We start from the raw sequence: 56,543 nt of genomic DNA, 5'->3' as shown, positions 1-56,543 counted from the left end.
CCGAGAATCACATACACCAGCCGGTGCAATTTCTTCCAGCGGGCACCTAAACGGCGCTGACTGTATCGGTTGGAGGTAATCGCCAATGCCAACAACCCCAGAAAACCCAGCGCCCCCACAATGATGTAGGGACGCTTGCGCAGCTCGACACCCAGTTGCGACCAGTCGAAACCGAGAATGAACGCCATATAGCTGCAAAGATGCAGAACCACATAGGCAAAACACCAGAGCCCCAACTGACGGCGCACGGCAATCCACCCGGCCCACCCCGTAAGTTTCTGCAACGGCGTCATACTCAAGGTGATCAACAGCAACACCAATGTCCCGAGGCCCAGTCGATCAACCAGGACTTTCCCCGGATCTGGCCCGAGCAGATCCGCAAAGGCTTGATAGAACCAGAACAGCGGCCAGATCGCCGCAGCCAGGAAAACACCTACGCGCCAGATCGGATATCGCATCAGTAGTTCTTCCGCAGATCGAGCCCTGTATATAAAGAAGCGACCTCATCCGAGTAGCCGTTGAACATCTGCGTATCACGCACATTCGGCTTGAACAGACTGTTAGGCAGTCGCCGCTCCCGCGCTTGAGTCCAGCGTGGATGGTCGACCGTAGGGTTCACATTCGCATAGAACCCATACTCATCAGACGCAATGCTCTGCCAGGTTGTCTTCGGCTGCTCGCTGACCAGACTTATCCGCACGATGGATTTGACGCTCTTGAATCCGTACTTCCATGGCACGACCAGACGCAACGGCGCACCGTTCTGGTTTGGCAACTCGCGGCCATACATACCCACCGCCAGAATCGCCAAGGGATTCATCGCCTCATCCAGACGCAAGCCTTCTACATAGGGCCAGTCGATCAGGGCAAATCCCGAACGCTGTCCAGGCATGCTCTTCGGATCCTGCAAGGTTTCGAAGCGAATGTATTTGGCACTGGAAGTAGGTTCTACCTGCTTCAACAGTGCCGAGATGGGAAAACCGATCCAGGGAATTACCATCGACCACGCCTCGACACAACGAAGTCGATAGATGCGCTCCTCCAACTGGTACGGTTTCATAAAGTCTTCCAGAGCATAACGCCCCGGCTTACCCACCTCCCCGTCCACAACGACACTCCACGGTTCGGTTTTCAACGAACCAGCATTGGCCGCCGGGTCCCCCTTGTCGGTGCCGAACTCATAGAAGTTGTTGTAATGGGTCGCGTCTTTGAAAGGTGTGATCGCCTCATCCTTGACGTTTACCGCGCCCCATTTGACAGAGGGCAGCTTCTCGGCGAACCAGGCGGGCGCCTTCCCGGCTTCGACATCGGCATATCGGGCAGCCTCTTCGGCACTGGCCCAGCGCGGCAGACTGCTCATGGCCAAACCGGCCGCGGTCGCTCCGAGCAATTGTCGGCGAGAGAGATAAATGGATTCAGGCGTGACGTCCGACTCATGGCAGTCGGACGCTTTGGGGACTTTGATCAGCATGGCAACTCCGCAGTTATGGAGGACAGATGCACCATAGACTGCGGAGTATGAGGGAAATTACATCACTCGGCGTGTTTGTGACGACGAAGATGCAACAGATACTGCACCGGGCCCGACGCGGCATAGGCGAGGAACACCAGCAGCAGAATGCGAGGCGGATCGCTGAACACCACAGCAAAGACCAGCACCACCGCGAGAATCGCCACGAAAGGTACGCGCCCCTTCAGATCCAGTTCCTTGAAGCTGTTGTACTTGATGTTGCTGACCATCAGCATCCCGGCGGCCGCTACCATCAGCGCAACCAGGAACGACATCTTCGACCCCTGGATCCCGTAATCGCTGAACGCCCAGACAATCCCCGCAACTACACCGGCAGCAGCCGGGCTGGCAAGACCAATGAAGTAGCGCTTGTCGGCAGTCCCCACCTGAGTGTTGAAGCGCGCCAGACGCAATGCGGCACCCGCCACATAGATGAAGGCAACCATCCATCCGACCTTGCCCATGTCACCCAACGCCCAGCCGAAAGCCAGAAGCGCCGGTGCCACACCAAAGGCAACCATGTCCGACAGCGAGTCGTACTCGGCGCCGAACGCACTTTGGGTATTGGTCATGCGCGCTACACGACCATCAAGGCCGTCGAGCACCATGGCGACAAAAATCGCGATAGCGGCGAAGGCGAAGTACTTGCTCGCATTCGCCGCGTCTCCGGCGCTCAACGCAGCCTGGGCACTCATCGAGTTGATGATGGAATAGAACCCTGCGAACAGGTTCGCAGTGGTGAACAGGTTCGGCAGAAGATAGATACCACGATGCCGGACTTTACGGCCTTCTGCGTCATGCCCTTCTTCGATGTGCTCATCGATGGGCAGCAGGCTTTCGGCGTCGGAAGCCTGGTTCGGCTCTTCGGGACGTTCGCTCATGGACATTACCTTGCAACGGATTGGACATTTTCGACAGGTGTCTGGGACGACGGTTCGGCCACAAACGATGCAGCTTTATACCAGAACCGCCCGCCCATACGAAAAAACGCGGCCGAGGCCGCGTTTTTTCATACAAGGTTCGACAACTTAGTTTTTGGCTTTGTCGACGATCTTGTTGGCACCGATCCACGGCATCATGGAGCGCAGTTGCTCGCCGATGATTTCGATACCGTGAGCGGCGTTGTTACGACGCTTGGCGGTCATCGAAGGGTAGCCGGTTGCGCCTTCGCTGATGAACATTTTGGCGTATTCGCCGTCCTGAATACGTTTCAGGGCGTTGCGCATGGCCTGACGGGATTCGGCGTTGATCACTTCCGGGCCGGTCACGTACTCGCCGTATTCAGCGTTGTTGGAGATCGAGTAGTTCATGTTGGCGATACCGCCTTCGTACATGAGGTCAACGATCAGTTTCAGTTCGTGCAGGCACTCGAAGTAGGCCATTTCCGGCGCGTAGCCAGCTTCAACCAGAGTTTCGAAACCGGCTTTTACCAGCTCAACGGTACCGCCGCACAGAACGGCTTGTTCGCCGAACAGGTCGGTTTCGGTCTCGTCCTTGAAGGTGGTTTCGATGATGCCGGTACGACCGCCACCCACGCCGGCGGCGTAGGACAGTGCAACGTTCTTGGCGTTGCCCGAGGCGTCCTGGTAGATCGCGATCAGGTCAGGGATACCGCCGCCTTTCACGAACTCGGAACGTACGGTGTGGCCCGGGGCTTTCGGCGCGATCATGATCACGTCGAGGTCGGCACGCGGAACAACCTGGTTGTAGTGGATCGCGAAGCCGTGGGAGAAGGCCAGGGTGGCGCCTTTCTTGATGTTCGGCTCGATTTCGTTCTTGTACAGCTGGGACTGGAACTCGTCCGGGGTCAGAATCATGACCAGGTCGGCACCGGCAACAGCGGCAGCCACGTCGGTCACTTTCAGGCCGTGGGCTTCAGCCTTGGCAACGGTAGCCGAACCTTTACGCAGACCGACAGTAACGTCGACACCGGAATCTTTCAGGTTGCACGCCTGGGCGTGGCCCTGGGAGCCGTAACCGATGATGGCAACTTTCTTGCCCTGGATGATCGACAGGTCGCAGTCTTTATCGTAGAAAACTTTCATGAATTTCCCCTTTATATCCAGGCCGTTCAGGCCATTCGCTAATTTGGTTTAGATGCTGAGTACTTTGTCGCCGCGGGCAATACCGGTGACGCCACTGCGGACGGTCTCCAGAATCGATGCGGTGCCGATGGACTGAATGAAGCTGTCGAGCTTGTCGCTGGTACCGGTCAGTTGAACGGTATACACGCTGGCGCTGACGTCGACGATCTGTCCACGGTAAATATCGGTGGTGCGTTTGATCTCGGCGCGCTGGGCGCCAGTGGCCTTGACCTTGACCAGCATCAGCTCGCGCTCGATGTGAGCGCTTTCCGACAGGTCCACCAGCTTGACCACTTCGATCAGCTTGTTCAGGTTTTTGGTGATCTGCTCGATGATTTCATCGTGGCCGACTGTGGTCAGCGTCAGACGCGACAGGGTCGGGTCTTCGGTTGGCGCCACGGTCAGGCTTTCGATGTTGTAGTTGCGCTGCGAGAACAGGCCGACTACGCGAGACAAAGCACCGGGTTCGTTTTCCAGAAGCAAGGAAATAATGTGCCGCATGATTAGGTACGCTCCGTCTTGCTCAGCCACATATCGCGCATGGAGCCGTCTTTGATCTGCATCGGATAGACGTGCTCGCTGGTGTCGACCGAAATGTCGATCACCACCAGGCGATCTTTCATGGCGAACGCCTCTTCCATCTTCGACTTCAAATCTTTCGATTCGGTGATGCGCACGCCGACGTGGCCATAGGCTTCAGCCAGCTTGACGAAGTCAGGCAAGGATTCCATGTAGGAGTGCGAGTGACGGCTGCCGTAACTCATGTCCTGCCACTGACGGACCATGCCCAGAACACCGTTGTTCAGGATGACGATCTTGACCGGCAAACCGTATTGCAGGCAGGTCGACAGTTCCTGGATGTTCATCTGGATACTGCCTTCACCGGTGACGCAAGCAACATCGCTGTCAGGGAAGCTCAGAGCGATACCCATCGCGGCCGGCAGACCGAAGCCCATCGTGCCCAGGCCACCGGAGTTGATCCAGCGGTTCGGCTTGTTGAACTTGTAGTACTGCGCAGCAAACATCTGGTGCTGACCCACGTCGGAGGTCACAAAGGCGTCGCCCTTGGTCACTTCGCATAAGGTTTCGATCACGGTTTGTGGCTTGATCTTGCTGCCGTCGCCCTTGTCGTAAGGGAACAGGCCGCGATCACCGCGCCACTCATCAACCTGCTTCCACCAGCTCGCAACCGCTTCCTTGTTCGGGGTTTCGCCGATTTCCTTGAGGATCGCGACCATTTCGGTCAGGACGCTCTCCACCGGACCAACGATTGGCACGTCGGCCTTGATGGTCTTGGAAATCGAAGCCGGGTCGATGTCGATGTGAATGATCTTGGCGTTCGGGCAGAACTTCGGCGCGCCGTTGATCACGCGATCATCGAAACGCGCTCCGACTGCCAGGATCACGTCGGCATGGTGCATCGCCAGGTTCGCGGTGTAGCTGCCGTGCATGCCGAGCATGCCGATGAACTGACGATCAGTGCCAGGGTAGCCACCCAGGCCCATCAAGGTATTGGTAACCGGCAGGTTGAGCATTTGCGCCAGTTCGGTCAGCGGCGCGGAGCCGTTGCCGAGGATCACGCCACCGCCGGAGTACAGCACGGGACGCTTGGCCGCCAGGAGCATTTCTGCCGCCTTGCGGATTTGCCCGGAGTGACCGCGAACGGCTGGGCTGTAGGAACGCAGTTTGGCTTTCTTCGGGAAGATGTATTCGAACTTCTCGGCCGGGTTGGTCATGTCTTTCGGGATATCGACCACGACCGGGCCCGGACGACCGGATTGCGCCAGGTAGAAGGCTTTCTTCATGACTTCCGGGATTTCCGAAGCGTGCTTGATCATGAAGCTGTGCTTCACGATCGGCCGGGAGATACCGATCATGTCGGTTTCCTGGAACGCATCGGTGCCGACCATGGTGCTTGGCACCTGACCGGAAATGATCACCATTGGAATCGAGTCCATATAGGCGGTGGCGATACCGGTGATGGCGTTCGTGGCGCCTGGACCGGAAGTCACCAATACCACGCCGGCTTTACCGGTGGCACGGGCGTAGCCGTCAGCCATATGGGTAGCCGCTTGTTCGTGACGAACCAGGATGTGGGTCACTTCCGGTTCTTTGAACAGGGCATCGTAAACATGAAGAAGAGCACCACCCGGGTACCCGTAGATATATTTGACGCCTTCGTCACGCAAAAAGCGGACGAGCATCTCACCGCCAGATAAAAGCTCCACGTTGTTCACCTCTAAAACGCCAGAATACCGTCCACAAAAAAAGCGAACGGGTCTTAATAGGTTTACTTCTCGGCAGAGCATGAGCGACGGTGGTCGCCGACTACGTCAGCACTGACTGAGCAAGTATTGGGATCGTCCCAAGTGTTGCGGGCCTTTCCCACCCAGCGCGAGGTAACGCGTTGCGGGTGTAACAGGTCGACGCGGATATGCGCCTCATGATCTGCCGAGAGGGTCTGCTTCTGGCAGTCCCTGTACAGCGGACTTTGGATTCTTCTGTTTCGCCCTCTGCAAGTCAAGCCGTCAATGTGCTTAATTGTGGGTAAGCACATGAGAACGCAAGAAAAAACCTGGAAACCGCTACTCTGTTAGCTTCAATTGCGCAGTTTTGCCAAGGAATCAGCATGCGAACGCTTCTCTTAACCCTGCTAATCGGCGCCAGCCCATGGTGCATGGCCGCTCAGATCTACAAATGGGTCGACGCCCAGGGCGTCACCCATTTCGATCAACAGCCACCGCAAGGACAGTCATCCACCGCAGTGAAGACGCCCTCCTCTCCCGCACCAATACCGGCCGCATTACCTGGCAGCGGCGCGCTGGGCGACCAGAAGGCCATCGATGATAAGGTCAAGAAGCAGGTGGCCGAGCAACAGAATCAACTCAAGGCATTTTGCGAACAGGCGCGCACGAATCTCGCGCAACTGCAGAACAATCCGCGTTTGAGGGAGGAAGTGGACGGAGAGTTGCGGCGGTTGAGCGAAGACCAGCGTCAGCAACGTACCGCGGAGGCACAAAAACAGATTGCGGAAAACTGCCAGTAAGCACTGGCAGTTTCCAATTCAGCGCGAAGCGGTGATCAGCAGGTCGAACTCTTTGAGCAACACCTGAAGCTGCCGATCCTTGCCCTGCAGATTGCGCTGGGCAAAAACCATCTCGGCCATTTCCTGAATGCCCGAGGCATTGGGCAATGGCAGATCCTGTTCGAGGATCATCTTCATCCGCGGCAGGAAGATCCATTGCAGCCACTGCTCGAAATCGAGAGTGTCGACCGAAAACGGCTCGACACTGCTCAGGGCCTCAGCCGAGGGCTGGACGTCATCCCACCAGCCCTGGGCGCGCAGTTCGCGCTCGATCAACAGCAATTGATCGGCGACTTTGGAGAAACGACTGTCCATCACAGCGAAACCTTGGCCTTCTGACGGGCCAGAGTGGCGCCGGCGGAATCACCTTGTTTCTCACGCGCCTGAGCGATCAATTCCCACAGACTGGCCTGCAAGTCCGGACGACCATTGGCCATGGTCAGTGCACGACGAGCAGTCTGCTCGGCTTGCGGCGCATCGCCCTGGGCCATGCGCACCTGCGCCAGGCGGTACAGCACTTGCGGCTCGCGCGGCGCTACACGCTGGGCGCGCTCCAGGCTGGAGGACGCGCCGTTGAGGTCGCCACCGGCCTGCTGCTGTTGCGCAGTGGTCAAAAGTGCGAGTACCGGGCCGTCCAGCTGTTCATCGGCAGACAGACCTCCGCCGCTGCTGGCTGAAGGAATGCCGCTCGGCGTCGAAGGCATGCTGTAGCTGCCGGAGCTGATCGGCGCCGACTCGACCGCCGACGGGTTGTACGGCCCCGGCGTGATGCCACCCGACGCCGGGCCCGGAACGATCGGCGAGGTGCTGATCGGTGCCGAAGCCGCTGCGCCGCCCGGCACCATCACCACCACGCCGGTATCGCCTTGCGGAATCGCCTGGGTCTGGGCCTGTGCAGGACGTTTTACCGTCGTTTGACGGAAACCGCCATTGGCCGAAATGCGCTCGCTGTTGGACACGGCGGTACCGGCATCCACGACCGGGATCGAACCACGCTGTACGGTGGAGCAGCCGCTGAGCAAAGCCACGGCGGTCACCGCTGGAATCAACCACTTGTTCACTTGAAACCCTCTTTGCTTAATTCATCCAGCCCTTGACCCAATCCATCACCGACTCGCCCGACGCCGGGCTTTCGCCCGCGCAGGAGGCGCCGGGTGGCGGTTCGCTGCCGCGAATATACGGCATCTGCACGGCGCCCGGACAGTTGGCATCAGAACCCTGGCCGGTACGCGAATCGACCCAGGCCTGCACCACGTTATCCGGCTGCGGCATGTCCAGCGGCAGCGGATCGGCCTTGCGCATGAAACTGGTCCAGACCTGCAACGCACCGGTGGCCCCGGTGAACGGCGTCTTGCCGTTGTCGTCACGGCCGAGCCAGACCACCGCCAGCAGATCCTGGCTGAAACCGGCGAACCAGCTGTCGCGCGAATCGTTACTGGTGCCGGTCTTGCCGGCCAGTGTCAGGGTTCTTGGCAACACGTTATAAACCGAACTGCCAGTACCTTCACGCATGACCCGCTGCATGGCGTTCTGGATCAGGTAGATCGAGGCCGGATCGAACCGCTGCTCGATCTGAAACGGATAACGCTTGAGCGGCTCGCCCTCGGCAGTCAGCACGCTGCGGATCCCGCGCATCGGCGTATTGAAGCCACCGTTGGCCAGGGTCTGGTACATCGTCGCGACTTCGATCGGGGTCATGCCGCCCGCCCCGAGCAGCATCGACGGGAACGCCGGGAACTCGCGGGTTACACCCAGACGCCCGATGGTCTTGAGGACATTCGGAACCCCCACCGCCAGCCCGAGACGCGAGGTCGACAGGTTGTAGGAATGCGCCAGCCCTTGATACAGGAACACCGTACCGTGGGAGCGACGGTCATAGTTCTGCGGTTTCCAGACCTGGCCATCCGCGCCCTTGATGGAAAGCGGGTCATCCGACAGCCAACTGGTGAGCGTGTACTGGCTCGGTTTCTCCAATGCAGTCAGATAAACCGCAGGCTTGACCAGCGAACCGATCGGCCGTACTGCATCCAGTGCCCGGTTGAACCCGGCAAAACTCGCCTGGCGGCTGCCGATCATGGCCTGGACTTCACCGGTCTCCGGATTGGTCACGACCATCGCCGCTTCCACATCATCGGAACCTTTGCGACCGGACAGACGCTTGAAGGTGTCGTTGACCGACGCTTCAGCTTTCATCTGCAGGATCGGATCGAAACTGGTAAAGATCCGCAGGCCTTCTTCGGTCAAGTCTTCGTCGCGATAGTCTTCACGCAACTGACGCTTGACCAGATCGATGAAGCCCGGGAAGGAACTGTCGGCCAATTTGCCGCGCGTGGTCACGCCCAGTGGCATTTTCTTTGCGGCGGCCACCTGTTCGGCGGAAGCGACACCCTGCTGCTCAAGCACATCGAGCACCAGATTGCGTCGCTCCAGCGCACGCTCCGGGTTGCGACGCGGGTTGTAATAGGACGGGCCTTTGACCATCCCGACCAACAGCGCGACCTGATGCAGTTTCAACTCGGACAAAGGCTGAGCGAAGAAGAACTGGCTGGCCAGACCGAAACCGTGCACTGCACGCTGACCGTCCTGACCGACAAAGACTTCGTTGAGGTAAGCCTCAAGGATTTCCTTTTTGTCGTAATGCAGCTCGAGCAGCATCGCCATCATCGCTTCGGTGAGCTTGCGGGTCAGGCTGCGTTCGTTGGTGAGGTAGAAGTTCTTGACCAGTTGCTGGGTCAGCGTACTGCCGCCCTGAGTCATCTTGCCGCCCGAGGTGTTGACCCAGACTGCGCGGGCAATCGATTTCGGCGATACGCCCCAGTGGCTGTAGAAATCCCGGTCTTCCACGGCGACCAGGGTTTCCAGCAGATACGGCGGCACCTGATCGAGCTTGATCAGAATCCGGTCTTCCAGGTTTTTCGGGTAGATGCCGCCGATCATCAGCGGCTCCAGGCGTACCACGGAGAGCTTCGAACCGTTGATCGCCGAGAGTTCGGCCACGTAATCGCCGGAGAAACGCACGCGCACTGGCTGCGGTTTCTCGAGGCCTTCATAGAACTGGAAGCCACGGGTATTCAGATCAACCGTGTTGCCATTGACCGCCGCCGCGCCGGGACCGTTGCTCACGGCTTCGCGGCGATAGCCCAGGGCATCGAGTTCGGTGAGGAAATCGTCCTTGCTCAGCTTCTGTCCGACGAATAGCTCGAGCGGACGCGCGTACACCTTGGCAGGGATGGTCCAGCGCTTGCCGGAGAACTTCTCCTGCACCACGGCATCGAGGTAAACGGCGAAGCCAGCCAGCACCACAAGGCCGACCAGACTGAGTTTAAGGGCCCAGTCCAACCATGGGCGCAGGCCCCGGGAAGCTGGTTTTTTAGGGGTACGGGGGGATCGAGTACGAGTCATGGCGGCGGATTATACGCACTTTATTCATACTCAACAGGAGCGCTCGGAGGTTTGCGTCGGGCTGGCGAGCGGCCATAATGAGCGCCTTGAATTTCCCCCAGTCTCTGAAGGATCGTCCGTGAGCCAGTCCCTGATCGCTGCCCTGCAAAACCCGGCCCTCTACCCGCACCCCGTCGAAGGGTTCCAGGTCATCGAAACCCATATCTCGTGGGTACTGCTCACCGGTCCCTACGCCTATAAAGTGAAGAAGCCGGTGAATTTCGGCTTTCTCGACTTCACCAGCCTCGAATCCCGTGAGCACTTCTGCGGTGAAGAGCTGCGCCTGAACCAGCGCCTGACCGAAGATTTGTACCTGGAAGTGATTCCAGTGACCGGCAGCGCCGAAGCCCCGCAACTGGGCGGCGAAGGTCCGGCCATCGAATACGTGCTGAAAATGCGCCAGTTCCCGCAAACCGGCCTGCTCAGCACCCTGCAAGCCAATGGCGAGTTGACCACCGCGCACATCGACGCGATGGCCGAGCAGATCGCCCGCTTCCACCTCAACGCGCCGAAAGTCCCGGCCGAGCACGATGCCGGCACGCCTGACAGCGTGATGGCGCCAGTGCGCCAGAACTTCGAACAGATCCTGCCGTTCCTCAGCGACAAGAACGATCTGCTGCAACTCGACGCCCTGCAAGCGTGGGCTGAAAGCAGTTTCGATCGTCTGAAACCGCTGTTCGCCCAACGCAAGGCCGACGGTTTCACTCGCGAGTGCCACGGTGACATTCACTTGGGCAACGCCACGCTGATCGACGGCAAAGTCGTGATCTTCGACTGCATCGAATTCAACGAACCGTTCCGTTTCACCGACGTCTGGGCCGACACCGGTTTCCTGGCGATGGACCTGGAAGACCGTGGCCTGAAATCCCTGGCCCGTCGTTTCATCAGCCAATACCTGGAACTGACCGGCGACTATCAAGGCCTGGAAGTGTTGAACTTCTATAAGGCTTACCGCGCGCTGGTACGGGCGAAAGTCGCACTGTTCAGCATGCCGGCCGATGCGACTCCGGTGCAGCGCGCCACCACCCTGCGCCAGTACCGTAACTACGCCAATCTGGCGGAAAGCTACAGCACCATTCCTTCGCGCTTCATGGCGATTACCCACGGCGTGTCCGCTGTAGGCAAAAGCCATGTAGCGATGCGTCTGGTCGAAGCACTGGGCGCGATCCGTCTGCGTTCCGATGTCGAGCGCAAGCGTCTGTTCGGTGAGCAAACCGTTGCCAATGATGTTCAGGCCGGGATCTACAGCGCCGATGCCAGCACCGCGACTTATGCTCGTCTGCATGAAATCGCCGAAGTGATCCTGCACGCCGGTTTCCCGGTGGTGATCGACGCCACTTACCTCAAGCGCGAACAACGCGACAACGCCGCCAAAGTCGCTGAAGCCACTGGCACGCCTTTCCTGATCCTTGACTGCAATGCTCCGCAGGCAGTGATCGAGAGCTGGCTGGCGATTCGTCAGGCAGACAAAAAAGATCCGTCCGACGCGACCCTCGCCGTGATCGAAGCTCAACAAGCCAACCGCGAAGCCCTGACCCCGGAAGAAATCCTGCGCAGCAAACGCGTGCAGACCAATGAATCCGGGACCCTGGATACTGTCGTGGCGCAGATTCGCCAGCGCCTGCCAGGTCTGTAAGAAACTATTTCGGCCGTGAAGCCCTCGCTCGCTTCACGGCCGTCAAATAGTGGCACTATACTGGCATCATAAAACCAACAGGTGATTTGACATGAGCCAGCCGAAACTTCTCGACACCCCGCTTTATGCCTTGCTGCACAAAGACGACATCACAGGTTTCAACAATGAACGCCCGAAAGACGGCCCGATCGACATGGTGGGCGGTGACTTTCGCGGCCTCGACCTGCGCGAACTGAACGCCGATGGCGTGGACTTCCGGGACGCCTACTTCCGTTCCGCCGACCTGCGCGGCATCGACTTTCGCAATGCCTCGCTGGAAGGCGCGAGCCTGGCGCATGCGCAGATCTCCGGGGCCTACTTCCCGCCGGAGCTGAGTGCCGACGAAATCCTGATGTCGATGAATTTCGGTACGCGCCTGCGTTATCGCACTCGCTGAAGCTTCTAAAAACCTGAACCGTCCAGCGCCCCCCCGCTTTGCGCTGGACTGCGTGCTATTGGTAATTCTCCCTCGCCCTCCCCATCCTGATTCATCAGCGAAAACTGACGTTTCTTAGAAGCGTTTGCGTGGAATCCGACCAAACAACCACGCTTTTCCTACTGATGGCTACACTCCTGAGAAGCTCGCCCACGCACCATTCGGCCGTCGCAAGGAGGCTTGATGAATGATGAACTGCAACACCTGAAGAATCTTGGCAAGACGTCGGCGCAATGGCTGCATGCCGTGGGCATCCACAGCGCCTCGGATCTGCGTCGCCTGGGCGCCGTGGATGCCTATCGGGCCGTGCGCACGCGCGGGTTCCGGGCGTCGAAGGTGTTGTTGTATGCGATCGAAGGGGCGTTGATGGACGTGCACTGGAATGACATTCCCGCCGAGCGCAAGGACGCTTTGAACAAGCAACTGGACGCCATTTCTTCTCGCCACAAGAACTGACAGGCGCCGCACTCATGTACCTGCTCGGGGAAAAATCGGCGCAGGCCGATGCATTGTTCAACCACTTGCAGAGCTTGCCTGCGCAATGGCTCGAAGGCCTGGCGCCATGTGGGCCAGCGCTGGAACTGGAAGCCACGGATGATCTGTTGGCACGTTTGCCGGACGAGCAGTTGTTCTTGCTCACGCAGGGTGTCATCACCGGCCGGCTGGGCGGACGGGGTCTGTTCTATTGGCATGAGGGCGACTTGATCGGCCTGCAACAGGGCCTGGAATGGGCGGATTGCACGCTGTACTCAGACAACCCGCTGACATTACTGCCCTATCGCCGAAGCGATTTGTTTCAACATGTGTATTCCGATTCATCGCGCTCGGAGCAGTTTCTCCGTTACTTGCTTGGGCAAATGGCGTTGCTGGCCCACGCCGTTGCGGAGTTCAAGCCGCGTGAGTTTCGCAGCACCAACGGTTTCAAGCGGGTTGAAGCTGGGAACGTTCTGATCCGCGAGGGCGATGTCGCCGACCATGTGTTCGTGATTATCGAAGGACACGCCGAAGCGTTTGTTAACGGGCACAAGGTAGGCGACGTGCCCAAGGATGAAATATTCGGTGCAATGGCTGTGTTCACGGGCGAGCCGCGCAACGCGACGGTCATTGCCCGGGAGGCAAGCACCGTGATGCTGATTCCGGGCGATCAGTTTCTGAGCATGACCCGCACCAATCCGAAAATCGCTCACAGCCTGATCGAAAGCATGGCGCGGCGTATCGACCAGCTGAACAAGCAGCTCACGGGATTTAACAGCCAGGGCTGACGCCTGTATTCACGGGGCGTTTACGCCATTGCCGGGACAAAACGACAGAAATCAAAAAACAGCAGTTGACTTGGTAATGAGAATCGCTATGATTATCACAACTGGTCGCGAGATCAGTCGATATTCTGAAAAGCCCTTGGTTCGGACTCTCAGATTATCTCCTCATCAGGCTAATCACGGTTATTTGACCCGGTTTTTACCGGGTCTTTTTTTGCCTGTGGAAAAGTCATTTCTTACTGAACTGTTTACGCATCTCGGCGCAATAATCCGGCTTCGGCGTTGCCGGTGTGAACCAGACATAATCAGCCATTGCCGCCGTAACCTGACTGCCCTGCTCCGCCAGCATCAGCACCGTCGGCGCTTCGGGCGCGCCGAGATCCAGCACATGCAGCGGCACACCTACATCCTTGCGCGCGTGATAAGCACCCGCCAACAACAATGCCGGCGCAGGCGCCGCCAACAAACGCGAGGCCATGCGCCGATCCCGTTGTTGCTGAACGGCCAGCATCGCCGGCATTTGTGATGACGGAAGCAAGCCGCAGTGAGAATCGCCGATCTGCTCCAGCAGCGTCTCTTTCACAGATTTGGCATTGCTACGCTCACCGCTCAGAACCGGCGGATCGCGATAGAACGCGCGAATTTCGATGTTATCGAGGTTGGCCGCCAGCAATGGCCAGGATTGCGTCAGAGCGAACCGCACAATCGGTCCGTAGAGATTCCAGTCCCAACCATCCTGCCAGGCCAATGCAGCAGGAAGATCAGCCGGTGGCGTTGCGGCATGGCGCACGTCATCGACGCGCGACTGTTGATCGGGCGTCAGCATTTCCAGCAGGAGACTGCCCTGGGGTCGCGTTTCTTCGAGGTTCTGCAACAACCACAATTGAAGGGCATGGTGATCGGCGTTGTCATGCTGTTCGCCAATGATCAGCCCTGACGGTCTGCTCAGTTGCGTCAGTAATTGCTGCGCCGTCAGACTCTCGCCACTCCGCAGATCACGGATCTCGCCCACGACCGGCGGCGCTGCAACATGCTGGCAACCTGCAAGCCACAACACCGCCAGCAGCAAAATCCCGCGCATACCCTCACCTCGATGACGAAATCAGCGGGCGATGATCAGCGGATGCCCGCGCTCCGGGTGCGGCTGCACCAATACTTCCAGACCGAAAACCGCCTTCAGCGATTCCGGGCGCAATACCTGTTGCGGTGTATCCAGTGCGACCGGCCGGCCGCCCTCCATCAGCAGGATGCGATCACAATAGCGCGCGGCCAGGTTCAGATCATGCAGGATGACCAGCACCGTCGCGCCACGATCGGCAAATTCGCGCACCGCTTGCAGTGTCGTGTGTTGATGCAACGGATCGAGCATTGAGGTCGGCTCATCGAGCAGTAACGTCTGCCCCGCCTGACCCGGCCAGAGCTGCGCCAGCACCCGCGCCAGATGCACCCGCTGACGCTCGCCGCCGGACAGCGCCAAATAACTGCGACCGCTCAGATGCCCGGCATCGGCCGCCGATAACGCGGCAGCGACGATCTCGTCATCGCGCACCCGCCCGCTCTGATAAGGCAGACGCCCCATGCCGACCACTTCCTCGACACGAAAGGCGAAATCCAGGGTCGACACCTGCGGCAACACCGCCAGCCGCTGGGCGCGCTGAGTGCCGCTCCAATGGCTCAATGCCTCACCGTCCAGCAGCACTTCCCCTTCGCTAGCGCTCAACTCGCCGCAAAGTGCACCGAGCAAAGTGCTTTTGCCGGCGCCATTCGGCCCCAGCACGCCAAGCACTTCGCCCGGTTCGAGTTGCAGACTGACGTCGGCCAGAACGGTTTTGCGGCCACGGCGGATATGCAGGTTGTGCGCACGCAACATCAGGCACGCCCTCGCAGTAACAGATAAAGGAAGAACGGCGCACCGATGAACGCGGTGACAATGCCGATCGGCAGCTCCGCCGGCGCCAGCGCCAGCCGCGCCACCAGATCCGCCAGCAGCAACAGGCTCGCCCCGGCCAACACCGATGCCGGCAGCAACACCCGATGATCCGGCCCCGCGAGCAAGCGCACCAGATGCGGCACTACCAGCCCGACAAAACCGATCATGCCCGCCGCCGCCACGGCTGCACCGACGCCCAGCGCCGTGCAGAACACCAGTTCGCGCTTGAGCCGCTCGACATCGATCCCCAGATGCCCGGCTTCCGATTCGCCGAGCAGCAACGCATTGAGCGCCTTCGCCCGACGTGGAAGCCAAAGTGCAACACCGGCAGTGATGATCAGCAGCGGCCACAACCGCGCATAGCTCGCGCCGTTAAGGCTGCCCAGGTTCCAGAACGTCAACGTGCGCAATGTCGCGTCGTCGGCCAGATAGGTAAACAGCCCCACCGCCGAGCTGGCCAGCGCCGTCAGAGCAATGCCCGCCAGCAACATGGTCGCGACATTTGTCTGCCCGTTACGGCGGCCTAGTCGATAGACCAATGCGGTTACGCCAAGGCCACCTAGAAACGCGCAAACCGACAGCAGATAAGGCCCGAACCACTCCGGCAGACCGCCGAAAAATGAACCGCCAACAATCGCCACCGCCGCGCCTAGAGCAGCACCACTGGACACGCCAACCAACCCAGGATCGGCCAGCGGATTGCGAAACAGCCCCTGCATCGCCACCCCGGACAGCGCCAGCACACCGCCGACTGCCAGCCCGAGCAACGTACGCGGCAGACGAATCTGCCCGAGAATCAGTTCAGCCTGTTCCAGCCCGTCCGGCGCCAGCGGCACACCGATCATCCGCAGCGCAGCGCGCAAGGTGTCGAACAGCGGCAGACTGACCGGCCCCAGCGCCAGCGACAGCCAGATCGCCAGCAAACACAGCAGAATCAGGCCGATAAACAAGCCACGGGGTTTGACCAGCGTGGTCATTGGCCGCTCTTGGCCGGATAGAAACCGTCAGTCAGGGTCTTCAGCGCCGCCGGCAAACGCGGCCCGAGTCCGCCCACCAGCAGCGTCGGGTCCAGCTCCAGCACCCGTCCGGTCTTGGCCGCACGGCTGGAATTGAGGATCGGGTTTTCCTTGAACAGCGCCGCTTTCGCCGCCTCGCCGGTCAGCGCACGGTCAGCGAACACCAGCACTTCAGGATCGAGGCTGGCCAGAGACTCCACGGAAAACGGCTTGTACCCGTTGTGCGTCGCGAGGTTATGCCCGCCCGCCTGTTCCAGCAGCCAATCAGCGGCGGTGTCCTTGCCGGCGATCAACGGTTTGCCGCCAGCATGTCCGAGCAGCAACAGCACGCCCGGCGCTTTCTGTTTAGTCTGCGCTTGGGCCACACGCGCCTTCTGCGCATCGAGTTGCTGTTGATAACTTTGCAGCAATTGCGCGGCCTGGTTTTCGGCGCCCAGCAACTGCCCCAGATGGGTAACGTTTTTCTCAAGCGTCGGCAGATCCGGCTGAGCCGAGAACAGTTCCACCTGCACCTTGGCGCTGCGAACCTGCGAGATCACCGGCGGCGGGCCCATTTCTTCGGTGCCAATGAGGATGTCCGGGCGCAGGCTGAGGATGCCTTCGGCCGACAGGCTGCGTTGGTAACCAATACTCGGCAGCGATTTGAGAGACTCGGGATGCTGGCTGGTGGTATCGACGCCCACCAACCTGGACTCACCACCCAGCGCACTCACCCACTCCGACAACGCGCCGCCGGCGCTGACCCAACGTTGCGGCAACTCGGCCGCTGCAGCCTGGTGGCTGACCAAAAGTCCGACACACAGCGCGGCAACGCGGGTACTCAGGCGCATAGACAGCTTCCTTGAAAGGTTTTCCCGGGCATCGGAACGGCAGGCCAAGTATCCTCGGCAGCGGTCACCTCGTCACGGGTGAAGGCGGCCATTTGATAATTGTTTGCATTTGAACGTCAAGCTCGGACATATCCGGACACGAGCCGACATTTGAGGATAGCCATGAAGTTTCTTTGCGCGGGTGCCGATCTGGTTGAGGGCGGCAGTCGCGGTTTCGATATCGACGGGAAAAAACTGTTTGCCGTGCGCCGCGCGGGGCAGGCGTATGTCTACCTCAATCGCTGCCCGCATCGGGGCGTCGGCCTGGAATGGCACCCCGACCAGTTTCTCGACCCGAGCAACAGCTTGATCCAGTGCGCTACCCACGGCGCACTGTTTCTGATCGAGGACGGTGAATGCGTCGCCGGCCCCTGCGCCGGGCAATCGCTGACGGCCATCCCTTGCCGTGAAGACGCGCAAGGGCTTTGGATCGACGTTTAACCGTTGAGCAGCACGTCCAGGCGCCGGTCGATCACCATCTCTTCATGGCTCAACCGCACGCCGTACGCCAGGACTTCGACCCCGCACGCCACAGCCTCGCGCAGCGCAGCGGCATAGGCCGAGTCGATTTCCTCGGCCGGGCGCACCGCTTCGACCCCCGTGAGATTGACGCAGTACAACTGCACCGCACGAATCCCGTCCCGCGCCAGATGCGCCAGCTCACGCAAATGCTTGGCGCCGCGCTGGGTCACTGCATCGGGAAATGCCGCAATCGCCGTGCCGTCGAAACCCAGAGTGACGCTTTTCACCTCAACGTAAGCCGAGCCCGTCGGGTAGTCGAGGCGAAAATCGATCCGGCTCTTTTCCTGCCCGTACGCCACTTCACGCTTGAGCCCGGTAAAACCGTTCAGCTCACTGATGACGCCGGCCTGCAAGGCTTCTTCGACCAGAGCGTTGGCGCGCCCAGTGTTGACGCAAAACAACCGGCCCTGCGGGGTTTCACCGACTTCCCAGGTGCCGGGCAGTTTGCGTTTCGGATCTGTGGAGCGGCTGAACCAGACCTGCCCGCCCTCGACCTGACAATTGAGCATCGAGCCGGTGTTCGGGCAGTGAATGGTCAGCAATTCGCCGCCAACGGTTTCGATATCGGCGAGAAAACGCTTGTAACGACGGATCAACCGGCCTTCTTCGAGAGGAGGATGAAAACGCATCAGCTTTGCCAGCTCTTCAAGCCACGGGCGATGCGTTCCACCGCTTCCTGTAAGCGAGGGAGGTTTTGTGTGTAGGCAAAACGCACATGATGGCCGGCCTGATAGCGGCCGAAATCCAGCCCCGGCGTGAACGCGACATGTTCGGTTTCGAGGAAATGCCGGCAGAACGCGAAGGCATCACCGCCGAACTGGCTGATATCGGCATACAAATAGAAAGCGCCTTCTGGTTCAACAGCGATGTTGAAGCCCAGTTCACGCAGTGCCGGCAGCAGGAAGTCGCGACGACGGCCGAATTCGGCGCGGCGCTCCTCGAGAATCGCGATGGTGTCCGGCTCGAAACAGGCTAGCGCCGCGTGCTGGGCCATGCTCGGCGCGCTGATATAGAGGTTCTGCGCGAGTTTTTCCAGCTCACTGACCGCCGCATCCGGCGCCACCAGCCAGCCGAGACGCCAACCAGTCATGCCGAAATATTTGGAGAAACTGTTGAGGACAAATGCGCTGTCATCGACTTCCAGCACACTAGCCGCGTCTGTCCCGTAAGTCAGGCCGTGATAGATCTCGTCCACCACCAGGTGCCCGTGACGCGCCTTGATGGCTGTGGATAATCCGGCCAGTTCATCGCGGGTCAGAATCGTACCGGTCGGGTTGGCTGGCGAAGCGACCAGCGCACCGACGCTGTCGTGGTCCCAGTGGCGCGCGACCAGATCCGGCGTCAGTTGATAACGGACGTCCGGGCCAACTGGTACAAGCTGCGCCGCCCCTTCGACCAGTCGCAAAAAATGCCGGTTGCAAGGGTAGCCGGGGTCGGCCAGCAGCCAGTGCTTGCCCGGATCCACCAGCAACGCACTGGCCAGCAGCAACGCCCCGGAACCGCCGGGGGTGATGAGAATCCGGCGTGGATCGATGTTCAGGCCGTAGCGCGTTTGATAGAAGCCGGAAATCGCCTCGCGTAGCTCGGGAATGCCACGGGCTGCGGTGTAGCGGGTTTTCCCCGCTGTCAGGGCTTGCTGGCCGGCGCGGATGATCGGCTCGGCGGTGGTGAAGTCCGGTTCGCCGATTTCCAGGTGGATCACGTCGTGGCCGGCGGCCTGTAACTCATTGGCCCGCGCCAGCAATGCCATCACATGGAACGGTTCGATCGCACGACTGCGCGCACTGTAGGGCTGAGCCATTGGCCTTCCTTCAACGAGGGAAAAGAAACGATTCTACCCATCTGCCGGAACGAGCGAGAACCCACAGCGGTCACAGCCTCAAGAACACTGGACTGTAACGACCCGAGCGTACGCTCCAGGATTGACTAAAATCAGTGATTGAGCAGGTTTGCAGCACCGCCGGACATGGCTTGGCAAACATTTGCAAGTCCCATCGGCCACGCGCTCGACATCCGGGAGTAGCGCGGGTCGAATTGATCTGGTAAGTTCGCCCGCTTGCAGCCGCAGGGCCGGCAGGTGTCGGTGATGGAGCAATCCTGCGCAATGGATTACAAGAGTAGAGGCGGTCCATTTCATGCCCACCCAAGCAAAGCAACAGGCAAGTCAGACACTCAGCGGTTTCGAACCTTACGTCCCTAAAGAGGGCGAAGAGTACATGGGCGCGCCTATGCGTGCGCACTTCACCAAGATCCTGACCAAGTGGAAACTGGACTTGATGCAGGAAGTCGACCGCACTGTTGATCACATGAAAGACGAAGCGGCCAACTTTCCTGATCCGGCCGACCGTGCCAGCCAGGAAGAAGAGTTCGCCCTCGAGCTGCGCGCCCGCGACCGCGAGCGCAAACTGATCAAGAAGATCGACAAGACCCTGCAACTGATCGAAGACGAAGAGTACGGCTGGTGCGACTCTTGCGGCATCGAGATCGGCGTCAAGCGCCTTGAAGCCCGTCCGACTGCCGACATGTGCGTCGACTGCAAGAACCTGGCGGAAATCAAGGAAAAGCAGGTCGGTAAATAATCCCGGCCTGAACGAAAAACGGAGCGTGCGAACGCTCCGTTTTTGTTTCTGCTGTTTTTTGACTCTCAAGTAACATCGCCCTCATGACTGCCAACACCTCCTCCGCCTACATTGGCCGCTTTGCCCCGACCCCCAGCGGACACCTGCACTTCGGTTCGCTGGTTGCCGCCCTGGCCTCTTATCTGGACGCACGCTCGGTGGGCGGTCGCTGGCTGGTGCGCATGGAAGACCTCGATCCGCCCCGTGAAGAGCCCGGCGCGCAAGCGGCGATTCTCAAGGCGCTGGAAAGCTACGGTTTCGAATGGGACGGCGAAATGGTCCACCAGAGCGATCGGCATGAAGCCTACGCCCAGGTGCTCGACAGCCTGTTCAATCATGGCCTGGCCTACGCCTGCACCTGCTCTCGCAAACAACTGGAGCCGTACCACGGCATTTATCCGGGTCTGTGCCGCAATGCCGGCCATGACCAGGAAGACGCCGCGATCCGCCTGCGCGTGCCAGAGCTTGAATACCATTTCATCGACCGGGTGCAAGGCGAATACCGCCAGCATCTGGGCCGTGACGTGGGAGATTTCGTGATCCGCCGCCGCGACGGTCTCTACGCCTACCAACTGGCGGTGGTGCTGGACGATGCCTGGCAGGGCATCACCGACATCGTGCGCGGTGCCGATCTGCTCGACTCCACACCGCGCCAGCTCTATCTGCAGGAATTGCTGGGCCTGCGCCAGCCGCGCTATCTGCATCTGCCGCTGATTACCCAGCCGGACGGCAACAAGCTCGGCAAGTCCTATCGCTCGCCACCGTTGGAAGCCGATCAGGCCACGCCATTGCTACTGCGGGCTTTGCGCGCACTGGGACAAAACCCGGGGCCCGAACTGGCCCACGCCTCGCCGCAGGAACTGCTGAACTGGGGCAGCGCCCACTGGGATGCCTTGAAAATCCCGCGCACACTGACCCTGCCCGAAGCGCAACTGCTGTGACGACACTTGCAGTGGCGCGCCCATCCGTTACCATCGCCGCACGTTTTCGGGCACGCGCATAAAAAAGAGAGGCCGGGATGTACATCTATCGCTTGGTCCTGCTTCTGGTCGTGGGGATCTACCTGTTTTCTCCCGCCATCATGGATTGGTGGATCGACGCTACGGGCGCCTGGTATCGCCCTTATCTGCTCTGGCTGATCCTGATTGTCGTGACCTTCATCCTGCAGAGCCAAAAAGATGCCGATGAGCTTTAGCCTGACCCAGATGCTGCTGATCAGCGCCGCCTACTTGGCCGCGCTGTTCGGCGTGGCGTGGATCAGTGAACGAGGCATGATCCCGCGGGCGATCATTCGCCATCCGTTGACCTACACCCTGTCGCTGGGGGTCTACGCCAGTGCGTGGGCGTTCTACGGCACGGTGGGGCTGGCCTATCAGTACGGCTACGGTTTTCTGTCCAGTTATCTCGGGGTATCCGGCGCGTTTCTGCTGGCGCCGGTGCTGCTGTATCCGATCCTCAAGATCACCCGCACTTACCAACTGTCGTCGCTGGCGGACCTGTTCGCCTTCCGCTTTCGCAGCACCTGGGCCGGTGCGCTGACCACGATATTCATGCTGATCGGCGTATTGCCGTTGCTGGCGTTGCAGATCCAGGCCGTGGCCGACTCCATCGGCATCCTTACTGGCGAGCCGGTACAGAACCGCGTGGCCCTGGCGTTTTGTGCGCTGATCATTCTGTTCACGATTTTCTTCGGCTCCCGGCACATCGCCACCCGTGAAAAACACGAAGGACTGGTGTTCGCGATTGCTTTCGAATCGGTGATCAAACTGGTGGCCCTTGGCGGCGTCGGCCTCTACGCGCTGTACGGCGTATTCGACGGCCCGCAACAGCTTGAACTGTGGCTGTTGCAGAACCAGACCGCCCTCGCCGCCCTGCACACGCCATTGCAGGAAGGCCCGTGGCGCACGTTGCTGTTGGTGTTTTTCGCCTCGGCGATCGTGATGCCGCACATGTATCACATGACCTTCACCGAAAACCTCAACCCGCGCTCGCTGGTCAGCGCGAGCTGGGGCCTGCCGCTGTTCCTGCTGTTGATGAGCCTGGCCGTGCCGCTGATTCTCTGGGCCGGCCTGAAACTCGGTGCCACCACCAATCCGGAATACTTCACCCTCGGCATCGGCATCGCCGCCAACAGCAAGTCGCTGGCGCTGCTGGCGTATGTCGGCGGTCTGTCGGCGGCCAGCGGCCTGATCATCGTCACCACGCTGGCCCTGTCGGGCATGGCCCTGAACCATCTGGTGCTGCCGCTCTACCAGCCGCCGGCCGAAGGCAATATCTATCGCTGGTTGAAATGGACCCGCCGGGCACTGATCGTCGCGATCATCATGGCAGGCTTCTGCTTTTATCTGATGCTCGGCGCCGAGCAGGATCTGGCCAACCTCGGCATCGTCGCCTTCGTCGCGACCCTGCAATTCCTGCCGGGTGTGCTGTCGGTGCTGTACTGGCCGACCGCCAATCGCCGCGGTTTCATCGCCGGTCTGCTGGCGGGGATTGTGGTGTGGGTCGTGACCATGCTGTTGCCGCTGGTCGGCAATCTGCAGGGTTTCTATATTCCGCTGCTGAACATGATCTACGTGCTGGATGACACCAGTTGGCACATGGCGGCCATCGCCTCGCTAGCGGCCAACGTACTGATGTTCACGCTGATTTCGTTGTTCACCAATGCCAGCCCGGAAGAGGCCAGCGCTGCCGAAGCCTGCGCGGTGGACAACGTACGTCGCCCGCAACGCCGCGAATTGCACGCAGCCTCCCCGCAGGAATTCGCCACGCAACTGGCCAAGCCGCTGGGCGCCAAGGCTGCGCAGAAAGAAGTCGAGCAGGCCCTGCGCGACCTTTATCTGCCCTTCGACGAGCGCCGCCCTTACGCCCTGCGCCGCCTGCGTGACCGGATCGAAGCCAACCTCTCTGGCCTGATGGGGCCGAGCGTCGCCCAAGACATGGTGGAAACCTTCCTGCCGTACAAGGCCGGCGGCGAAAATTACGTCACCGAAGACATCCACTTCATCGAAAGCCGCCTCGAGGATTACCACTCGCGCCTGACCGGTCTGGCCGCCGAACTCGACGCCCTGCGCCGTTACCACCGCCAGACCCTGCAGGAACTGCCGATGGGCGTCTGCTCGCTGGCCAAGGATCAGGAGATCCTGATGTGGAACAAGGCCATGGAAGAACTGACCGGAATTGCCGCGCAACGGGTGGTCGGCTCGCGCCTGAGCACCATCGCCAATCCGTGGAAAGATCTGCTGCAAGGCTTCATCCACCTGCCCGACGAACACTTGCACAAACAGCACCTGGCCCTCGACGGCCAGACCCGCTGGCTGAACCTGCACAAAGCAGCCATCGACGAGCCTCTCGCGCCGGGCAACAGCGGCCTGGTGCTGCTGGTGGAAGACCTGACCGAAACCCAGATGCTCGAAGACAAACTGGTGCATTCCGAGCGCCTGGCCAGCATCGGCCGACTCGCGGCGGGTGTTGCTCACGAAATCGGCAACCCGATCACCGGTATCGCCTGCCTCGCGCAAAACCTGCGGGAAGAACGCGAAGAGGATGGTGAGCTGACGGAAATCAGCGGCCAGATCCTCGAACAGACCAAACGTGTGTCACGCATCGTCCAGTCGTTGATGAGTTTCGCCCACGCCGGCAGCCATCAGCACAGCGACGAGCCCGTTTGTCTGGCAGAGGTGGCCCAGGACGCCATCGGCCTGCTGGCCCTGAACCGGCGCAATTTCGAAGTCCAGTTCTACAACCTGTGCGATCCCGATCACTGGGTCGAAGGCGATCCGCAGCGGCTCGCCCAGGTGCTGATCAATCTGCTCTCCAACGCCCGTGACGCCTCGCCTGCCGGCAGTGCGGTGCGGGTCAAGAGCGAAGCCGGCGAACACACGGTCGATCTGATCGTCGAAGACGAAGGCAGCGGTATTCCTTCGAGCATCATGGACCGATTGTTCGAACCCTTCTTCACCACCAAGGATCCTGGCGAAGGCACCGGTCTGGGCCTTGCACTGGTCTATTCCATCGTTGAAGAGCATTATGGACAAATCACCATCGACAGCCCGGCTGATGTTCAGAGCCAGCGCGGCACCCGTATCCGGGTGACATTGCCGCGCCATGTCGAAGCGACGTCCGCTGTGAACTGAGACCGTCGAGAGTATCGAATCAATGCCGCACATTTTGATCGTCGAAGACGAAACCATTATCCGCTCCGCCTTGCGCCGCCTGCTGGAACGCAACCAGTACCAGGTCAGCGAAGCCGGTTCAGTGCAGGAAGCACAAGAACGCTTCAGTATTCCCACATTCGATCTGATCGTCAGCGACCTGCGACTGCCGGGCGCTCCGGGCACCGAGCTGATCAAGCTCGGCCAGGGCACGCCGGTGCTGATCATGACCAGCTACGCCAGCCTGCGCTCGGCGGTCGACTCGATGAAGATGGGCGCGGTGGACTACATCGCCAAGCCTTTCGACCACGATGAAATGCTTCAGGCTGTCGCGCGGATCCTGCGCGATCGCCAGTCGGCGCCTGCTGCCGGCGAAGCGGCTCCCGCCAAATCGGCCAATGGCAGCGGCAAATCCGCCATCGACAACAGCAACGGCGAAATCGGCATCATCGGCTCGTGTCCGCCGATGCAGGATCTTTACGGCAAGATCCGTAAAGTTGCGCCGACCGATTCCAACGTGCTGATCCAGGGTGAGTCCGGCACCGGTAAAGAGCTGGTGGCCCGCGCCCTGCACAACCTGTCGAAACGCGCCAAGGCGCCGATGATCTCGGTGAACTGCGCAGCCATCCCGGAAAGCCTGATCGAGTCCGAACTGTTCGGCCACGAGAAAGGTGCGTTCACTGGCGCCAGCGCAGGTCGCGCGGGGCTGGTGGAAGCGGCGGACGGCGGCACGCTGTTTCTCGACGAGATCGGCGAATTGCCACTGGAAGCTCAGGCTCGTTTACTGCGCGTCTTGCAGGAAGGCGAAATTCGCCGGGTGGGCTCAGTCCAGTCGCAGAAGGTCGATGTCCGGTTGATCGCCGCGACCCACCGGGACCTCAAGAGCCTGGCGAAAATCGGCCAGTTCCGTGAGGACTTGTACTACCGCCTCCACGTGATCGCGCTGAAACTCCCAGCCCTGCGCGAGCGCGGTGCCGACGTCAACGAAATCGCCAATGCGTTCCTCGCTCGCCAGAGCGCGCGCATCAACCGCACCGACCTGAAATTTGCCGCCGATGCCGAACAGGCGATCCGGCACTATTCCTGGCCGGGTAACGTGCGGGAGTTGGAAAACGCCGTCGAGCGCGCGGTGATTCTGAGCGAAAGCCCGGAAATCTCGGCCGACCTGCTGGGTATCGACATTGAGCTGGGCGATCTGGAGGACGACGAATTCATCGGCCTGCCGGCGCAAACGGCCGGTAACGCCAGCAACAGCAGCCACGAACCGACCGAAGACCTGTCACTGGAAGACTACTTCCAGCATTTCGTGCTCGAGCATCAGGACCACATGACCGAGACCGAACTGGCGCGCAAACTGGGCGTCAGCCGCAAATGCCTGTGGGAGCGCCGTCAACGTCTGGGCATTCCACGGCGCAAGACCGGGGTCGCCAGCGAGAGCTGAACGTTACCTGTCGAGTGTGCGGGTTACCGTTGAAGATGTGAAAAAACTGTTACCTCAGTCTTTTCACGTAACAGAAGCCGGGGTTATCGGTAACGAAACCCCGGCTTTTTTTCGCCCTGCGAAAACGGTTATATCGACCTAACCCCTTGTTTTATTGGGGCTTGCAAAAGTTGGCACGGCACCTGCTATATGTTTGGTACAAGAACAATAACAAGCAATGCACAAGACAATAAAAATAAGACGAATCGACTCACGCACAACAAAAACAAGACGGCGAGAGGCGCAGCTAACTGATTCTTTTGGAGAGGCGTTGTATTTGGGGCTAGCCCCACGACCAGGCCGAGAACAACAAAAAACTGTCTTAAGACAGAGCCTGTACTGGTTGGATCGCAAGATCACTGCAACACAGCGACCAAAGCAATCCGTTTGCTCTTGGCTCCCGATTGGGAGGGTCATGAAGGAAAAGCTTCATGGCGAGGGCACTCAACAAAAACAAGAAGCCCGAATCAATAATAAAAAGAGCACGCAACTACTTCTTGGGGAGCTTCGGCTCCCCTTGTAGTTTCTCCCTTACGGCAAATCTCTCCTCCACCGCGCCCCCACCCCCCTCTAGCCTGCGGCTTGCAGCGCAAAACGGCAGCGTCCTACACCATCCCTCGACTAAATGCTAGAATCCCGGCCCATCATGCGGTCATTCTCTGGTATGGCCGAACATTCCTTCAAACAGTGCATCCCATGCTGAAGAAGCTGTTCCAGTCATTCCGAACTCCCCTGCGTCGTACGCAACACATCCGTAGCACGCCTGAAGTCCTCAACAGCGGCCAACACTCGCTGCAGAAGGCGCAATTCAGCCGTTACGCGGTCAACATCGTCGAACGTCTGCAAGGCGCCGGTTACCAGGCTTATCTGGTCGGCGGTTGCGTGCGCGACATGCTGCTGGGCATCACGCCCAAAGACTTCGACGTCGCCACCAGCGCCACCCCCGAGCAGGTTCGCGCCGAATTCCGCAATGCGCGGATCATCGGTCGCCGCTTCAAGCTGGTACACATCCATTTCGGTCGCGAAATCATTGAAGTCGCGACCTTCCGCGCCAACCACCCACAAAACGAAGACGACGAAGACAGCAACCAGTCCTCGCGCAACGAGAGCGGGCGCATTCTGCGCGACAACGTCTATGGCACTCTGGAAGAAGACGCGCAACGCCGCGACTTCACCATCAACGCCCTGTATTACGATCCGGTCAGTGAGCGCATCCTCGATTACGCCAATGGCGTGCACGACATCCGCAACCACCTGATCCGTCTGATCGGCGACCCGAAGCAGCGTTACCAGGAAGACCCGGTGCGGATGCTGCGGGCCGTGCGCTTCGCTGCCAAGCTCAATTTCGGTATCGAAAAGCACACCGTCCAGCCGATCCGCGAACTGGCGCCAATGCTGCGCGAGATACCGTCGGCCCGCCTGTTCGAGGAAGTGCTCAAGCTGTTCCTCTCCGGCCACGGTGCCATCACTTTCGAAATGCTGGTCGACCTGCAACTGTTCGCGCCATTGTTCCCGGCCAGTGCCGATGCGCTGGAACACAACCCGGAATATACCCACACGCTGATCAGCGAAGCACTGACCAACACCGACCTGCGGATCAAGCAGAACAAACCGGTGACCCCGGCGTTCCTGTTCGCCGCCCTGCTGTGGCCGGCCCTGCCGGCCCGCGTGTTGCGTCTGCAAGAGCGCGGCATGCCGCCGATTCCGGCCATGCAGGAAGGCGCTCACGAACTGATCGCCGAACAGTGTCAGCGCATTGCGATTCCAAAACGTTTCACCATGCCGATCCGCGAGATCTGGGACATGCAGGAACGCCTGCCACGCCGCAGCGGCAAACGCGCCGACCTGCTGCTGGACAACCCGCGCTTCCGAGCCGGCTACGACTTCCTGTTGCTGCGTGAAAGCGCCGGCGAGCAGACCGATGGCCTGGGCGAATGGTGGACCGATTATCAGGACGCCAACGACAGCGAACGTCGCGACATGATCCGTGACCTCAGCGGCAAGGGTGATGACAGTGGCGCACCGCGCAAGCGTCGCCGCAGCAGCGGTTCCAAGCGCAAACGCGCCGGCGCACCGAGCGCTACGGGCGAATAAGGCATGGAACGCATCTACATCGGCATGGGCAGCAACCTGGCTGACCCGGCCGAACAACTGCGCAGCGCGGTCGACGCGCTGGGGCAATTGCCCGAGACCGAACTGGTCGGCGTATCTGCCTTCTACCAAAGCGACTCGCTGCTGCCGGGCCAACCGCGTTACACCAACGCGGTTGCCGCACTCGACAGCGCGCTCGCCCCGCTTGATCTGCTCGATGCCTTGCAGGCGATCGAAAACGATCAGGGCCGCGAACGCCTGGAGCGCTGGGGCCCGCGCACGCTGGATCTGGACATTCTGCTGTTCGGAGATCGCCTGATCGACGAGCCACGCCTGAAAGTCCCGCATTACCACATGCAGGAACGCGCGTTCGTTCTCTATCCCTTGGCCGAACTGGCTCCCGAAGATCTGCGTCTGGCCGATGGCCGTACCCTTGCCGAACTTCTCGCAGCCTGCCCGTTCGTCGGCCTCGAACGCATGACCTCAAACTGATACCCAACCCTGTGGGAGCGAGCTTGCTCGCGAAGGCAATCTGACCGTCAATATCTGCATTGGCTGACTGACCGCTTTCGCGAGCAAGCTCGCTCCCACAGGGGTTCTTGTAGGACAAAAAACCCGCAGATCAGGCCCGCCGGCCCGCTGAATCGCATCAGTAACGCCGGTAACACTCCCCTCGTAACAATGCGGTAACACATGCAATTGACTTCCTGAGGCCTCATCACGACTATAGGCGTCCCGCTGCCGCCAACCCGGCATACAAGGGCGCAATCCAGGCCTTATAAGCACGACAAAAGAGCGTGCGCCTGAATAGATGACGAATCACGCGCGTTACTCGCAGTAGTTTCCAAAGCGCCTGAACGAGGATTTCTTACATGCCAGCCATCACCCTGACCACGCTCCAGAGCCTCAAGCAGAAAGGTGAAAAGATCACCATGCTGACCTGCTATGACGCGACCTTCGCCCACGCCTGCAACGAGGCCGGTGTCGAAGTGCTGCTGGTGGGCGACTCCCTCGGCATGGTCCTGCAGGGTCACGACAGCACCCTGCCGGTGACCACCGCAGAAATGGCCTACCACGTTGCCAGCGTCAAACGCGGCAACTCTGATGCCCTGATCCTGGCCGACCTGCCGTTCATGGCCAACGCCACCCTCGAACAAACCATGACCAACAGCGCCCTGCTGATGCAGGCTGGCGCGCACATGGTCAAGGTCGAAGGCGCCTTGTGGCTGGCGGACTCGATCCGCCTGCTGGCCGAGCGCGGCGTGCCGGTCTGCGCCCACATGGGCCTGACCCCGCAAGCAGTGAACATTCTCGGTGGCTATAAAGTGCAGGGTCGCAACGAGAACCAGGCACGCCAGATGCGCGCCGACGCGATCTCCCTGGAGCAGGCCGGCGCGGCCATGCTGCTGCTCGAATGCGTGCCGAGCGAACTGGCGGCTGAAATCACCCAAGCGGTGAAGATTCCGGTGATCGGCATTGGCGCCGGCAGCGACACCGACGGCCAAGTGCTGGTACTGCACGACATGCTCGGCCTGTCGATCAGCGGCCGTGTGCCAAAATTCGTGAAGAACTTCATGCAGGGTCAGGACAGCATCCAGTCCGCGCTGAAGGCTTACGTCAGTGAAGTCAAAGCCACCACTTTCCCCGGGATCGAACACGGATTCTCTGCATGAACACCGTCAAAACCGTACGTGAACTGCGCGCCGCCGTGGCGCGTGCCCGCAGTGAAGGCAAGCGCATCGGCTTCGTGCCGACCATGGGCAACCTGCACAGCGGCCACATTGCCCTGATCACCAAAGCCACTCAGCGCGTGGACTTTGTGGTCGCGAGCATTTTCGTCAACCCGCTGCAGTTCGGCGCCGGCGAAGACCTCGACAAGTACCCGCGCACCCTGGCGGCGGATCAGGAAAAACTGCTGGAAGCCGGGTGCGATCTGCTGTTCGCCCCGACCGTCGAAGAAATGTACCCCGACGGCATGGCCGGGCAGACCCGGGTCAGCGTGCCGCAACTGTCCGAAGGTCTGTGCGGCGCCAGCCGTCCGGGGCACTTCGAAGGCGTGGCGACGGTGGTCAGCAAGCTGTTCAACATGGTCCAGCCGGACCTGGCGATCTTCGGCCAGAAAGACTTCCAGCAACTGGCGGTGATCCGCGCGCTGGTGCACGACCTGAACATGCCGATCCAGATCATCGGCGAGCCGACCGTACGCGCCGCCGACGGCCTGGCGTTGTCGTCGCGCAACGGTTTCCTCAGTGAAGAACAGCGCGCCGTGGCGCCGGTGGTCTATCGCACCCTGAGCAGCATTGCCGAATCGATCAAGCAGGGCGAGCGCGACTTCCCTGCCCTGATCCAGGTGCAACGCCAGCAACTGGAAGCCGCCGGCCTGCGTCCGGACTATCTGGAAATCCGCCACGCCGTGACCCTGCGTCCTGCAACGGCAGACGATCGTGATCTGGTGATTCTGGTCGCGGCATTCCTTGGCACCACCCGGTTGATCGACAACCTGCACCTGAATCTCGACACCCCCTCCTGAACATCGACAAATGCTGTGGGTGCCTACCGGCTCCCACAGCATTTGTACCCGCCTCCAGACCGTATTGCTGAGCACCTGCCCATCGGGCAAACTGCCGCCGTTCGACTCCACGCGATAAGCAGGGAATTGCTCGCATTACCCGCCGTTTGTCGGCCCCGTCTGTTATCAATGTTAAAAAAGTACCGAAAACAGGTCAGACAAAGCCAAGACAGATCGCGGCGCTGGGTTTACTGTATTCGCCCTGCGCCAAAGTAATCGTGTCGACGCAGTTGCCCCCTCGCCCAAACATGGCGGGGAGGTCTCTTCAGAGTTCAAAAGGCCGTTCAAGTAAAAAGGAAAACCGCAGCGATGGCGTACTACCGCACTCCTCATGACGTTACCGCTCTGCCTGCCTGGCAAGCGTTGAAAGATCACCGCCAAGCCATGCAGGATTTCAGCATGCGCGAAGCCTTCAACGCCGATCCGCAGCGCTTCAATCAGTTCACCCTCAGCAGCTGCGGACTGTTTCTCGACTATTCGAAGAATCTGATCAACGCCGAGACCCGCAACCTGCTGGTGGGTCTGGCCAATGAAGTCGATCTCAAGGGCGCGATCAAGGCCCTGTTCGACGGCGAAATCGTCAACTCCTCCGAGGGCCGCCCGGCGCTGCACACCGCCCTGCGTCGCCCGGTCGGCGACAAGCTGTCGGTCAACGGCGTCAACGTGATGCCTGAAGTACACAAGGTGCTGAACCAGATCACCGATCTCGTGGGCCGCATCCACGACGGTCTGTGGCGCGGTTACACCGAGAAGCCGATCACTGACGTGGTGAACATCGGCATCGGTGGCTCGTTCCTCGGCCCCGAGCTGGTCTCCGAAGCCCTGCTGTCCTACGCCCAGAAAGGCGTGCGTTGCCATTATCTGGCGAACATCGACGGCAGCGAATTCCACGAGCTGACGCAAAAACTGCGCGCCGAGACCACGCTGTTCATCGTTTCCTCGAAGTCGTTCAACACCCTCGAAACCCTGAAAAACGCTCAGGCCGCACGCGCCTGGTACCTGGCCCAGGGTGGTTCGGAAGCCGAGCTGTATCGCCACTTCATCGCCGTATCGAGCAACAACGCGGCAGCCGTGGCCTTCGGTATCCGCGAAGAAAACATCTTCCCGATGTGGGACTGGGTCGGAGGTCGTTACTCGCTGTGGTCGGCCATCGGCTTGCCAATCGCGCTGGCCATCGGCATGTCCAACTTCAAGGAACTGCTGTCCGGTGCCTACACCATGGACCAGCATTTCCAGAGCGCGCCATTCGAACAGAACATGCCGGTGCTGCTGGCCCTGCTCGGCGTGTGGTACGGCAACTTCTGGGGCGCGCAAAGCCACGCGATCCTGCCGTACGACCACTATCTGCGTAACATCACCAAGCACTTGCAACAGCTGGACATGGAATCCAACGGCAAGAGCGTGCGTCAGGACGGCACCGCAGTGTCGACCGACACTGGCCCGGTGATCTGGGGCGGCGTCGGCTGCAACGGTCAGCACGCTTACCACCAGTTGCTGCATCAAGGCACCCAATTGATCCCGGCCGACTTTATCGTGCCGATCGTCAGCTTCAACCCGGTCTCGGACCACCATCAGTGGCTGTACGCCAACTGCCTGTCGCAGAGCCAGGCGCTGATGCTCGGCAAGACCCTGCCGGAAGCAGAAGCGGAACTGCGCGACAAGGGCATGAGCGAAGACCAGGTGCAGAAACTCGCACCGCACAAGGTGATCCCGGGCAACCGTCCGAGCAACACCCTGGTGGTCGAGCGCATCAGCCCGCGTCGTCTCGGCGCACTGGTGGCGATGTACGAACACAAAGTCTTCGTGCAAAGCGTGGTCTGGGGCATCAACGCCTTCGACCAGTGGGGCGTGGAACTGGGCAAGGAACTGGGCAAGGGCGTCTACAACCGCCTGGTCGGCAGCGAAGAAACCGCCGCTGAAGACGCGTCCACCCAAGGCCTGATCAACTACTTCCGCGGCCGTCACCGCGGCTGATTTGATCGCGCTGTAGTAACCCTGTGGGAGCGAGCTTGCTCGCGATTTCGGTTATTCATTCAACATCAACGTTGACTGAAACTCCGCTATCGCGAGCAAGCTCGCTCCCACAGTTGTTTTGCGCGTGACTTGAACCTGTTGACCTCTCGGCGCATCTTTATCCTTGTCGCACAACAAGAATAAGGAACCGTCATGTTCGATATCAGCACGTTCCCTAAAGCCGATGCCGTCCGCCGGGCTGCACAGTTGAGTCAGGACGACTACCAGCGCCTGTACCGCGAATCCATTGAACACCCCAGCACCTTCTGGGCCGAACAGGCCACCCGCTTCCTCGACTGGAGCACCCCGTGGCAAACCGTCCAGCGCTATGACCTGAAGACCGGCGAAGCCGCCTGGTTTGCCGGTGGCAAGCTGAACGTCAGCTACAACTGCATCGACCGCCATCTGGAAACGCGCGGCGATCAGACCGCCATCCTCTGGGAAGGCGACGACCCTGCCGAATCGACACAAATCACCTACAGCAAACTCCATCACCACGTCTGCCGCCTGGCCAACGTGCTGAAAAGCCGTGGCGTGAAGAAAGGCGACCGGGTGTGCATTTACATGCCGATGATCCCCGAAGCCGCTTACGCGATGCTGGCCTGCGCACGGATCGGCGCGATTCATTCGGTGGTGTTTGGCGGTTTCTCCCCGGACTCCTTGCGCGACCGCATTCTCGACGCCGACTGCCGCACCGTGATCACCGCCGACGAAGGCGTGCGCGGTGGCAAGTTCGTGCCGCTGAAACAGAACGTCGACAAGGCCCTGCAGAGCTGCCCGAATGTCAGCACCGTCGTGGTGGTCGAGCGCACCCAAAACAAAGTTGACTGGGTCGAAGGACGCGACCTCTGGTATCACCAGGCCGTGCGTGATGTCAGCGACGATTGCCCGCCGGAACCGATGGACGCCGAAGACCCGCTGTTCATCCTCTACACCTCCGGCAGCACCGGCAAACCCAAGGGCGTGCTGCACACCACCGGCGGCTACCTGTTGCAAGCGGCGATGACCTTCAAGTACGTGCTCGACTACCGTGACGGCGAAGTGTTCTGGTGCACCGCCGACGTCGGCTGGGTCACCGGCCACAGTTACATCGTCTACGGCCCGCTGGCCAATGGCGCGACCACCCTGATCTTCGAAGGTGTACCGAGCTACCCGAGCACTTCGCGGTTCTGGCAGGTGATCGACAAACACAAGGTCAACATCTTCTACACCGCCCCCACCGCCCTGCGCGCACTGATGCGTGAAGGCGCCGGGCCCTTGCAGGAAACGTCGCGACAAAGCCTCAGATTGCTCGGCAGTGTCGGTGAGCCGATCAACCCGGAAGCGTGGGAATGGTATTTCAACGTCGTAGGTGAACAACGCTGCCCGATCGTCGATACGTGGTGGCAGACCGAAACCGGCGGCATCATGCTCAGCCCGCTGGTCAGCGCCCAGCGGATCAAACCGGGCTGCGCCACCCAGCCGATGTTCGGCGTGCAACCGGTGCTGCTCGATGAGCACGGCAAGGAAATCAAAGGCGCCGGCAGTGGCGTGCTGGCGATCAAGTCGAGCTGGCCGGCGCAGATCCGTAGCGTCTACGGCGATCCGCAACGCATGGTCGACACCTACTTCAAGCCCTACCCCGGTTACTACTTCACCGGCGACGGCGCCCGTCGTGACGAGGACGGCGATTACTGGATCACCGGGCGCATCGACGACGTGATCAATGTCTCCGGCCATCGCATCGGCACCGCCGAGGTGGAGAGCGCGCTGGTGCTGCACGACAGCATCGCCGAGGCCGCCGTGGTCGGTTACCCCCACGACGTCAAAGGCCAGGGGATTTACGCGTTCGTCACACCAATGAACGGCACCGAGCCCGACGATGAACTGAAGAAAGAACTGCTGGCCCACGTCAGCAAGGAAATCGGCAGCTTCGCCAAACCGGACCTGATCCAGTGGGCCCCGGCCCTGCCGAAGACCCGCTCGGGCAAAATCATGCGGCGGATCCTGCGCAAGATCGCCTGCAACGAACTCGACAGCCTGGGCGATACCTCGACGCTGGCGGATCCGAGCGTGGTGCAGGGCTTGATCGATAAACGCCTGAACCAGTAAGGGTGCAAAAGCATCGCGAGCAAGCTCGCTCCCACCAGGACTTATGATCGTCTGTGGGAGCGAGCCTGCTCGCGATGGGAACCCCTCGATTGCCTGCCAAACTGCTAAACTCCCGCGCCCCGATTCCCTCCAGCAAGGCGCCCGCATGTCTTCCTTGAACCTGGCGCTGCGCGCCGCCCTCGACCAACGCCAGGATCTGCTCGCCGAGCTGCACCGCCAGGGCACCGACTGCTATCGGCTGTTCCACGGCAGCCAGGAAGGCGCCGGCGGCCTGACCATCGACCGCTACGGCCCGCAACTGATGGTGCAAAGCTTCCACCAGACCCTGGCGCGCGAAGACCTGCTGCAACTGCACGCCATGGTCAACCAGACTCTTGGTCTGGAAACCCTGCTGGTCTACAACGACCGCTCCCGTGGCAACTCGCGGATCGACCGTGAAGACAGCGTCTACCGCGCCGACGACGCGGCGCTGGCCGATCTGGTTGGCCACGAATGGGGCCTGAATTATCGTGTGCGTGGGCGCCATGCCGGGCAGGATCCGCTGCTGTTCCTCGACCTGCGCAACACCCGCGGCTGGGTCAAGGATCACGCCAAGGGCAAAAGCGTGCTCAACCTGTTTGCCTACACCTGCGGCGTCGGTCTCAGCGCAGCGGCCGGCGGGGCTCGCGAAGTGTGCAACCTGGATTTCGCCGAGGGCAATCTGGCGGTCGGCCGTGAGAACGGTCAGCTCAACCCGCAACTGCCGACCATGGAATTCATCCAGTCCGACTACTTCCCGGCGATCCGCCAACTGGCCGGTCTGCCGATCAGCCAGCGTCGCGGGCAGAAACTGCCGAGCTATCAACGCCTCGAACAGCGCCAGTACGATCTGGTGCTGCTCGACCCGCCCGCGTGGGCCAAGAGCGCGTTCGGCACCGTCGACCTGCTGCGCGATTATCAAAGCCTGCTCAAGCCTGCCCTGCTGACCACCGCCGAGAATGGCGTGCTGATCTGCTGCAACAACCTGGCGAAAGTCAGCATGGACGACTGGCGCGAGCAGGTGCTGCGCTGCGCCGAAAAAGCCGGGCGACCGGTGCGAGAATGGAGCGTGATGACCCCGGGTCGGGACTTCCCGTCGCTGGATCAGCAGCCACCGCTGAAGACCCTGATCCTCCAGCTTTAAAAGCAATGCAGGAAATTTCCCACGGAAAAATCTGAACAATCCTGAGCATGGGCATTTGCTTCGGAACCGGAATCGCGTGCCATACTCCAAGGCACTCCGATTCAGACAGATGAAGCCGCACATGCCCAAAGGATTGATTCGCGCGATTGGCGCCCTGTTGACTGCCCTGGCCCTCTACAGCCTGCTGGGGTTCCTGATTTTACCGGGCATTGCGCTCAGGGTGGTGAATCAGCAACTGGCCAACTACGCCACGGTGCCGGCGCACCTGCAGCGCATCGAGCTCAACCCGTTCAGCCTTGAACTTACGCTGTGGGGCCTGGTGATCGGCGAGCCGGGCAAGGAACAGGTCGGCTTCGAACGGTTGTACGCCAACCTGCAACTCGACAGCCTGTGGACCAAAGCCCTGCATCTGTCCGACATCGAACTGGAAAAATCCAGGACCGAGATCCTGTTCGCCAAGGATGGCCAGCTCAATCTTCTCGGTCTGTTCAAGCTCCCGGCCAGCGAGCCAACCCCGGCCGATCCCGACGCCAAACCGTTTCCGCTGCGCATCGACCGGATCCAGCTGGCCGGCGGCAACCTGCATTTTGTGGATGCGCGGCCCAGCGAGCCGATCGAATTTCTCTACGACAAGCTCGATTTCGAGCTGAAAAACCTCAGCACCCTGCCTGAAGACAATGCCGACATGACCCTCGTCGCGATCGGCCCGGCCGGTGGGCAGATCGACTGGAAAGGCAACTTCAGCCTGGTCCCGATCGCCTCTGAAGGCACCCTCAAGATCACCGACGGCAAGATGAAAGCCTTCTGGCCCTACGTGCGCGACGCCGTGCCACTGGTGCTGGAAGAGGGTGTCGTCAGCCTGAGCACCGACTACAAGCTCAACCTCTCCAAGGAAACCGAACTGCTGCTGAGCAACGTCGCGGTCAACATCGCGCCGTTCGCCATCAAGGCGCCGGACGGGCGTCAACTGGCGAAACTCGAGCGCCTCGACGTCAGCGACACCACCGTGGATCTGGCCAAACAGCAAGTGGTGGTCGGCAAGATCCGCAGCCAGAAACTGGAAACCTGGGCGGCGCTGGAAGCGGACGGCCAACTGGACTGGCAGAAACTGTTCGCCAGCCAGCCATCGAAACCTGCCGCCAAAGCGGCTGCGGAACCGAAAAGCACTCCGGCCGCTGCCGACTCGCCGAAACCCGAGCCGACTGCGCCGAGCAAGCCGTGGCAAGTGCTGGTCAAGGACGTGCAACTGCGTGACTACAAAGTGCATCTGGCCGACCGCTCGGCGAAGCCGGAGGTCACTCTGGATGTCACCCCGCTGAACGTCGATCTGCAGAATTTCGACAGCCTCAACGGCTCGCCTTTCAACCTCAAACTCGACACTGGCCTGGGCAAGCAAGGCAAGATCAGCGCCGACGGCGTGGTCAATCTGGCCCCGGTCACCGCGCAGCTCAACGTGAAAACCCAGGACATCGACCTGCGGGTCGCGCAGTCCTACATCAACCCGTTCATTCGCCTCGAACTGCGCAGCGGCATGCTCGGCAGCGACCTGAAAGTGAACCTGAAAAGCACCGACCCGCTGGCCCTCAGCGTCACCGGTCGCGCTCAGGTCGATCAGTTGCACACCCTCGACACCTTGAAAACCCGCGACTTCCTCAAGTGGCAGCAAGTGGTGGTCGAAGGCCTGAACTATCAGCACGGCGACAGCCTGTCGATCGACAGGATCAACCTGTTCCAGCCGTATGCACGGTTCATGATCAACGATGACCGCACCACCAACATCGACGACCTGCTGATCCCGCAGCCAGCCGATTCCGGGGCGAAGACCGCTGCGGCGAAACCGGCGAGCAATGACAAACCGCTGGGTATTCACATCGGTGGCATCGCGATCAATGACGGCTCGGCCAACTTCGCCGACTTCAGCCTGACCCCGAACTTTGCCACCGCAATCCAGCAGCTCAACGGCCAGATCGGCACCATCGACAGCCGTCAGGCGAAACCGGCCAGCGTCGACGTCAAGGGCAAGGTCGACCGCTATGCGCCGGTAACCATCAAGGGCGCGGTCAATCCGTTCGACCCGATGGCCAGCCTCGACATCGCCACCAGTTTCAAACGGGTCGAGCTGACCACCCTGACCCCTTACTCCGGCAAGTTCGCCGGCTACCGGATTCGCAAGGGCCGGCTCAACCTCGACCTGCATTACCTGATCACCAAGGGCCAGCTCAAGGCCGAGAACAAAGTGGTGGTCGAGCAGCTGCAACTGGGTGAGAAAGTCGACAGCCCGGATGCCGTGAGCCTGCCGCTGAAACTGGCGATCGCCCTGCTCAAGGACGTGGACGGCAAGATCTCCATCGAACTGCCGGTGACCGGTGACCTGAACAACCCGCAATTCAGCGTGATGCCGATTGTCTGGCAGACCCTGCGCAACCTGATCGTCAAGGCCGCCGCCGCGCCATTCAAGCTGATTGGCGGTCTGGTCAGCGGTGGTGGTTCCGAAGACCTCGGCACCGTGTCCTTCGCACCGGGTTCCAGCGACCTGAGCAAAGACGCCGAAGCGGCGCTGGTGAAACTGTCGCAAGCGCTGAAGGAGCGTCCGGCCCTGCGCCTGGAAATCGAAGGCACCGCTGCAAAAAGCAGTGACGGCCCGTTGCTCGCCGAACAGCGCCTGGAACGTGAATACCAGTACAACTACTACAAGATGCTCCAGCGCCGGGGCGACAAGGTGCCGGCGCAGGCTTCGCTGATCCAGGTTCCGGATAACGAAAAAGGCCCGCTGCTCGAAGGCATCTACCGCACCCGCCTGAAAACCCAGCCACCGGCCGAATGGAAGGATCTGGGCAAGGAAGAACGCACCGCGAAAATGCGCGCCGATGTGATCAAGTTCTGGAGTTCCAGCGACGTGCTGCTGCGCCAGCTCGGTCAGGATCGTGCCAGCAGCATCAAGGACTATTTGGTGGACAAGGGCCAACTGGCCGACGATCGCGTGTACTTCATCGACGCCAACCTCGGTGAAGCGGAGAGCGATGGTCGGGTAGTGACGCAAATGCATCTGGATGCCGAGTGATGAACCGCAAATGGCTGACGGCATTGGGGCTGGCGTTGATCGCCAGCCAGGCTACGGCGTCGGATACCCTGCGCTGCGGCAGCCAACTGGTGAGCCTTGGCGACCGCGCCAGCGAGGTGTTGCAGAAATGCGGTGAGCCGGTCAGTCGCGATCTGCTCGGTTACAAGCGCAGCGCCAACCGTCGTGAAGAGTTTCAGGTCGAAGAGTGGACCTACGGCCCGAGCAACGGCATGTATCAATACCTGCGCTTTGAAGGCAATCGCCTGAAGCAGATCAACAGCAAACGCGGCAACTGACCTCCACGCTTTTTCCTCCTCTGAAATAGAACAGGCCCCGACACATGTGCCGGGGCCTGTAATGGCCACAATCCGTGTGGCCGTTCGCATGAACTCTAAAGTGCGGCAGACGTATTGCTCGGCCCGCCTGTCGCGTCTTCTCCCGGTCCAGGCGAGAAGTCTTGCCTTACTCGGCTTTCAGGCCGTCAGCGGAGACCGCTTTCACGCCTTTGATTTTCTTGGTGATGTTCACGGCGGTGGTTTTCTGAGCCTCGGTGATCGCTACGTCAGAGGACAGGGAAACCACACCTTTGTTGGTTTCGACTTTGATGTCGGTGCCAGGAATGCCTTTTTCGGTTACCAGGTCGCTTTTGACTTTGGTAGTGATCCAGGTATCGGAAGTAGCTTCTTTAGCCTTGGTGACTTCACCGGCCGCCAGGGTCATTGGCGCCTGAGTGGTCTGAGTCGATTGAGCAAATGCACCGGATGCCATGGTCAGGGTCAGCGCGGTAGCAGCAGCGGCAGTGATAGCGAACTTCTTCATACGAGTAACTCCTGTTTTTCTGGAAAGTCTGCTGGTTGTCTTGTCAGCAGGGTTACCGAGGTAGTTGCGAACACTGTGCCAACTTTTTCGAATTAAAAATATTCTTTAAATTCAACAAGTTAACCGAAAAAGAAATTTCCGAAATCATGCAATTTGCATGACATGGCCAATACTTACATGCAAGTTGCGGCTTTTCAGAAAGTTCCTAACACCCTGAAATTATTGAAGCTTTTGTGAAGTCTCGCGCCATAAAAAATGCCCCGCATTGCGGGGCATTTTTGTAGCCCATCGATAAATCAGGTACCGCTCGCAGTACAGCCTTTTGGCGAATAATCCGGCGCCACCGTTGTGGCACATGTCCATACACCTGCCCCCGTACCGGAAGAGCGGGTAAGCGTGATGGTTTTGTCCAGTACCGGACCCGGAGCGTTTTTGATCGTGCAAACAATTGAACCGGCGCCCGACGAAGCGGTGCCCGAAGCCGTAACAGAACAATTGGAGGTTGTAACCGTTGCACTGCCCGCCACATTAGTCAGCGTAGGATCAGTGCCTTGGTTAATCACATCCTCGAACGGCACTTTCATTGCCGAGATCTCGGCCAGCCCCGCCGTCACCTTCGACCGCGCCTGATATTTGGAATACTGCGGCAGCGCCACAGTAGCGAGAATACCGATGATCGCCACCACGATCAGCAGCTCGATCAGAGTGAAACCTTGTTGTTTATTCATAGACACGCTCCATGCATGAGTCGGAATCTCATGATCTGAAATGGACTCAGCACAGCCCGTGCCAAGCGCTTTCAGCCCCGGCCAGCTGGGCGTGACCCGGACGTCGTGCCGATTCCTACAACCCGTAACCGCACTATCTGACACTTTTTGTCACCTGCACCCCGCGTGTTTGGCGCTGTCACTTGACTAGGCTATAAGTCATGAACGGCAAGCACGTGGAAACCCCATGAACGACATCGCTCTGAGCGGTCTGGCCAAACAACTGGTCCAGGCCGAATTGCTCACGGAAAAGAGTGCCCAGCAAGCCTGGCAACAGGCGCAGCGCAATCGCGTATCGCTGGTCAGTTACCTGGTGCAGAACAAACTGGTGAAGAGCTGGCAGGTCGCCGAGATTGCCTCGGAGCATTTCGGCATGGCATTTATGGACCTCAACTGCCTCGACAAGGAAACCCAGCCCAAAGGGCTGGTCAGCGAAAAACTGGTGCGCCAGCACCACGCCCTTCCCCTTTGGCGGCGCGGCAACAAGCTGTTCGTGGGGATTTCCGACCCGAGCAATCATCAGGCGATCAACGACATTCAGTTCAGCACCGGGCTGAGCACCGAAGCCATTCTGGTCGAGGACGACAAGCTCACCGACGCCATCGAAAAATTCTTCGACACCCACGCCACCGGCCTGGAGGAAATGGCCGATGTCGACCTCGACGGGCTGGACATCGAGTCGGTCGACGACAGCAAGCAGGATACGCTCGGCGGGATCGATGCCGACGATGCCCCGGTGGTGCGCTTCGTACACAAGATGCTGCTGGACGCGATCAAGAGCGGCTCGTCCGACCTGCACTTCGAGCCTTACGAAAAGAACTACCGGGTGCGGGTGCGCACTGACGGAATACTGCGTGAAGTGGCGAAGCCGCCGATTCAGCTCGCCGGGCGTATTGCCGCGCGGCTGAAGGTCATGGCCAGCCTCGACATTTCAGAACGACGCAAACCTCAGGACGGGCGGATCAAGATGCGTCTGTCGAAAAGCAAGTCGATCGATTTCCGGGTCAACACCCTGCCCACCCTCTGGGGCGAAAAAGTGGTGATTCGAATCCTCGACCCGTCCAGCGCCCAGATCGGCATCGATGCCCTCGGCTACGAGCCGGAGCAGAAAGACCTGTACATGGCCGCCCTCAAACAGCCCCAGGGCATGATTCTGGTGACAGGTCCCACCGGCTCGGGCAAGACCGTCTCGCTGTACACCGGGCTGAATATCCTCAATACCGTCGACATCAATATCTCCACCGCCGAAGACCCGGTGGAGATCAACATGGAAGGCATCAACCAGGTCAACGTCAATCCGCGCCAAGGGATGGACTTTGCCCAGGCCCTGCGCTCGTTCCTGCGTCAAGACCCGGACGTGATCATGGTCGGCGAGATCCGCGATCTCGAAACCGCCGAAATTGCGATCAAGGCCGCCCAGACCGGGCACCTTGTATTGTCCACCCTGCACACCAACAGCGCGGCGGAAACCCTCACTCGCCTGCACAACATGGGCATTCCCGGCTTCAACATCGCGACCTCGGTGAGCCTGATCATTGCCCAGCGGCTGGCGCGAAAACTCTGCAGCCATTGCAAGAAACCCATCGAGATCCCCCGCGAGACACTGATCAAGGAAGGCTTCCCCGAGGAACGCGTCGGCAATTTCACGATCTATGAGCCCTCCGGTTGCGATCACTGCAACGGCGGGTACAAGGGTCGCGTGGGAATTTATGAAGTGGTGAAGAACACCCCCGAGCTACAACACCTGATCATGGCCGAGGGCAACTCGCTGGAAATCGATACCCAGATGCGCCGGGACGGCTTCAACGACCTGCGCACCTCGGGCCTGATCAAGGCCATGCAAGGCATCACCAGCCTTGAAGAAATCAACCGGGTCACCAAGGACTGAACATGGCGGTCAAGGCAGCGAAAATCAGCGTCTACGCCTGGGAAGGCACGGACCGCAAAGGCAGCAAGGTGACCGGCGAGCTGAGCGGCCAGAACCCCGCGCTGGTCAAGGCCCAATTGCGCAAGCAGGGCATCAACCCCGGCAAGGTACGCAAAAAAACCGCCTCGCTGCTGAGCTTCGGCAAGCGGATCAAAGCTCAGGACATTGCCCTGTTCACCCGGCAGATGGCGACCATGATGAAGGCCGGTGTGCCGCTGTTGCAGTCGTTCGACATCATCGGCGAAGGCTTCGAAAACCCGGCCATGCGCAAACTGGTCGACGAGGTGAAACAGGAGGTCGCCGCCGGTAACAGTTTCGCCGCCGCGCTGCGCAAGAAGCCGCAATATTTCGACGAGCTGTACTGCAACCTGGTGGATGCCGGCGAGCAGTCCGGCGCCCTGGACACATTGCTGGAGCGGGTCGCGACCTACAAGGAAAAGAGTGAAAGCCTCAAGGCCAAGATCAAGAAGGCCATGACCTACCCGACCGCCGTCGTGCTGGTGGCGGCGGTGGTCACCGGGATTCTGCTGGTCAAGGTAGTGCCGCAGTTCCAGTCGGTGTTCTCCGGCTTCGGTGCCGAACTGCCGGCCTTCACCTTGATGGTCATCAGCCTGTCCGAGTTCATGCAGCAATGGTGGTGGGCGATTCTCGGTGCGCTGGTGGCTGCGTTTTTCGGCACCCGCCATGCCCTGAAAAAATCCCAGGCCCTGCGCGACCGGCGCGACGCCTGGTTTCTCAAGCTGCCGCTGGTGGGCACATTGATGTACAAGTCCGCCGTGGCAAGGTTTGCCCGGACCTTATCCACCACCTTCGCAGCCGGCGTGCCGCTGGTGGAAGCGCTGGATTCGGTGGCCGGTGCCACCGGCAACGTGGTGTTCAAGCGCGCCGTGCTGCGTATCCGCCAGGACGTTTCCACCGGCATGCAGCTGAATTTCTCGATGCGCTCCACCGGCATCTTTCCGAACATGGCGGTGCAGATGACCGCCATCGGCGAAGAGTCCGGCGCGCTGGACGATATGCTCGACAAGGTCGCGGGGTTCTATGAGGACGAGGTGGACAACATGGTCGACAATCTCACCAGCCTGATGGAGCCGTTCATCATGGTGGTGCTCGGGGTGATCGTCGGCGGTCTGGTGGTGGCGATGTACCTGCCGATCTTCCAACTCGGCTCAGCGATCTGACATGCCTATCGACGAACTCTTCAGCCTGTATCCGCTGGCCTTTATCTTCACCGCCCTGTTGCTGGGGCTGGTGGTCGGCAGTTTCCTCAACGTGTTGATCTGGCGCCTGCCGAAAATGCTCGAGCGTGAATGGCGTCAGCAGGCTCACGATGTTTTGGGACTGCCCGGTGAATCGCCGTTGCCTACCTACAACCTGATGCTGCCGCACTCGCAATGCCCGCACTGTGGCCACCGGATCCGCGCGTGGGAAAACATCCCGGTGTTGAGTTACGTGTTCCTGCGCGGGCGCTGCTCAAGTTGCAGCGCCCCGATCAGCAAGCGCTACCCGCTCACCGAACTGGCCTGCGGCCTGCTCTCGGCATTCATTGCCTGGCACTTGGGTTTCGGCTGGCCGGCGTGCCTGCTGATCGTGCTGACCTGGGGCCTGTTGGCCATGAGCCTGATCGACACCGAGCATCAGTTACTGCCCGACGTGCTGGTGCTGCCGCTGCTGTGGCTGGGGTTGATCGTCAACAGCTTCGAGCTGTTCGTGCCGCTGCACGACGCCCTGTGGGGCGCGGTGCTGGGCTATATGGCGCTGTGGTCGGTTTTCTGGCTGTTCAAGCTGATCACCGGCAAGGACGGCATCGGTCACGGCGATTTCAAGCTGCTGGCGCTGCTCGGGGCTTGGGGCGGCTGGCAGATTCTGCCGCTGACCATCCTGCTGTCTTCGCTGGTGGGCGCCGTGCTCGGGGTGATTTTGCTCAAGCTGCGCGACCAGAAAACCTCGACGCCGATTCCCTTCGGCCCGTATCTGGCAATTGCCGGCTGGATTGCCTTGCTCTGGGGTGGTCAAATAACCGGCTTCTATTGGCAGTTTGTCGGTTTGAAATGAATACCCCTGTGGAAAAACCCTGGATTCTCGGCCTGACCGGCGGCATCGGCAGCGGTAAAAGTGCCGCCGCCCAGCACTTCATCGATCTTGGCATCCACGTGGTGGACGCCGATCACGCGGCGCGCTGGGTGGTCGAACCTGGCCGTCCGGCGCTGGCGAAGATCGCCGAACACTTCGGCCCCGGTGTGTTGCAGGCCGACGGCACGCTGGATCGTGCAGCCCTGCGCAAATTGATCTTCGAGGTGCCGGAGCAACGGCGCTGGCTCGAAGCCTTGTTGCATCCGTTGATCGCCGAAGAAATCGCCCATCACCTGGCGCTGGCAAAATCGCCTTATGCGATTCTGGTTTCGCCGCTGCTGATTGAATCCGGGCAATACGCGATGACCCAGCGAATTCTGGTAATCGACGCCCCGCAACAACTGCAGATCGAACGCACCTTGCAGCGTGACCAGACCAGCGAACAGCAGGTCCAGGCGATCCTCAAGGCCCAGTCCAGCCGCGAAGACCGCGTCAGCCGTGCCGACGACGTGGTGGTCAACGACCGCGACCTCGCCTGGCTGCACAGCGAGGTCGAGCGCCTGCATCACTTTTACCTGACTTTATCCGGAGGCCAATCATGAGCCAGACCCCAACCGTCAACTGCCCGACCTGTGGCGCGCCCGTGGAATTCACCCCGGAAAACAAATACCGCCCGTTCTGCTCGGACCGCTGCAAACTGATCGACCTCGGCGCCTGGGCGTCGGAAGAGCACAAGATTCCGGTGGCCCCGGATGCCGAGGACGAACTGTTTTCCGGCGATTTCGACCCACGTCACTGATCCCGTTCAGGGCCGCATGAAGCCGTAGTCCTGATCGTCGTCGAGGTTTTCCGCCAGAAAGCGCAACTCGTCGGCCAGGTCTTCGGCGTTGCGCACCGCCTTGCTCTGCTGCACCACCGCACTGAGCAAAGCGCGCAGGCTCAAGCCCGGATCGAACCCCACCTCCTGCGCCATCTCCAGACTCTGCCGGGTTTCCTGCCTCGCCCACTCGTACACGCTCATGCCGCTGCTCCTGAAGGGATTTGGCCGAGCATGAAATGCCGCGCGCTGGGTGGATTTGATGTGGATCAAGACTTGGGATCGTCGTCCTTCCACGGCGCCGAAAGGTAGCGGGTGCGGTTGAAGGTCTCCAGCCATTCCGGGCAAAACACCACTAGCGCGCTGACCACCATGCCGTTGATGAAGGCTTCGGGAAAAATCAGCAGCCACAGGTAACCGATGAAATCTTCCAGCCATTCGGGCATGGCAAAGAGGCCGTCGTACCAGAGCAACGTCAGGCTCAGCGTCAGGCAGAACAACGCCGACAGCGCCGCGGCGAAAAAGCCGGAACAGAAGATGTACACGAACGGATTGCGCGGCTGCGCACGCTCGACCAGGATCGCCACGCATTCGGTGATCAGCACCGGCAACAGGATCAGCAAGGCGCCGTTGACCCCTACCGCCACCAGATCCTGACGTCCCAACAGCACCAGTCCCAGCTGCGCCACCAGTCCGCCGACGATCGCCAGCGGCCAGTCCAGCAACAGTGTCACCGCTGTCATGCCGATGAAGTGGTAAGACACGCCGGTGTCGAAGTCCCTGCGCACCAGCCACAGCAGAAACAACGCGAACACCGTTCCGAACAGCAAGTGCTGACGTCGGTTGTCACTGAACAACTCGACCCACGGTGCGCGTGCAATCGCCCAGAGCAGCACCGGCAGGTAAATCAGCCATCCCAGCAGCAGGCTCGCAGACGACAGCAGCTCGGCGCCGATCATGGGCGAGCCTGCTCCAGCGCCTCACGTAGTTCAGCCGCCTGGGTGTATTCGTGCCGGGCCAGCAAACGCCCGTCCTTGAGCTGCAGCCAGAGCACCGCGCCTTCGGCCCCAGGGTAGCGAGAGGCCACGCGACTTTCGCGATCAAGCAACACTCGATAGCTGTAGTCACGCATCGCCGGAACGGCGAACATCTTCGCGATCAGCGCCGGCATGCGCTGGATATCGGCGACAAACACCGCGTGCCGCGCCTCCAGATAGCCCTTGGGCTGATCGGCCATGGCTTGCTTGAGCAGTTTCGCACCGTCCATGTCACGCGCCACCAACAGCGTCGTAGTGCGGTCATCGAGAGTAAACGGCTGATCGTACTGGTCCAGCAGCGTCCAGGGTGCCAGTCGCTCACCTATTTCCAGCGCATGGGCCCATAGCGGAACGACAGCGAACAACAACAGCCAGCGAAATTTCACATTCAGCCCCTTTCATTCGACGTTGATACACGGTGACCTCAGTCTACACCGCCCCTCCCGACTGCCCACTGATGCACTTTGCCGCGCGAACGCTTTCTGCTTGTCGCAATTGAACGCTAAGCTTGGGCCTATGGATGACTCAGATTATTTACGCCTGCTGACCATCGCGGCCGAGCAAGCCAACGCCTTTCTGTCCAATGCCCGCAAATGGGAGCGTGAGCGTTGGGTCTGCCAGCGTCTGCTGCAAGGCTTGAACATTCCTTATCGCGCCGACGAATTCGCCCCGGCCGGTGAGCCGCCGGACGTGTTGTTTCGCGATGCCAATTTCGAGGTGTTTTTCGTCCTCGACGAGGGCCGTCGGCTCAACGACGAATGGCGCGATGAGCTGCAACGTCGGCGCAGCGCGTTTTCCCTCAGCCAACTGGTGCGGCGTGAAGCCAAGCCCCGACGGATTCCGGCCAATGAATTTCTGCTGAGACTGGCGCCGACCTTGCGCAAGAAAGCGCACAACTACAAGGAACGCGGCATGGACCTCGGCGAGCTGGACATCATTGCCTTCGCCAGCCTCAAACGCGAAGTGCTCGACCTCAACAGCCACTTCCCGCCGCCCACCGAATACCTGCGTCAGGGCTGGCGTTCGCTGTCGCTGGTCGGGCCCACCTTTGCACGGGTGCTTTTCGCCCATCCCGATGCCCCGGATTTTCTGCGCGGTAACCTGGGGCGCAGCATCGTGTTCGATGTCGGGATCAGCCTGTGACGCCACTTCAACAATTGATTGCCGATGTCCCGCAGACCGGATGCGTGCGCTGGATTGGCGTGCGCCCCGAGTCCCGGGGGCCGATGCTCGCACTCGACGCAGTGGAGGCGCGACTTGAAGCCGGGCTCACCGGCGATCACGCTCGGCCCGGTGTGCGAAATGCGCGGCAGGTGACGCTGATTCAGTGGGAGCATCTGGCCGTCATCAGCGCCTTGATGGGCCGTCCCCACGAGCATCCGGTCACGCCTGAAGATCTGCGGCGCAATCTCGTTATAAGCGGGATCAACCTGTTCAGCCTCAAGGGTCGGCGCTTTCGCATTGGTCAGGCGATTTTCGAAACCACGGGCTGGTGCCAGCCGTGCGCGCGCCTGCAGAACAACCTTGGCCCGGGCACGTTCCAGGCCGTGCGCGGACATGGCGGAATCACCGCACGAGTGTTACAAAGCGGGATCATTCGCCTCGGGGATGGCGTGTCTGTCGAACCGGTCCCGGACAGTGGCTATGCTCCTTTCAATCCCGGTTGAAAACCGCTGTAGCTTGTTTTCATTCAGTAACGTCTACCTGACGAGGCCTTTATGACCAGCCGCCTGAACCCCGAAGACCAGAAGCATGTCGAAGAGTACCTGCAGTTGTCCCAACACCGTGTCGAGCGCCGGCCATTCCGGCCGTGGATGCTCCTGGTGCTGGTGCTGGCAGTGACCATTGGTCTGGGCCTGTTGAGCCGATTTATCAGTTACCTGACGCTATGAGCTGCATCGCGCTCGCTCGGGTTACGACGACAAAGATTTCCTTTAAAAACCTTGCGAGCTATCCCTATGTCCCATCGTATCGTCATTGTCGGCGGCGGCGCCGGCGGTCTGGAGTTGGCTACCCGTCTGGGTAAGACTCTGGGCAAACGCGGCACCGCCAGCATCATGCTGGTCGACGCGAACCTCACGCACATCTGGAAACCACTGCTGCACGAAGTGGCCGCCGGATCGCTGAATTCTTCCGAAGACGAACTCAACTATGTCGCCCAGGCCAAATGGAACCACTTCGAGTTCCAGCTGGGGCGCATGAGCGGGCTTGATCGTGAGCAGAAGAAGATCCAGCTGGCTGCCACCTACGACGAAAACGGCGTTGAGCTGGTCCCGGCGCGCGAAGTGCCCTACGACTCGCTGGTGATCGCGGTCGGCAGCACCACCAACGATTTCGGCACCCAGGGCGCCGCGCAGCACTGCCTGTTCCTCGACACCCGCAAACAGGCCGAGCGCTTCCACCAGCAACTGCTCAACCACTACCTGCGTGCCCACGCCGGGCAGACCGATGCGGTCCAGCAGATCAGCGTGGCCATCGTTGGCGCCGGCGCCACGGGCGTCGAACTGGCGGCCGAGCTGCACAACGCGGCTCATGAACTGGCGGCCTACGGTCTGGACCGGATCAAACCGGAAAACATGCACATCACCCTGATCGAAGCCGGGCCACGGGTGCTGCCAGCCCTGCCGGAACGTATCAGCGGGCCGGTGCACAAGACTCTGGAAAAACTCGGGGTCAACGTGATGACTAACGCGTCGGTCAGCCAGGTCACCGCCGACAGCCTGATCACCGCCGATGGCAACGAGATCAAGGCGAGTCTGAAAGTCTGGGCCGCCGGGATCCGCGCACCGGGTTTCCTCAAGGACATCGACGGCTTGGAAACCAACCGCATCAATCAGCTGCAAGTGCTGCCGACGCTACAAACCACCCGTGACGAAAACATCTTCGCCTTCGGTGACTGCGCCGCGTGCCCACAACCCGGCTCGGATCGCAACGTTCCGCCTCGGGCCCAGGCCGCGCATCAACAGGCTTCGCTGCTGGCCAAATCGCTGAAACTGCGCATCGAAGGCAAGACCCTGCCGGAATACAAGTACACCGACTACGGCTCGCTGATTTCGCTGTCGCGTTTTTCGGCAGTGGGTAACCTGATGGGCAATCTGACCGGCAGCGTGATGCTCGAAGGCTGGTTGGCGCGGATGTTCTACGTGTCGCTGTACCGCATGCACCAGATGGCGCTGTACGGCCCGTTCCGCACGGCGATGCTGATGCTGGGCAGCAAGATCGGACGCGGCACCGAGCCACGCCTGAAGCTGCACTGATGTAACACCCTGTGGGAGTGAGCTTGCTCACGAAGACGGTGGATCAGTCGATAAATGCATCGGCTGACCTGCCTCATTCGCGAGCAAGCTCGCTCCCACAATGATTTGTGTTGATTGAAAGTTCTGTTTCCTACTGTATCTGCGCCACACGTTCGCACCTTCGATTACAAACTCCCCCGCTCCTCGACACAGACGCGATACACCGCCACCGCTTAATGGCCACACCCGAGCACACCTGCTCCGGCTTGATCGCCCTTAACGTGTGGTTGCGCTGTGCAACCGAAGGAGAATGCAATGTCCCGTACTTCGAAAATCGGCAAAAACTCCCTTGGCCTGGTCGGTGCCGTACTGGCCGGCGGCCTGATGCTGTCCGGCTCGGTGTTCGCCGCGCAACCGCTGGCCCAGGGCTACATGGTCGCTTCGGCCGAGACTTCGGTGAAAACCCCGGAAGGCAAATGCGGTGAAGGCAAATGCGGCGATGCGTCGATGGCCAAGACCGACACCGATGGCGACGGCAAGGTCTCGCGCGCCGAGTTCCTGAAGGTCGCGCCGAAATCCGACTTCGACAAGATCGACACCAACCACGACGGTTTCATCGACGAGCAAGAGGCGTACAACAACGTCAAAGCCAACTTCGAAGCCAATGGCAAGAAAATGCCGAAAGGTCTGTTCGAACACCTGAAAGACCAGGACGGTGCCTGATTTTTCAGACGCCCGACAAAACAAAGCCGCGCTTTCTCTGACGAGAAGCGCGGCTTTTTCACGTCTGCATGATTACAGCTGGAAGCGCCGCACCATGCCCTGCAAGGCGTTAGCCAGTTGCGACAGTTCATGACTCGACGCGTTGGTTTGATCAGCACCCGCCGCCGAGCGCACCGACAGATCGCGAATGTTCACCAGATTGCGATCCACCTCCCGCGCCACTTGCGCCTGTTCTTCGGCGGCGCTGGCGATCACCAGATTGCGCTCATGGATTTCGTTTACCGAGGCTGTGATCGTCTGCAACGCTTCACCGGCCCGCTCGGCCAGCACCAGCGTGGTGGCCGCCCGCGAGGCACTGGCCTGCATCGACTCCAGCGCCAGGCTTGAACCGTTGCGCATGCCCTGCACCATCTGCTCGATTTCCTGGGTCGATTGCTGCGTGCGATAAGCCAGCGCCCGGACTTCGTCGGCGACAACCGCAAACCCGCGCCCGCTCTCCCCGGCCCGCGCCGCTTCGATGGCAGCGTTGAGTGCCAGCAGGTTGGTCTGTTCAGCGATCGCACGAATCACGTCCAGCACTTTGCCGATGTCTTGCGACTGGTTAGCCAGTGATTGCACCAACTCGCCGGTGTGTTCGACTTCGCTCGCCAAGGCGTTGATGGCGCTCGCGGTTTCGCTGACACGTTCCTGTCCCAGTTGTGCCGACTCGCTGGATTGACGGGTAGCGTCGGACGTCGACACCGCATTGCGGGCGACTTCCTCGACCGCCGTGGTCATCTCGTTAACGGCAGTGGCGGCCTGTTCGATTTCGTTGTTCTGTTGTTGCAGTCCTTGCGTGCTGTCGTGGGTAACCGCGCTCAGTTCGTCGGAAGCGGTCGCCAGCTGCGTGGCCGAGCCGCTGATGCCCTGCAGGGTTTCACGCAGGTTCTGCTGCATGGTCGCCAACGCTTTGAGCAACCGGCTGACTTCATCGTTGCCGTGGGTTTCGATCGGACGGGTCAGATCGCCTCTGGCAACGTGTTCAGCAGCGTCGACGGCGGCGCTCAGAGGGCGAACAATGCTGCGGGTCAGCAACGTCGCAAGGGCCACGGTTGCCAGCGCCGCCAGAGCAATGAATAGGGTCACGATAGTGCGCGAGGTTTCGTAGTGGGCGGCAGAGTTCTGGCTTTCGGCGGCGACCTGGCGGGCGAACAGATCGGCCAGGTCATTGAGTTGTTTGCCAGAGCCGTCGACCACGGTTTTCATGTCGACCAGCAGCAACTTGGTCAGCTCATCGCGCTTGCCTTGCTCGGCGAGGGTGAACGACTGGGCGATCCCGGTACGGTAGGCGGCGAAGGTTTTCTTGAACTGATCGTATAACTGCTGGCCTTCCGGAGTGGTCACCAGTCGGTCGTAAGCGGCGATTTTCTCGCTCAGTTCCTTGTCGCGGGTGTCCATCTGGCTGCGGTACGTGGCGATGTTGGCCGGATCCTGATCCAGCGCCATGCGCAGGGAAATGGTGCGAATGCGCAACATGATCTCGCGAATCTCGTCGCCACCACGAATGCTCGGCAGCCACTGCGTCTCCACTGCCACTTCGCTGTCGCGGATGCTCGACATCTGCCCCAGCGCAAACACCCCGAGCAACGCCACCAGCACCGCGATCAGGGCAAAGCCCAGGGCGGCACGGGGAGCAATATTCAACTGACGAAGCAACATGACGAACGCCCTTTTTCTTGTATTGGCAGAATTCAGGGGCGCTTGATGCGGCAGGCCCCTTTCGTTAGCGGGCTATCGGCAAGTTGTACGACGACTTGAATGAAACATTTCTGGAGGCAAAAAAAATCCCCGTATCTTTCAATACGAGGATTTTTAATATGGTCGGGGTAGGGGGATTCGAACTCCCGACATCCTGCTCCCAAAGCAGGCGCGCTACCGGACTGCGCTATACCCCGGTAAAAAAAAGGCGACCTTTCAAAGATCGCCTTCTTCGATCAGCGCTTTTGGCCTCTGATCTTAAGATTCGATCCCAGTGTTACCTGGTTTCAAAAATGGTGGGTCGTGTGGGATTCGAACCTACGACCAATTGGTTAAAAGCCAACTGCTCTACCAACTGAGCTAACGACCCAAAAATGGTCGGGGTAAGGGGATTCGAACTCCTGACATCCTGCTCCCAAAGCAGGCGCGCTACCGGACTGCGCTATACCCCGGTTTGAAATTGGCTCCGTGACCAGGACTCGAACCTGGGACCCAATGATTAACAGTCATTTGCTCTACCGACTGAGCTATCACGGAACTACATATTTCAATTTACTACGGTGAAACTTGCAGCTTCTCGACACCGTTTTCGCATCGCTGCGTTCGTGTGTCTGAGGCGCGCTATTCTACAACCTAGAACACCTCTGTCAACCCCCTAAATTGCTTTCAAGTTAATGATTTGCAACTTATTTCAGATTTCTGCCCAGTGAGCTGAAACCGTGTTGGTGACTGACTGCGGGGCGCACTTTACAAGCCTTTTCCTTTGAGTTCAACAGCCTGGCGAAAAAAAAGGCCTCGCATTGCGAGGCCTTGATTACTTCACCACCGTCGAGCGTCAGTTGAACGTGATCTCGTCGTTCTCCACCACGCCGGTCGCAGTCTCGCCTGGCAGGAAACGCCCCGACAGGATCAACTGCGCCAACGGGTTCTCGATCCAGCGCTGGATCGCCCGTTTCAGCGGACGTGCGCCATAGACCGGGTCGTAACCGACGGCAATGAGCTTGTCCATCGCCTCCGGGCTCAGTTCCAGTTTCAGCTCGCGCTCGGCCAGACGGCTGCGCAGACGGCCCAGCTGGATCTCGGTAATGCCCGCGATCTGATCTCGCGCCAATGGCTCGAAGATCACCACTTCGTCGACCCGGTTGATGAACTCCGGACGGAAGTGGGTGGAAATCGCATCCATCACCGCTGCCCGTTGTGCTTCACGATCACCGACCAGTTCCTGGATCTGCATCGAACCGAGGTTGGAGGTCATGACGATCACGGTATTGCGGAAGTCCACCGTACGGCCGTGGCTGTCGGTCAGGCGTCCATCCTCCAGCACTTGCAGCAGGATGTTGAACACGTCCGGGTGCGCCTTCTCGACTTCGTCCAGCAGGATCACCGAGTAAGGCTTGCGCCGTACCGCTTCGGTCAGATAACCGCCCTCTTCGTAGCCGACATAGCCCGGTGGCGCACCGATCAGTCGTGCCACGGAATGTTTCTCCATGAACTCGGACATGTCGATCCGCACCATCGCCTCTTCCGTATCGAAGAGGAATTCGGCCAGCGCCTTGCACAGCTCGGTTTTACCGACACCGGTCGGGCCGAGGAACATGAACGAGCCGCTCGGGCGATTCGGGTCGGACAACCCGGCACGGGAACGCCGCACCGCGTTGGCCACCGCCACCACCGCTTCGTCCTGGCCGATCACGCGTTGGTGCAACAGGCTTTCCATCTTCATCAGCTTGTCGCGCTCGCCTTCGAGCATTTTCGACACCGGAATACCGGTCCATTTCGAAACGACTTCGGCGATTTCCTCTTCGGTCACCTTGCTGCGCAGCAACTGGTTTTCGCTCTTGCCGTGCTGGTCGACCATTTGCAGGCTGCGTTCCAGATCCGGGATCACCCCGTACTGCAACTCGGCCATGCGGTTCAGGTCGCCTTTACGGCGCGCGGCTTCCAGTTCCTGACGGGACTGTTCGATCTTCTGCTGAATCTGCGCAGAACCCTGCACCTCGGCTTTTTCCGAGTTCCAGATTTCTTCCAGATCGGAGTACTCACGCTCGTGGCGATCGATTTCTTCTTGGAGTTTCTCCAGACGTTTCTTCGCCGCGTCGTCGCTTTCTTTCTTCAGCGCCTGGGATTCAACTTTCAACTGAATCAAGCGCCGCTCCAGACGATCCAGCACCTCCGGCTTGGAGTCGATCTCCATGCGGATGCGGCTGGCCGCTTCGTCGATCAGGTCGATCGCCTTGTCCGGCAGCTGTCGGTCAGTGATGTAGCGATGGCTGAGCTTGGCCGCCGCGATGATCGCGCCGTCGGTGATCGCCACCTTGTGGTGAACCTCGTAACGCTCCTTGAGGCCACGCAGGATCGCGATGGTGTCTTCTTCGCTCGGCTCGTCCACCAGCACTTTCTGGAAGCGCCGCTCGAGGGCCGCGTCCTTCTCTATATATTGGCGGTACTCGTTGAGCGTGGTCGCGCCGACGCAATGCAGCTCGCCACGGGCCAACGCCGGTTTGAGCATGTTGCCGGCATCCATCGAACCTTCGCCCTTGCCGGCGCCGACCATGGTGTGCAGTTCGTCGATGAACAGAATGATCTGCCCTTCCTGCTTCGACAATTCGTTGAGCAGCGCTTTCAGGCGCTCTTCGAACTCACCGCGATACTTGGCACCGGCAATCAACGCACCCATATCGAGGGACAGCAGACGCTTGCCGCGCAAGCCATCCGGCACTTCGCCGTTGATGATGCGCTGGGCCAGCCCTTCGGCAATCGCGGTTTTACCCACGCCAGGCTCGCCAATCAGTACCGGGTTGTTCTTGGTGCGGCGTTGCAGGACCTGAATGGTGCGACGAATCTCGTCGTCACGGCCGATCACCGGGTCAAGCTTGCCTTCTTCGGCGCGCTTGGTCAGGTCGACGGTGTATTTATCCAGCGCCTGTCGCGACTCTTCGTGGTTGGCGTCGTTAACGGCTTCGCCACCGCGCAGGTTGTTGATCGCATTCTCCAGCGCCTTTTTGCTCACGCCCTGGCCGAGCAGCAACTTGCCGAGCTTGCTGTTCTCGTCCATCGCGGCAAGCAGCACCAGCTCGCTGGAAATGAACTGATCGCCCTTCTGCTGGGCCAGACGGTCGGCCTGGTTGAGCAGACGCGCCAGATCCTGCGACATGTTCACGTCGCCGGTCGGGTTCTGGATTTTCGGTAACTGATCGAGCTCTTTGGTCAGTTCTTTACGCAAGCTGTTGACGTCGAAGCCCACCTGCATCAACAGGGGTTTGATCGAACCACCCTGTTGTTCAAGCATGGCCTGCATCAAATGCGCCGGCTCGATGGCTGGATGATCGTGGCCGACGGCCAAAGATTGGGCATCGGACAACGCCAACTGCAATTTGCTGGTTAAACGGTCTATACGCATGGGTCACCTTCCTTTTGAGCAGGCCGGACCTGAAAACCGTCCTGAATAAAGAAACCTGCCAGATACCGCTATAGATGCGGTCGATTCTGGAAGATTCAAGCGTCAGGGAGTTGATGCAGATCAGAGAGTTTAGCGGGTAAGCCAGATTAAGGAGGCAAAGCGACCGGTGCGTGACGCCCGGCGATAAGAAAAGAAGCGCGGATCGGTCACGGTACAGAAACCGCCACCATAAACAGCGGTGACACCGCGGACCGCCAGACGCAGTCGCGCCAGCTTATAGATGTCGGCCATGAACTTGCCAGCGTTGTGGCTCGGGACAAAGGCTGTCTCGGCTTCGGGCAATTGATTGATGAAGACGTCCCGGACTTCCGGGCCGACTTCAAAGGCTTGCGGGCCGATGGCGGGGCCGAGCCAGACCAGAATGTCTTCGGCAGGCACATCCAGACTGTCGAGGGTGGCTTCCAGCACGCCGGCCGCCAGCCCTCGCCAACCGGCGTGCGCCGCTGCCACGCGAGTACCAGCACGGTCGCAGAACAGCGCTGGCAGGCAATCGGCGGTCATCGCCGCACAGGCGATACCGGGTGTCGCCGTCCAGCTGGCATCCGCCGTGGCCACCACGGACGGATCCGCATACGCCACGGCAATCCCGTGCACTTGCTGCAGCCAGGCAGGCTTTATAGAGAAGCGTTCGGTCAGACGCCGACGGTTTTCGGCAACAGCCTCCGGACGGTCATCGACATGATCGCCCAGGTTGAGGCTGTCGAACGGCGCCTCGCTGACGCCGCCCTCGCGGGTGGTGACACAGGCCTTGACGCTGGCCGGCGCGGGCCAGTCCGGCGTCAGCCAGTTCATCCGACGAATGCCTCGCGATCCTGCTTGAGCAGGGTCAGCAGCCACACCAGATCTTCCGGCAGCGGCGATTCCCAGCTCATGCGCTCACCGGT

At 60.3% G+C, this 56,543-nt stretch carries 54 protein-coding genes and 4 tRNA genes (2 of these 58 running past the window's edge); 30 read left to right on the top strand and 28 right to left on the bottom strand.

Annotated features, from left to right (window positions below; translation table 11 throughout):
• The 6 genes from msrQ to CAF63_RS24890 form a co-directional block, all read right to left on the bottom strand.
• Positions 1-458: the 5' portion of a protein-methionine-sulfoxide reductase heme-binding subunit MsrQ gene (gene msrQ, locus CAF63_RS24915; protein ID WP_085689822.1), read on the bottom strand. It extends 166 nt beyond the left edge of the window; the window shows 458 of its 624 coding nt (coding positions 1-458); the start codon lies at positions 456-458; its stop codon lies off the left edge, out of view.
• Positions 458-1,471 (bottom strand): protein-methionine-sulfoxide reductase catalytic subunit MsrP, encoded by a 1,014-nt coding sequence (msrP, locus tag CAF63_RS24910; RefSeq protein WP_085689820.1) that lies wholly within the window; start codon positions 1,469-1,471, stop codon positions 458-460. Before msrP ends, msrQ begins: the two co-directional genes overlap by 1 nt.
• Before the next feature lie 62 nt (positions 1,472-1,533).
• Positions 1,534-2,391: a CDP-diacylglycerol--serine O-phosphatidyltransferase gene (gene pssA, locus CAF63_RS24905; protein WP_039771608.1), complete on the bottom strand. Its 858-nt coding sequence runs from the start codon at positions 2,389-2,391 to the stop codon at positions 1,534-1,536.
• Between the two features lie 147 nt (positions 2,392-2,538).
• A complete protein-coding gene (gene ilvC / locus CAF63_RS24900; RefSeq protein WP_007959661.1) occupies positions 2,539-3,555 on the bottom strand; it encodes a ketol-acid reductoisomerase in 1,017 nt (338 codons plus the stop codon).
• 48 nt (positions 3,556-3,603) lie between these two features.
• Entirely contained in the window at positions 3,604-4,095 is a 492-nt protein-coding gene (gene ilvN, locus CAF63_RS24895) for an acetolactate synthase small subunit (RefSeq protein WP_003205610.1), read from the bottom strand.
• 2 nt (positions 4,096-4,097) lie between these two features.
• Entirely contained in the window at positions 4,098-5,822 is a 1,725-nt protein-coding gene (locus tag CAF63_RS24890; RefSeq protein WP_085689826.1) for an acetolactate synthase 3 large subunit, read from the bottom strand.
• 401 nt (positions 5,823-6,223) lie between these two features.
• On the opposite strand from CAF63_RS24890, the gene CAF63_RS24885 reads away from it, so the two are divergent.
• Complete coding sequence (locus CAF63_RS24885) at positions 6,224-6,640, top strand: DUF4124 domain-containing protein (protein ID WP_085689818.1); 417 nt, start codon at positions 6,224-6,226, stop codon at positions 6,638-6,640.
• 18 nt (positions 6,641-6,658) lie between these two features.
• Here CAF63_RS24885 and CAF63_RS24880 read toward each other — a convergent pair whose 3' ends face one another.
• The 3 genes from CAF63_RS24880 to mrcB are packed head-to-tail and all read right to left on the bottom strand — an operon-like array spanning position 6,659 to position 10,081.
• Positions 6,659-6,994: a YqcC family protein gene (locus CAF63_RS24880; protein WP_085689816.1), complete on the bottom strand. Its 336-nt coding sequence runs from the start codon at positions 6,992-6,994 to the stop codon at positions 6,659-6,661.
• Positions 6,994-7,740, bottom strand: coding sequence for a M48 family metallopeptidase (locus CAF63_RS24875; RefSeq protein ID WP_085689814.1), 747 nt, complete (start codon positions 7,738-7,740; stop codon positions 6,994-6,996). The genes CAF63_RS24880 and CAF63_RS24875 overlap by 1 nt, the downstream gene beginning before the upstream one ends.
• A 16-nt stretch (positions 7,741-7,756) precedes the next feature.
• Entirely contained in the window at positions 7,757-10,081 is a 2,325-nt protein-coding gene (mrcB, locus tag CAF63_RS24870; RefSeq protein WP_085689812.1) for a penicillin-binding protein 1B, read from the bottom strand.
• A 118-nt stretch (positions 10,082-10,199) separates the two neighbouring features.
• On the opposite strand from mrcB, the gene CAF63_RS24865 reads away from it, so the two are divergent.
• The 4 genes from CAF63_RS24865 (at position 10,200) to CAF63_RS24850 (ending at position 13,493) form a co-directional block, all read left to right on the top strand.
• Complete coding sequence (locus tag CAF63_RS24865) at positions 10,200-11,756, top strand: bifunctional aminoglycoside phosphotransferase/ATP-binding protein (RefSeq protein ID WP_085689810.1); 1,557 nt, start codon at positions 10,200-10,202, stop codon at positions 11,754-11,756.
• A 91-nt stretch (positions 11,757-11,847) separates the two neighbouring features.
• The gene (locus CAF63_RS24860; protein WP_007959639.1) at positions 11,848-12,192 is read left to right on the top strand and encodes a pentapeptide repeat-containing protein; all 345 of its coding nucleotides are present in this window, start codon (positions 11,848-11,850) and stop codon (positions 12,190-12,192) included.
• Positions 12,193-12,414: 222 nt separating this feature from the next.
• The gene (locus CAF63_RS24855; RefSeq protein WP_064392505.1) at positions 12,415-12,687 is read left to right on the top strand and encodes a TfoX/Sxy family protein; all 273 of its coding nucleotides are present in this window, start codon (positions 12,415-12,417) and stop codon (positions 12,685-12,687) included.
• A 14-nt stretch (positions 12,688-12,701) separates the two neighbouring features.
• On the top strand, positions 12,702-13,493 hold the full coding sequence (locus CAF63_RS24850; RefSeq protein ID WP_085689808.1) for a Crp/Fnr family transcriptional regulator: 792 nt from the start codon (positions 12,702-12,704) through the stop codon (positions 13,491-13,493).
• Between the two features lie 226 nt (positions 13,494-13,719).
• On the opposite strand, the gene CAF63_RS24845 is transcribed toward CAF63_RS24850, so the two are convergent.
• Genes CAF63_RS24845 through CAF63_RS24830 form a run of 4 tightly spaced genes read right to left on the bottom strand, consistent with a single transcriptional unit; the run spans position 13,720 to position 17,266 of the window.
• Entirely contained in the window at positions 13,720-14,571 is an 852-nt protein-coding gene (locus CAF63_RS24845; protein ID WP_085689806.1) for a ChaN family lipoprotein, read from the bottom strand.
• Positions 14,572-14,592: 21 nt separating this feature from the next.
• Complete coding sequence (locus CAF63_RS24840; RefSeq protein ID WP_085689804.1) at positions 14,593-15,360, bottom strand: heme ABC transporter ATP-binding protein; 768 nt, start codon at positions 15,358-15,360, stop codon at positions 14,593-14,595.
• Positions 15,360-16,343, bottom strand: coding sequence for an iron ABC transporter permease (locus tag CAF63_RS24835; RefSeq protein WP_170928972.1), 984 nt, complete (start codon positions 16,341-16,343; stop codon positions 15,360-15,362). Before CAF63_RS24835 ends, CAF63_RS24840 begins: the two co-directional genes overlap by 1 nt.
• A gap of 50 nt (positions 16,344-16,393) precedes the next feature.
• Entirely contained in the window at positions 16,394-17,266 is an 873-nt protein-coding gene (locus CAF63_RS24830) for a hemin ABC transporter substrate-binding protein (RefSeq protein ID WP_085689802.1), read from the bottom strand.
• A gap of 162 nt (positions 17,267-17,428) precedes the next feature.
• Here CAF63_RS24830 and CAF63_RS24825 point away from each other — a divergent pair, with 162 nt between their 5' ends.
• Positions 17,429-17,746 carry a Rieske (2Fe-2S) protein gene (locus CAF63_RS24825; protein ID WP_085689800.1) on the top strand — a complete coding sequence of 106 codons (318 nt, stop codon included), beginning with the start codon at positions 17,429-17,431 and terminating at the stop codon, positions 17,744-17,746.
• On the opposite strand, the gene sfsA is transcribed toward CAF63_RS24825, so the two are convergent.
• Positions 17,743-18,456 carry a DNA/RNA nuclease SfsA gene (gene sfsA, locus CAF63_RS24820; protein WP_085648760.1) on the bottom strand — a complete coding sequence of 238 codons (714 nt, stop codon included), beginning with the start codon at positions 18,454-18,456 and terminating at the stop codon, positions 17,743-17,745. The genes CAF63_RS24825 and sfsA overlap by 4 nt on opposite strands.
• The gene (locus CAF63_RS24815; protein WP_085689798.1) at positions 18,456-19,628 is read right to left on the bottom strand and encodes a pyridoxal phosphate-dependent aminotransferase; all 1,173 of its coding nucleotides are present in this window, start codon (positions 19,626-19,628) and stop codon (positions 18,456-18,458) included. Before CAF63_RS24815 ends, sfsA begins: the two co-directional genes overlap by 1 nt.
• A gap of 334 nt (positions 19,629-19,962) precedes the next feature.
• On the opposite strand from CAF63_RS24815, the gene dksA reads away from it, so the two are divergent.
• The 14 genes from dksA (at position 19,963) to CAF63_RS24745 (ending at position 39,359) form a co-directional block, all read left to right on the top strand.
• Positions 19,963-20,406, top strand: coding sequence for an RNA polymerase-binding protein DksA (gene dksA / locus CAF63_RS24810; protein ID WP_039771633.1), 444 nt, complete (start codon positions 19,963-19,965; stop codon positions 20,404-20,406).
• 83 nt (positions 20,407-20,489) lie between these two features.
• Entirely contained in the window at positions 20,490-21,386 is an 897-nt protein-coding gene (gluQRS, locus tag CAF63_RS24805) for a tRNA glutamyl-Q(34) synthetase GluQRS (protein WP_085689796.1), read from the top strand.
• Positions 21,387-21,463: 77 nt separating this feature from the next.
• On the top strand, positions 21,464-21,640 hold the full coding sequence (locus CAF63_RS28645) for a hypothetical protein (protein WP_003176118.1): 177 nt from the start codon (positions 21,464-21,466) through the stop codon (positions 21,638-21,640).
• Complete coding sequence (locus CAF63_RS24800; RefSeq protein ID WP_166742304.1) at positions 21,624-24,578, top strand: sensor histidine kinase; 2,955 nt, start codon at positions 21,624-21,626, stop codon at positions 24,576-24,578. The genes CAF63_RS28645 and CAF63_RS24800 overlap by 17 nt, the downstream gene beginning before the upstream one ends.
• Positions 24,579-24,600: 22 nt before the next feature.
• Positions 24,601-26,037, top strand: coding sequence for a sigma-54 dependent transcriptional regulator (locus CAF63_RS24795; RefSeq protein ID WP_085689794.1), 1,437 nt, complete (start codon positions 24,601-24,603; stop codon positions 26,035-26,037).
• A gap of 735 nt (positions 26,038-26,772) precedes the next feature.
• Positions 26,773-28,170 carry a polynucleotide adenylyltransferase PcnB gene (locus CAF63_RS24785; RefSeq protein WP_085689789.1) on the top strand — a complete coding sequence of 466 codons (1,398 nt, stop codon included), beginning with the start codon at positions 26,773-26,775 and terminating at the stop codon, positions 28,168-28,170.
• A 3-nt stretch (positions 28,171-28,173) separates the two neighbouring features.
• Positions 28,174-28,659 carry a 2-amino-4-hydroxy-6-hydroxymethyldihydropteridine diphosphokinase gene (folK, locus tag CAF63_RS24780; RefSeq protein WP_085689787.1) on the top strand — a complete coding sequence of 162 codons (486 nt, stop codon included), beginning with the start codon at positions 28,174-28,176 and terminating at the stop codon, positions 28,657-28,659.
• Positions 28,660-29,039: 380 nt separating this feature from the next.
• Positions 29,040-29,840 (top strand): 3-methyl-2-oxobutanoate hydroxymethyltransferase, encoded by an 801-nt coding sequence (gene panB / locus CAF63_RS24775; protein WP_011335970.1) that lies wholly within the window; start codon positions 29,040-29,042, stop codon positions 29,838-29,840.
• Entirely contained in the window at positions 29,837-30,697 is an 861-nt protein-coding gene (gene panC / locus CAF63_RS24770; RefSeq protein ID WP_085689785.1) for a pantoate--beta-alanine ligase, read from the top strand. The genes panB and panC overlap by 4 nt, the downstream gene beginning before the upstream one ends.
• Before the next feature lie 348 nt (positions 30,698-31,045).
• Positions 31,046-32,710: a glucose-6-phosphate isomerase gene (pgi, locus tag CAF63_RS24765; protein WP_085612637.1), complete on the top strand. Its 1,665-nt coding sequence runs from the start codon at positions 31,046-31,048 to the stop codon at positions 32,708-32,710.
• Between the two features lie 192 nt (positions 32,711-32,902).
• Positions 32,903-34,840 carry an acetate--CoA ligase gene (gene acs, locus CAF63_RS24760; protein WP_085689783.1) on the top strand — a complete coding sequence of 646 codons (1,938 nt, stop codon included), beginning with the start codon at positions 32,903-32,905 and terminating at the stop codon, positions 34,838-34,840.
• Between the two features lie 145 nt (positions 34,841-34,985).
• The gene (locus tag CAF63_RS24755) at positions 34,986-36,002 is read left to right on the top strand and encodes a class I SAM-dependent rRNA methyltransferase (protein ID WP_085689781.1); all 1,017 of its coding nucleotides are present in this window, start codon (positions 34,986-34,988) and stop codon (positions 36,000-36,002) included.
• 109 nt (positions 36,003-36,111) lie between these two features.
• Complete coding sequence (locus CAF63_RS24750; protein ID WP_085689779.1) at positions 36,112-39,063, top strand: DUF748 domain-containing protein; 2,952 nt, start codon at positions 36,112-36,114, stop codon at positions 39,061-39,063.
• The gene (locus tag CAF63_RS24745; RefSeq protein WP_085689777.1) at positions 39,063-39,359 is read left to right on the top strand and encodes a DUF2845 domain-containing protein; all 297 of its coding nucleotides are present in this window, start codon (positions 39,063-39,065) and stop codon (positions 39,357-39,359) included. Before CAF63_RS24750 ends, CAF63_RS24745 begins: the two co-directional genes overlap by 1 nt.
• Positions 39,360-39,525: 166 nt before the next feature.
• Here the strand turns inward: CAF63_RS24745 and CAF63_RS24740 are convergent, their stop codons facing one another.
• Positions 39,526-39,882 carry a BON domain-containing protein gene (locus CAF63_RS24740; protein ID WP_011335977.1) on the bottom strand — a complete coding sequence of 119 codons (357 nt, stop codon included), beginning with the start codon at positions 39,880-39,882 and terminating at the stop codon, positions 39,526-39,528.
• A 296-nt stretch (positions 39,883-40,178) separates the two neighbouring features.
• Complete coding sequence (locus CAF63_RS24735) at positions 40,179-40,610, bottom strand: pilin (RefSeq protein WP_039771655.1); 432 nt, start codon at positions 40,608-40,610, stop codon at positions 40,179-40,181.
• A 226-nt stretch (positions 40,611-40,836) separates the two neighbouring features.
• Between CAF63_RS24735 and pilB the strand changes: the two genes are divergently transcribed.
• Genes pilB through yacG form a run of 5 tightly spaced genes read left to right on the top strand, consistent with a single transcriptional unit; the run spans position 40,837 to position 45,448 of the window.
• Positions 40,837-42,537 (top strand): type IV-A pilus assembly ATPase PilB, encoded by a 1,701-nt coding sequence (gene pilB, locus CAF63_RS24730; RefSeq protein ID WP_085689775.1) that lies wholly within the window; start codon positions 40,837-40,839, stop codon positions 42,535-42,537.
• Between the two features lie 2 nt (positions 42,538-42,539).
• Positions 42,540-43,757, top strand: a complete 1,218-nt coding sequence (locus CAF63_RS24725; RefSeq protein ID WP_085689773.1) for a type II secretion system F family protein — start codon at positions 42,540-42,542, stop codon at positions 43,755-43,757.
• Position 43,758: 1 nt separating this feature from the next.
• Positions 43,759-44,631 (top strand): A24 family peptidase, encoded by an 873-nt coding sequence (locus tag CAF63_RS24720; protein WP_085689771.1) that lies wholly within the window; start codon positions 43,759-43,761, stop codon positions 44,629-44,631.
• Positions 44,628-45,251, top strand: coding sequence for a dephospho-CoA kinase (gene coaE / locus CAF63_RS24715; protein ID WP_085689769.1), 624 nt, complete (start codon positions 44,628-44,630; stop codon positions 45,249-45,251). The genes CAF63_RS24720 and coaE overlap by 4 nt, the downstream gene beginning before the upstream one ends.
• Positions 45,248-45,448 (top strand): DNA gyrase inhibitor YacG, encoded by a 201-nt coding sequence (yacG, locus tag CAF63_RS24710; protein ID WP_011335983.1) that lies wholly within the window; start codon positions 45,248-45,250, stop codon positions 45,446-45,448. The genes coaE and yacG overlap by 4 nt, the downstream gene beginning before the upstream one ends.
• Positions 45,449-45,454: 6 nt before the next feature.
• Here yacG and CAF63_RS24705 read toward each other — a convergent pair whose 3' ends face one another.
• The 3 genes from CAF63_RS24705 to CAF63_RS24695 all read right to left on the bottom strand — a co-directional run bounded on the left by CAF63_RS24705 (position 45,455) and on the right by CAF63_RS24695 (position 46,889).
• Positions 45,455-45,670, bottom strand: a complete 216-nt coding sequence (locus tag CAF63_RS24705) for a hypothetical protein (protein ID WP_007959584.1) — start codon at positions 45,668-45,670, stop codon at positions 45,455-45,457.
• A 65-nt stretch (positions 45,671-45,735) separates the two neighbouring features.
• On the bottom strand, positions 45,736-46,425 hold the full coding sequence (locus CAF63_RS24700) for an energy-coupling factor ABC transporter permease (RefSeq protein ID WP_085689767.1): 690 nt from the start codon (positions 46,423-46,425) through the stop codon (positions 45,736-45,738).
• Positions 46,422-46,889: an FAD/FMN-containing dehydrogenase gene (locus CAF63_RS24695; RefSeq protein ID WP_085689765.1), complete on the bottom strand. Its 468-nt coding sequence runs from the start codon at positions 46,887-46,889 to the stop codon at positions 46,422-46,424. Before CAF63_RS24695 ends, CAF63_RS24700 begins: the two co-directional genes overlap by 4 nt.
• Positions 46,890-47,019: 130 nt before the next feature.
• Between CAF63_RS24695 and CAF63_RS24690 the strand changes: the two genes are divergently transcribed.
• The 5 genes from CAF63_RS24690 (at position 47,020) to CAF63_RS24670 (ending at position 50,462) form a co-directional block, all read left to right on the top strand.
• Positions 47,020-47,646 carry a DUF1780 domain-containing protein gene (locus tag CAF63_RS24690; RefSeq protein ID WP_007959580.1) on the top strand — a complete coding sequence of 209 codons (627 nt, stop codon included), beginning with the start codon at positions 47,020-47,022 and terminating at the stop codon, positions 47,644-47,646.
• Positions 47,643-48,170: an MOSC domain-containing protein gene (locus tag CAF63_RS24685; protein ID WP_085689763.1), complete on the top strand. Its 528-nt coding sequence runs from the start codon at positions 47,643-47,645 to the stop codon at positions 48,168-48,170. The genes CAF63_RS24690 and CAF63_RS24685 overlap by 4 nt, the downstream gene beginning before the upstream one ends.
• 51 nt (positions 48,171-48,221) lie before the next feature.
• The gene (locus CAF63_RS24680) at positions 48,222-48,395 is read left to right on the top strand and encodes a DUF3094 domain-containing protein (protein WP_007909875.1); all 174 of its coding nucleotides are present in this window, start codon (positions 48,222-48,224) and stop codon (positions 48,393-48,395) included.
• A gap of 66 nt (positions 48,396-48,461) precedes the next feature.
• Positions 48,462-49,760 carry an NAD(P)/FAD-dependent oxidoreductase gene (locus CAF63_RS24675; RefSeq protein WP_085689761.1) on the top strand — a complete coding sequence of 433 codons (1,299 nt, stop codon included), beginning with the start codon at positions 48,462-48,464 and terminating at the stop codon, positions 49,758-49,760.
• A 294-nt stretch (positions 49,761-50,054) separates the two neighbouring features.
• Positions 50,055-50,462, top strand: a complete 408-nt coding sequence (locus CAF63_RS24670) for a hypothetical protein (protein WP_007959573.1) — start codon at positions 50,055-50,057, stop codon at positions 50,460-50,462.
• Between the two features lie 72 nt (positions 50,463-50,534).
• On the opposite strand, the gene CAF63_RS24665 is transcribed toward CAF63_RS24670, so the two are convergent.
• The 8 genes from CAF63_RS24665 to rluD all read right to left on the bottom strand — a co-directional run.
• Entirely contained in the window at positions 50,535-52,160 is a 1,626-nt protein-coding gene (locus CAF63_RS24665; RefSeq protein ID WP_085689759.1) for a methyl-accepting chemotaxis protein, read from the bottom strand.
• A gap of 159 nt (positions 52,161-52,319) precedes the next feature.
• Positions 52,320-52,396 (bottom strand) — tRNA-Pro (locus CAF63_RS24660).
• Between the two features lie 97 nt (positions 52,397-52,493).
• Positions 52,494-52,569: transfer RNA gene (locus CAF63_RS24655), tRNA-Lys, on the bottom strand.
• A gap of 5 nt (positions 52,570-52,574) precedes the next feature.
• A tRNA-Pro gene (locus CAF63_RS24650) sits at positions 52,575-52,651 on the bottom strand.
• Positions 52,652-52,660: 9 nt separating this feature from the next.
• Positions 52,661-52,736, bottom strand: a tRNA-Asn gene (locus tag CAF63_RS24645).
• 298 nt (positions 52,737-53,034) lie between these two features.
• Positions 53,035-55,599 carry an ATP-dependent chaperone ClpB gene (gene clpB / locus CAF63_RS24640; RefSeq protein WP_064382092.1) on the bottom strand — a complete coding sequence of 855 codons (2,565 nt, stop codon included), beginning with the start codon at positions 55,597-55,599 and terminating at the stop codon, positions 53,035-53,037.
• Positions 55,600-55,728: 129 nt separating this feature from the next.
• On the bottom strand, positions 55,729-56,451 hold the full coding sequence (gene pgeF, locus CAF63_RS24635; protein WP_085689757.1) for a peptidoglycan editing factor PgeF: 723 nt from the start codon (positions 56,449-56,451) through the stop codon (positions 55,729-55,731).
• Positions 56,448-56,543, bottom strand: partial view of a 23S rRNA pseudouridine(1911/1915/1917) synthase RluD gene (gene rluD, locus CAF63_RS24630; protein WP_011335991.1) — the end only. 867 nt of this gene lie beyond the right edge of the window; only the last 96 of its 963 coding nucleotides appear in the window; its start codon lies off the right edge, out of view; the stop codon is at positions 56,448-56,450. The genes pgeF and rluD overlap by 4 nt, the downstream gene beginning before the upstream one ends.

Source organism: Pseudomonas sp. B20(2017) (genome assembly GCF_002113125.1).
GTDB lineage: Bacteria > Pseudomonadota > Gammaproteobacteria > Pseudomonadales > Pseudomonadaceae > Aquipseudomonas.
Note: the sequence above shows the minus strand (reverse complement) of the source record. Positions and strands in the feature narration are given on the sequence as shown.

Excerpts from the sequence above, each read along its gene's own strand:
- ilvN (WP_003205610.1), bottom strand. The coding sequence starts at position 4,095 with ATGCGGCACATTATTTCCTTGCTTCTGGAAAACGAACCCGGTGCTTTG.
- pssA (WP_039771608.1), bottom strand. The coding sequence starts at position 2,391 with ATGAGCGAACGTCCCGAAGAGCCGAACCAGGCTTCCGACGCCGAAAGC.
- gluQRS (WP_085689796.1), top strand. The coding sequence starts at position 20,490 with ATGACTGCCAACACCTCCTCCGCCTACATTGGCCGCTTTGCCCCGACC.
- CAF63_RS24755 (WP_085689781.1), top strand. The coding sequence starts at position 34,986 with ATGTCTTCCTTGAACCTGGCGCTGCGCGCCGCCCTCGACCAACGCCAG.
- folK (WP_085689787.1), top strand. The coding sequence starts at position 28,174 with ATGGAACGCATCTACATCGGCATGGGCAGCAACCTGGCTGACCCGGCC.
- CAF63_RS24680 (WP_007909875.1), top strand. The coding sequence starts at position 48,222 with ATGACCAGCCGCCTGAACCCCGAAGACCAGAAGCATGTCGAAGAGTAC.
- panC (WP_085689785.1), top strand. The coding sequence starts at position 29,837 with ATGAACACCGTCAAAACCGTACGTGAACTGCGCGCCGCCGTGGCGCGT.
- CAF63_RS24815 (WP_085689798.1), bottom strand. The coding sequence starts at position 19,628 with ATGGCTCAGCCCTACAGTGCGCGCAGTCGTGCGATCGAACCGTTCCAT.
- ilvC (WP_007959661.1), bottom strand. The coding sequence starts at position 3,555 with ATGAAAGTTTTCTACGATAAAGACTGCGACCTGTCGATCATCCAGGGC.
- pilB (WP_085689775.1), top strand. The coding sequence starts at position 40,837 with ATGAACGACATCGCTCTGAGCGGTCTGGCCAAACAACTGGTCCAGGCC.
- CAF63_RS24675 (WP_085689761.1), top strand. The coding sequence starts at position 48,462 with ATGTCCCATCGTATCGTCATTGTCGGCGGCGGCGCCGGCGGTCTGGAG.
- mrcB (WP_085689812.1), bottom strand. The coding sequence starts at position 10,081 with ATGACTCGTACTCGATCCCCCCGTACCCCTAAAAAACCAGCTTCCCGG.
- CAF63_RS24705 (WP_007959584.1), bottom strand. The coding sequence starts at position 45,670 with ATGAGCGTGTACGAGTGGGCGAGGCAGGAAACCCGGCAGAGTCTGGAG.
- CAF63_RS24880 (WP_085689816.1), bottom strand. The coding sequence starts at position 6,994 with ATGGACAGTCGTTTCTCCAAAGTCGCCGATCAATTGCTGTTGATCGAG.
- CAF63_RS24830 (WP_085689802.1), bottom strand. The coding sequence starts at position 17,266 with ATGCGCCTGAGTACCCGCGTTGCCGCGCTGTGTGTCGGACTTTTGGTC.
- CAF63_RS24690 (WP_007959580.1), top strand. The coding sequence starts at position 47,020 with ATGGATGACTCAGATTATTTACGCCTGCTGACCATCGCGGCCGAGCAA.
- pgeF (WP_085689757.1), bottom strand. The coding sequence starts at position 56,451 with ATGAACTGGCTGACGCCGGACTGGCCCGCGCCGGCCAGCGTCAAGGCC.
- sfsA (WP_085648760.1), bottom strand. The coding sequence starts at position 18,456 with ATGCGTTTTCATCCTCCTCTCGAAGAAGGCCGGTTGATCCGTCGTTAC.
- CAF63_RS24720 (WP_085689771.1), top strand. The coding sequence starts at position 43,759 with ATGCCTATCGACGAACTCTTCAGCCTGTATCCGCTGGCCTTTATCTTC.
- pgi (WP_085612637.1), top strand. The coding sequence starts at position 31,046 with ATGGCGTACTACCGCACTCCTCATGACGTTACCGCTCTGCCTGCCTGG.
- CAF63_RS24855 (WP_064392505.1), top strand. The coding sequence starts at position 12,415 with ATGAATGATGAACTGCAACACCTGAAGAATCTTGGCAAGACGTCGGCG.
- CAF63_RS24700 (WP_085689767.1), bottom strand. The coding sequence starts at position 46,425 with ATGATCGGCGCCGAGCTGCTGTCGTCTGCGAGCCTGCTGCTGGGATGG.
- CAF63_RS24885 (WP_085689818.1), top strand. The coding sequence starts at position 6,224 with ATGCGAACGCTTCTCTTAACCCTGCTAATCGGCGCCAGCCCATGGTGC.
- CAF63_RS24795 (WP_085689794.1), top strand. The coding sequence starts at position 24,601 with ATGCCGCACATTTTGATCGTCGAAGACGAAACCATTATCCGCTCCGCC.
- yacG (WP_011335983.1), top strand. The coding sequence starts at position 45,248 with ATGAGCCAGACCCCAACCGTCAACTGCCCGACCTGTGGCGCGCCCGTG.
- CAF63_RS24850 (WP_085689808.1), top strand. The coding sequence starts at position 12,702 with ATGTACCTGCTCGGGGAAAAATCGGCGCAGGCCGATGCATTGTTCAAC.
- CAF63_RS24670 (WP_007959573.1), top strand. The coding sequence starts at position 50,055 with ATGTCCCGTACTTCGAAAATCGGCAAAAACTCCCTTGGCCTGGTCGGT.
- CAF63_RS24750 (WP_085689779.1), top strand. The coding sequence starts at position 36,112 with ATGAAGCCGCACATGCCCAAAGGATTGATTCGCGCGATTGGCGCCCTG.
- CAF63_RS28645 (WP_003176118.1), top strand. The coding sequence starts at position 21,464 with ATGTACATCTATCGCTTGGTCCTGCTTCTGGTCGTGGGGATCTACCTG.
- CAF63_RS24665 (WP_085689759.1), bottom strand. The coding sequence starts at position 52,160 with ATGTTGCTTCGTCAGTTGAATATTGCTCCCCGTGCCGCCCTGGGCTTT.
- msrP (WP_085689820.1), bottom strand. The coding sequence starts at position 1,471 with ATGCTGATCAAAGTCCCCAAAGCGTCCGACTGCCATGAGTCGGACGTC.
- CAF63_RS24800 (WP_166742304.1), top strand. The coding sequence starts at position 21,624 with ATGCCGATGAGCTTTAGCCTGACCCAGATGCTGCTGATCAGCGCCGCC.
- clpB (WP_064382092.1), bottom strand. The coding sequence starts at position 55,599 with ATGCGTATAGACCGTTTAACCAGCAAATTGCAGTTGGCGTTGTCCGAT.
- dksA (WP_039771633.1), top strand. The coding sequence starts at position 19,963 with ATGCCCACCCAAGCAAAGCAACAGGCAAGTCAGACACTCAGCGGTTTC.
- coaE (WP_085689769.1), top strand. The coding sequence starts at position 44,628 with ATGAATACCCCTGTGGAAAAACCCTGGATTCTCGGCCTGACCGGCGGC.
- CAF63_RS24860 (WP_007959639.1), top strand. The coding sequence starts at position 11,848 with ATGAGCCAGCCGAAACTTCTCGACACCCCGCTTTATGCCTTGCTGCAC.
- CAF63_RS24740 (WP_011335977.1), bottom strand. The coding sequence starts at position 39,882 with ATGAAGAAGTTCGCTATCACTGCCGCTGCTGCTACCGCGCTGACCCTG.
- CAF63_RS24825 (WP_085689800.1), top strand. The coding sequence starts at position 17,429 with ATGAAGTTTCTTTGCGCGGGTGCCGATCTGGTTGAGGGCGGCAGTCGC.
- CAF63_RS24735 (WP_039771655.1), bottom strand. The coding sequence starts at position 40,610 with ATGAATAAACAACAAGGTTTCACTCTGATCGAGCTGCTGATCGTGGTG.
- CAF63_RS24845 (WP_085689806.1), bottom strand. The coding sequence starts at position 14,571 with ATGCGCGGGATTTTGCTGCTGGCGGTGTTGTGGCTTGCAGGTTGCCAG.
- CAF63_RS24840 (WP_085689804.1), bottom strand. The coding sequence starts at position 15,360 with ATGTTGCGTGCGCACAACCTGCATATCCGCCGTGGCCGCAAAACCGTT.
- acs (WP_085689783.1), top strand. The coding sequence starts at position 32,903 with ATGTTCGATATCAGCACGTTCCCTAAAGCCGATGCCGTCCGCCGGGCT.
- CAF63_RS24785 (WP_085689789.1), top strand. The coding sequence starts at position 26,773 with ATGCTGAAGAAGCTGTTCCAGTCATTCCGAACTCCCCTGCGTCGTACG.
- panB (WP_011335970.1), top strand. The coding sequence starts at position 29,040 with ATGCCAGCCATCACCCTGACCACGCTCCAGAGCCTCAAGCAGAAAGGT.
- CAF63_RS24745 (WP_085689777.1), top strand. The coding sequence starts at position 39,063 with ATGAACCGCAAATGGCTGACGGCATTGGGGCTGGCGTTGATCGCCAGC.
- CAF63_RS24725 (WP_085689773.1), top strand. The coding sequence starts at position 42,540 with ATGGCGGTCAAGGCAGCGAAAATCAGCGTCTACGCCTGGGAAGGCACG.